At 60.9% G+C, this 55,867-nt stretch carries 59 protein-coding genes (2 of these 59 only partly in view); 54 read left to right on the forward strand and 5 right to left on the reverse strand.

Translation table 11 applies throughout. From position 1 onward, the window contains the following. The 35 genes from pseB to flhB form a co-directional block, all read left to right on the forward strand. On the forward strand, positions 1-326 hold the end of the coding sequence (gene pseB / locus L6D74_RS14795; protein ID WP_007958320.1) for a UDP-N-acetylglucosamine 4,6-dehydratase (inverting). The gene continues 676 nt to the left of window position 1, outside the view; only the last 326 of its 1,002 coding nucleotides appear in the window; the start codon falls outside the window, past its left edge; its stop codon occupies positions 324-326. After that, positions 323-1,480: a UDP-4-amino-4,6-dideoxy-N-acetyl-beta-L-altrosamine transaminase gene (pseC, locus tag L6D74_RS14800; protein WP_236189643.1), complete on the forward strand. Its 1,158-nt coding sequence runs from the start codon at positions 323-325 to the stop codon at positions 1,478-1,480. The genes pseB and pseC overlap by 4 nt, the downstream gene beginning before the upstream one ends. 31 nt (positions 1,481-1,511) lie before the next feature. Beyond that, positions 1,512-2,132 (forward strand): pseudaminic acid biosynthesis-associated methylase, encoded by a 621-nt coding sequence (locus L6D74_RS14805; protein ID WP_236189644.1) that lies wholly within the window; start codon positions 1,512-1,514, stop codon positions 2,130-2,132. After that, positions 2,129-2,824: a pseudaminic acid cytidylyltransferase gene (pseF, locus tag L6D74_RS14810; RefSeq protein ID WP_236189645.1), complete on the forward strand. Its 696-nt coding sequence runs from the start codon at positions 2,129-2,131 to the stop codon at positions 2,822-2,824. Before L6D74_RS14805 ends, pseF begins: the two co-directional genes overlap by 4 nt. Next, the gene (gene pseG, locus L6D74_RS14815; protein WP_236189646.1) at positions 2,821-4,323 is read left to right on the forward strand and encodes a UDP-2,4-diacetamido-2,4,6-trideoxy-beta-L-altropyranose hydrolase; all 1,503 of its coding nucleotides are present in this window, start codon (positions 2,821-2,823) and stop codon (positions 4,321-4,323) included. The genes pseF and pseG overlap by 4 nt, the downstream gene beginning before the upstream one ends. Next, entirely contained in the window at positions 4,320-5,372 is a 1,053-nt protein-coding gene (gene pseI / locus L6D74_RS14820) for a pseudaminic acid synthase (RefSeq protein ID WP_236189648.1), read from the forward strand. Before pseG ends, pseI begins: the two co-directional genes overlap by 4 nt. Before the next feature lie 226 nt (positions 5,373-5,598). Continuing rightward, positions 5,599-6,525, forward strand: coding sequence for a ketoacyl-ACP synthase III (locus tag L6D74_RS14825; protein WP_064594341.1), 927 nt, complete (start codon positions 5,599-5,601; stop codon positions 6,523-6,525). Positions 6,526-6,612: 87 nt separating this feature from the next. Next, the gene (locus tag L6D74_RS14830; protein ID WP_236189650.1) at positions 6,613-7,905 is read left to right on the forward strand and encodes a motility associated factor glycosyltransferase family protein; all 1,293 of its coding nucleotides are present in this window, start codon (positions 6,613-6,615) and stop codon (positions 7,903-7,905) included. Beyond that, positions 7,902-8,168, forward strand: a complete 267-nt coding sequence (locus tag L6D74_RS14835; protein WP_064594345.1) for a hypothetical protein — start codon at positions 7,902-7,904, stop codon at positions 8,166-8,168. Before L6D74_RS14830 ends, L6D74_RS14835 begins: the two co-directional genes overlap by 4 nt. 243 nt (positions 8,169-8,411) lie before the next feature. Next, a complete protein-coding gene (locus L6D74_RS14840) occupies positions 8,412-9,263 on the forward strand; it encodes a flagellin domain-containing protein (RefSeq protein ID WP_064594348.1) in 852 nt (283 codons plus the stop codon). A gap of 71 nt (positions 9,264-9,334) precedes the next feature. Next, positions 9,335-9,691, forward strand: a complete 357-nt coding sequence (locus L6D74_RS14845) for a flagellar protein FlaG (protein WP_064594351.1) — start codon at positions 9,335-9,337, stop codon at positions 9,689-9,691. An 80-nt stretch (positions 9,692-9,771) separates the two neighbouring features. Beyond that, positions 9,772-11,238 carry a flagellar filament capping protein FliD gene (gene fliD / locus L6D74_RS14850; RefSeq protein WP_064594352.1) on the forward strand — a complete coding sequence of 489 codons (1,467 nt, stop codon included), beginning with the start codon at positions 9,772-9,774 and terminating at the stop codon, positions 11,236-11,238. A 129-nt stretch (positions 11,239-11,367) separates the two neighbouring features. Next, the gene (gene fliS / locus L6D74_RS14855; protein ID WP_064594357.1) at positions 11,368-11,766 is read left to right on the forward strand and encodes a flagellar export chaperone FliS; all 399 of its coding nucleotides are present in this window, start codon (positions 11,368-11,370) and stop codon (positions 11,764-11,766) included. A 10-nt stretch (positions 11,767-11,776) separates the two neighbouring features. Next, positions 11,777-12,073 carry a flagellar protein FliT gene (fliT, locus tag L6D74_RS14860; protein ID WP_039765621.1) on the forward strand — a complete coding sequence of 99 codons (297 nt, stop codon included), beginning with the start codon at positions 11,777-11,779 and terminating at the stop codon, positions 12,071-12,073. 172 nt (positions 12,074-12,245) lie between these two features. Beyond that, positions 12,246-13,721: a sigma-54 dependent transcriptional regulator gene (locus L6D74_RS14865; RefSeq protein ID WP_039765583.1), complete on the forward strand. Its 1,476-nt coding sequence runs from the start codon at positions 12,246-12,248 to the stop codon at positions 13,719-13,721. 110 nt (positions 13,722-13,831) lie between these two features. Beyond that, positions 13,832-15,043: a sensor histidine kinase gene (locus L6D74_RS14870; RefSeq protein WP_039765586.1), complete on the forward strand. Its 1,212-nt coding sequence runs from the start codon at positions 13,832-13,834 to the stop codon at positions 15,041-15,043. 5 nt (positions 15,044-15,048) lie between these two features. Further along, complete coding sequence (locus L6D74_RS14875) at positions 15,049-16,440, forward strand: sigma-54-dependent transcriptional regulator (protein WP_236189652.1); 1,392 nt, start codon at positions 15,049-15,051, stop codon at positions 16,438-16,440. A gap of 128 nt (positions 16,441-16,568) precedes the next feature. Further along, positions 16,569-16,898: a flagellar hook-basal body complex protein FliE gene (gene fliE, locus L6D74_RS14880; protein ID WP_011333048.1), complete on the forward strand. Its 330-nt coding sequence runs from the start codon at positions 16,569-16,571 to the stop codon at positions 16,896-16,898. 15 nt (positions 16,899-16,913) lie between these two features. Beyond that, positions 16,914-18,701, forward strand: coding sequence for a flagellar basal-body MS-ring/collar protein FliF (gene fliF / locus L6D74_RS14885; protein WP_007958290.1), 1,788 nt, complete (start codon positions 16,914-16,916; stop codon positions 18,699-18,701). Beyond that, positions 18,694-19,713, forward strand: coding sequence for a flagellar motor switch protein FliG (gene fliG, locus L6D74_RS14890; protein ID WP_007958288.1), 1,020 nt, complete (start codon positions 18,694-18,696; stop codon positions 19,711-19,713). Before fliF ends, fliG begins: the two co-directional genes overlap by 8 nt. A gap of 4 nt (positions 19,714-19,717) precedes the next feature. Continuing rightward, positions 19,718-20,524, forward strand: coding sequence for a flagellar assembly protein FliH (fliH, locus tag L6D74_RS14895; protein WP_236189653.1), 807 nt, complete (start codon positions 19,718-19,720; stop codon positions 20,522-20,524). Beyond that, complete coding sequence (fliI, locus tag L6D74_RS14900; RefSeq protein WP_039765593.1) at positions 20,514-21,872, forward strand: flagellar protein export ATPase FliI; 1,359 nt, start codon at positions 20,514-20,516, stop codon at positions 21,870-21,872. The genes fliH and fliI overlap by 11 nt, the downstream gene beginning before the upstream one ends. 6 nt (positions 21,873-21,878) lie before the next feature. Beyond that, positions 21,879-22,328 (forward strand): flagellar export protein FliJ, encoded by a 450-nt coding sequence (fliJ, locus tag L6D74_RS14905; protein ID WP_039765596.1) that lies wholly within the window; start codon positions 21,879-21,881, stop codon positions 22,326-22,328. A 101-nt stretch (positions 22,329-22,429) separates the two neighbouring features. Continuing rightward, the gene (locus L6D74_RS14910; RefSeq protein ID WP_039765597.1) at positions 22,430-22,735 is read left to right on the forward strand and encodes an STAS domain-containing protein; all 306 of its coding nucleotides are present in this window, start codon (positions 22,430-22,432) and stop codon (positions 22,733-22,735) included. Between the two features lie 5 nt (positions 22,736-22,740). Beyond that, positions 22,741-24,444 (forward strand): ATP-binding SpoIIE family protein phosphatase, encoded by a 1,704-nt coding sequence (locus L6D74_RS14915; RefSeq protein WP_236189654.1) that lies wholly within the window; start codon positions 22,741-22,743, stop codon positions 24,442-24,444. 30 nt (positions 24,445-24,474) lie between these two features. Next, positions 24,475-24,822 carry an Hpt domain-containing protein gene (locus L6D74_RS14920; protein ID WP_007951942.1) on the forward strand — a complete coding sequence of 116 codons (348 nt, stop codon included), beginning with the start codon at positions 24,475-24,477 and terminating at the stop codon, positions 24,820-24,822. A gap of 105 nt (positions 24,823-24,927) precedes the next feature. After that, positions 24,928-26,289, forward strand: coding sequence for a flagellar hook-length control protein FliK (locus L6D74_RS14925; protein ID WP_236189655.1), 1,362 nt, complete (start codon positions 24,928-24,930; stop codon positions 26,287-26,289). Positions 26,290-26,586: 297 nt separating this feature from the next. Then, entirely contained in the window at positions 26,587-27,090 is a 504-nt protein-coding gene (gene fliL / locus L6D74_RS14930) for a flagellar basal body-associated protein FliL (RefSeq protein WP_064594377.1), read from the forward strand. 9 nt (positions 27,091-27,099) lie between these two features. Then, positions 27,100-28,068, forward strand: a complete 969-nt coding sequence (gene fliM / locus L6D74_RS14935) for a flagellar motor switch protein FliM (RefSeq protein WP_003222890.1) — start codon at positions 27,100-27,102, stop codon at positions 28,066-28,068. 57 nt (positions 28,069-28,125) lie between these two features. Then, the gene (gene fliN / locus L6D74_RS14940; RefSeq protein ID WP_007951948.1) at positions 28,126-28,584 is read left to right on the forward strand and encodes a flagellar motor switch protein FliN; all 459 of its coding nucleotides are present in this window, start codon (positions 28,126-28,128) and stop codon (positions 28,582-28,584) included. Beyond that, positions 28,585-29,043 (forward strand): flagellar biosynthetic protein FliO, encoded by a 459-nt coding sequence (gene fliO, locus L6D74_RS14945; protein WP_236189656.1) that lies wholly within the window; start codon positions 28,585-28,587, stop codon positions 29,041-29,043. It abuts the gene before it with no gap. Next, on the forward strand, positions 29,043-29,801 hold the full coding sequence (gene fliP / locus L6D74_RS14950; protein WP_007951950.1) for a flagellar type III secretion system pore protein FliP: 759 nt from the start codon (positions 29,043-29,045) through the stop codon (positions 29,799-29,801). The genes fliO and fliP overlap by 1 nt, the downstream gene beginning before the upstream one ends. Beyond that, positions 29,798-30,067, forward strand: a complete 270-nt coding sequence (gene fliQ, locus L6D74_RS14955; protein ID WP_007951951.1) for a flagellar biosynthesis protein FliQ — start codon at positions 29,798-29,800, stop codon at positions 30,065-30,067. The genes fliP and fliQ overlap by 4 nt, the downstream gene beginning before the upstream one ends. Positions 30,068-30,070: 3 nt before the next feature. Then, positions 30,071-30,856, forward strand: coding sequence for a flagellar biosynthetic protein FliR (gene fliR, locus L6D74_RS14960; RefSeq protein ID WP_039765607.1), 786 nt, complete (start codon positions 30,071-30,073; stop codon positions 30,854-30,856). 3 nt (positions 30,857-30,859) lie between these two features. After that, complete coding sequence (gene flhB, locus L6D74_RS14965) at positions 30,860-31,999, forward strand: flagellar biosynthesis protein FlhB (RefSeq protein WP_064594382.1); 1,140 nt, start codon at positions 30,860-30,862, stop codon at positions 31,997-31,999. Between the two features lie 225 nt (positions 32,000-32,224). Here flhB and L6D74_RS14970 read toward each other — a convergent pair whose 3' ends face one another. The 3 genes from L6D74_RS14970 to L6D74_RS14980 form a co-directional block, all read right to left on the reverse strand. Beyond that, positions 32,225-32,599, reverse strand: a complete 375-nt coding sequence (locus L6D74_RS14970; protein ID WP_236189657.1) for a DUF6124 family protein — start codon at positions 32,597-32,599, stop codon at positions 32,225-32,227. A gap of 535 nt (positions 32,600-33,134) precedes the next feature. Beyond that, positions 33,135-35,396, reverse strand: coding sequence for a hypothetical protein (locus L6D74_RS14975; protein ID WP_236189658.1), 2,262 nt, complete (start codon positions 35,394-35,396; stop codon positions 33,135-33,137). 242 nt (positions 35,397-35,638) lie between these two features. Beyond that, positions 35,639-35,977, reverse strand: a complete 339-nt coding sequence (locus L6D74_RS14980; RefSeq protein ID WP_236189659.1) for a DUF6124 family protein — start codon at positions 35,975-35,977, stop codon at positions 35,639-35,641. 230 nt (positions 35,978-36,207) lie between these two features. Between L6D74_RS14980 and L6D74_RS14985 the strand changes: the two genes are divergently transcribed. The 15 genes from L6D74_RS14985 to L6D74_RS15055 all read left to right on the forward strand — a co-directional run bounded on the left by L6D74_RS14985 (position 36,208) and on the right by L6D74_RS15055 (position 51,463). After that, positions 36,208-36,876 (forward strand): hypothetical protein, encoded by a 669-nt coding sequence (locus L6D74_RS14985; RefSeq protein ID WP_236189660.1) that lies wholly within the window; start codon positions 36,208-36,210, stop codon positions 36,874-36,876. Between the two features lie 187 nt (positions 36,877-37,063). Continuing rightward, entirely contained in the window at positions 37,064-39,193 is a 2,130-nt protein-coding gene (gene flhA / locus L6D74_RS14990; RefSeq protein WP_085611522.1) for a flagellar biosynthesis protein FlhA, read from the forward strand. 11 nt (positions 39,194-39,204) lie between these two features. Beyond that, positions 39,205-40,545: a flagellar biosynthesis GTPase FlhF gene (flhF, locus tag L6D74_RS14995; protein WP_064594406.1), complete on the forward strand. Its 1,341-nt coding sequence runs from the start codon at positions 39,205-39,207 to the stop codon at positions 40,543-40,545. Positions 40,546-40,658: 113 nt separating this feature from the next. After that, on the forward strand, positions 40,659-41,489 hold the full coding sequence (gene fleN, locus L6D74_RS15000; RefSeq protein ID WP_003222917.1) for a flagellar synthesis regulator FleN: 831 nt from the start codon (positions 40,659-40,661) through the stop codon (positions 41,487-41,489). After that, positions 41,486-42,226 (forward strand): RNA polymerase sigma factor FliA, encoded by a 741-nt coding sequence (gene fliA / locus L6D74_RS15005; RefSeq protein WP_007951959.1) that lies wholly within the window; start codon positions 41,486-41,488, stop codon positions 42,224-42,226. The genes fleN and fliA overlap by 4 nt, the downstream gene beginning before the upstream one ends. Before the next feature lie 167 nt (positions 42,227-42,393). Next, entirely contained in the window at positions 42,394-42,765 is a 372-nt protein-coding gene (locus L6D74_RS15010) for a chemotaxis response regulator CheY (protein ID WP_003183998.1), read from the forward strand. An 18-nt stretch (positions 42,766-42,783) separates the two neighbouring features. Continuing rightward, positions 42,784-43,572, forward strand: coding sequence for a protein phosphatase CheZ (locus tag L6D74_RS15015; protein WP_011333071.1), 789 nt, complete (start codon positions 42,784-42,786; stop codon positions 43,570-43,572). 54 nt (positions 43,573-43,626) lie between these two features. Next, the gene (locus L6D74_RS15020) at positions 43,627-45,897 is read left to right on the forward strand and encodes a chemotaxis protein CheA (RefSeq protein ID WP_236189661.1); all 2,271 of its coding nucleotides are present in this window, start codon (positions 43,627-43,629) and stop codon (positions 45,895-45,897) included. A gap of 49 nt (positions 45,898-45,946) precedes the next feature. Then, on the forward strand, positions 45,947-47,080 hold the full coding sequence (locus tag L6D74_RS15025) for a protein-glutamate methylesterase/protein-glutamine glutaminase (protein ID WP_236189662.1): 1,134 nt from the start codon (positions 45,947-45,949) through the stop codon (positions 47,078-47,080). Continuing rightward, complete coding sequence (locus tag L6D74_RS15030; RefSeq protein ID WP_085605871.1) at positions 47,080-47,820, forward strand: flagellar motor protein; 741 nt, start codon at positions 47,080-47,082, stop codon at positions 47,818-47,820. The genes L6D74_RS15025 and L6D74_RS15030 overlap by 1 nt, the downstream gene beginning before the upstream one ends. Before the next feature lie 12 nt (positions 47,821-47,832). Then, positions 47,833-48,723, forward strand: coding sequence for a flagellar motor protein MotD (gene motD / locus L6D74_RS15035; protein ID WP_011333075.1), 891 nt, complete (start codon positions 47,833-47,835; stop codon positions 48,721-48,723). Positions 48,724-48,766: 43 nt separating this feature from the next. Beyond that, positions 48,767-49,555, forward strand: coding sequence for a ParA family protein (locus tag L6D74_RS15040; RefSeq protein WP_007959220.1), 789 nt, complete (start codon positions 48,767-48,769; stop codon positions 49,553-49,555). A gap of 2 nt (positions 49,556-49,557) precedes the next feature. Beyond that, the gene (locus L6D74_RS15045) at positions 49,558-50,511 is read left to right on the forward strand and encodes a CheW domain-containing protein (RefSeq protein ID WP_236189663.1); all 954 of its coding nucleotides are present in this window, start codon (positions 49,558-49,560) and stop codon (positions 50,509-50,511) included. A 73-nt stretch (positions 50,512-50,584) separates the two neighbouring features. Then, entirely contained in the window at positions 50,585-51,070 is a 486-nt protein-coding gene (locus L6D74_RS15050) for a chemotaxis protein CheW (RefSeq protein WP_007959223.1), read from the forward strand. Continuing rightward, the gene (locus tag L6D74_RS15055; protein WP_236189664.1) at positions 51,071-51,463 is read left to right on the forward strand and encodes a DUF2802 domain-containing protein; all 393 of its coding nucleotides are present in this window, start codon (positions 51,071-51,073) and stop codon (positions 51,461-51,463) included. It begins immediately after the preceding gene. A gap of 121 nt (positions 51,464-51,584) precedes the next feature. On the opposite strand, the gene L6D74_RS15060 is transcribed toward L6D74_RS15055, so the two are convergent. Together L6D74_RS15060 and fliK are read right to left on the reverse strand one after the other, a co-directional pair. Further along, positions 51,585-51,914, reverse strand: coding sequence for an EscU/YscU/HrcU family type III secretion system export apparatus switch protein (locus L6D74_RS15060; protein ID WP_236189665.1), 330 nt, complete (start codon positions 51,912-51,914; stop codon positions 51,585-51,587). Beyond that, entirely contained in the window at positions 51,911-53,485 is a 1,575-nt protein-coding gene (gene fliK / locus L6D74_RS15065; RefSeq protein ID WP_236189666.1) for a flagellar hook-length control protein FliK, read from the reverse strand. Before fliK ends, L6D74_RS15060 begins: the two co-directional genes overlap by 4 nt. Positions 53,486-53,682: 197 nt before the next feature. On the opposite strand from fliK, the gene ccmA reads away from it, so the two are divergent. The 4 genes from ccmA to ccmD all read left to right on the forward strand — a co-directional run. Continuing rightward, positions 53,683-54,318, forward strand: coding sequence for a cytochrome c biogenesis heme-transporting ATPase CcmA (gene ccmA / locus L6D74_RS15070; RefSeq protein WP_236189667.1), 636 nt, complete (start codon positions 53,683-53,685; stop codon positions 54,316-54,318). After that, complete coding sequence (ccmB, locus tag L6D74_RS15075) at positions 54,315-54,983, forward strand: heme exporter protein CcmB (protein WP_011333083.1); 669 nt, start codon at positions 54,315-54,317, stop codon at positions 54,981-54,983. The genes ccmA and ccmB overlap by 4 nt, the downstream gene beginning before the upstream one ends. Before the next feature lie 78 nt (positions 54,984-55,061). Then, positions 55,062-55,817 (forward strand): heme ABC transporter permease, encoded by a 756-nt coding sequence (locus L6D74_RS15080; RefSeq protein WP_039769743.1) that lies wholly within the window; start codon positions 55,062-55,064, stop codon positions 55,815-55,817. Beyond that, positions 55,814-55,867 carry the 5' end (the start) of a heme exporter protein CcmD gene (ccmD, locus tag L6D74_RS15085; protein ID WP_011333085.1) on the forward strand. 123 nt of this gene lie beyond the right edge of the window, so 54 of the gene's 177 nt are visible here — the first part of the coding sequence; its start codon is at positions 55,814-55,816; the stop codon falls past the right edge of the window. The genes L6D74_RS15080 and ccmD overlap by 4 nt, the downstream gene beginning before the upstream one ends.

Below are 55,867 nucleotides of genomic sequence, written 5' to 3' on the forward strand. Positions count from 1 at the left end.
CGAAGATCCCGTCGATCCGCGTGGTCGATCTCGCGCGGGGAATGGCCGAACACCTGCCGCACAAGAACGTCGGCATTCGTCCGGGCGAGAAGCTGCACGAATTGATGGTGCCGCTGGACGATGCGCGGATGACCCTGGAGTTCGCCGATCACTACACCATCCAGCCGTCGATCCGTTTCACCAGCGTCGACGTGGATTTCGCCGAGGACAAACTCGGTGAGCGTGGGGTGCCGGTCGGCGAAGACTTCGAGTACCGCTCCGACACCAACCCGCACTTCCTTTCGGTGGGGCAGATCGCCGAGCTGCACGCGAAGCTGTCGGTATGATTCCGTACGGTCGGCAGAGCCTCGACCAGGCGGACATCGACGCGGTCGTCGAGGTGTTGCAGTCCGACTGGTTGACCCAGGGGCCGACCATCGAACGCTTCGAGCAGGCGATGGCCGAGCGTTGCCAGGCCGATTTCGCCGTGGCGGTGTGCAACGCCACGGCGGCGCTGCACATTGCCTGTCTGGCGGCGGGGCTCGGCGCGGGCGACCGCTTGTGGACCACGCCGAACACCTTTCTCGCGTCGGCCAACTGCGGGCGTTATTGCGGCGCTGACGTTGACTTCGTCGACATCGATCCGCTGACCTGGAACCTCGATGCTGAAGTTCTGGCGAGCAAACTTGATGCTGCCGAGCGCGACGGCACCTTGCCCAAAGTACTGGTGGCGGTCGCGTTCTCCGGGCAGAGCTGCGACATGCGGCGGATTGCCGAACTGGCCGTGCGCTACAACTTCACCGTCATTGAAGATGCCTCCCACGCGGTCGGCGCCCGTTACGCCGGGCGCCCGGTGGGCTGCGGTGAATTTGCCGCGATGACCGTGTTCAGCTTCCACCCGGTGAAGATCATCACCAGCGGCGAAGGCGGCATGGTGCTGACCAATCGCCCGGAACTGGCCGAGCGTCTGCAACGCCTGCGCAGCCACGGCATGACCCGCGATCCGCAGCAGATGACCGAACCCAGCCACGGCCCGTGGTACTACCAGCAGGTCGAGTTGGGATTCAATTACCGGATCACCGATCTGCAAGCCGCGCTGGGCCTGTCACAGCTGAGCAAACTGGACGAGTTCATCGCCCGTCGCCGGGAGCTGGCCGCGCGTTACGACCGTCTGCTGGCGTACTTGCCGGTCACCGTGCCGAGCCTCCAGCCGGAGGCCGAATCGGCCTGGCATCTTTACGTGGTGCGTTTGCAGACCGAGCGCATCAGCCTCAGTCACCGTCAGGTGTTCGAAGGCTTGCGCGCCGCCGGCATCGGCGTGAACCTGCACTACATTCCGCTGCATCTGCAGCCGTACTATCGTGATCTGGGTTTTGCCGAGGGCGACTTTCCCGAAGCCGAGCGTTATTACGCCGAAGCGATCAGCCTGCCCCTGTTCCCGTTGCTGAGCGATCAGCAGCAGGACTACGTGGTCGAACAATTGCGTCGGTTGACTGAATGATTGCCGCCGTGGCGGTGGATGGAAAACGGTAATGCGTGATCTGAGCGAGCAGGAACAATTCTGGCAGGGCGAATTCGGCGATCAGTACGTTGAGCGCAACGTCGGCCAGCCACTGGTGGCGGCCAATCTGGCGTTGTTCGCCAAGGCGCTGACTCGGGCGGGGCGGATCGACAGCCTGCTGGAGCTGGGCACCAACGCCGGCAACAACTTGCAGGCGCTGCGTCAGCTGTTGCCCCGCTGTGAGCTGTTCGGGGTCGAAATCAATGCCAGTGCCTGTGCCCAGGCGCGTGCGCTGGAGATTGCGAACATCTGGCACGGTTCGCTGTTCGACTTTCCCCGTGAGCGCCAATACGACCTGACCCTGAGCAAAGGCGTGCTGATCCATCTGGCGCCGGAACTACTGCCGACGGCGTATGCGCAGTTGTATGCGTTGAGTTCGCGCTACATCCTGATCGCCGAGTACTACAATCCGTCGCCGGTGGAAGTGTCCTATCGCGGCAACAGCGGCAAGCTGTTCAAGCGTGATTTCGCCGGGGAAATGCTCGATCGCTATCCCGATCTGCAACTGCTGGATTACGGCTTCGGTTATCACCGCGATCCGCAATTTCCGGTGGACGACATCACCTGGTTTCTGCTGGAAAAACGTCCTTGAACAACGTCGCAATCATCCCGGCCCGCGGGGGCAGCAAACGCATCCCGCGCAAGAATCTCAAGCCGTTCGACGGTGTGCCGATGATTGTCCGTTCGATTCGCACGGCCCTCGATTCAGGGTTGTTCGAGCAGGTGGTGGTCAGCACCGACGACGCAGAGATCGCCGACATGGCGCGAGCCAACGGTGCTCATGTGCCGTTCATGCGTCCGGTGGAGCTGGCCGATGATTTCACCGGCACTGCGGCAGTGATCGTGCATGCCTTGCAGCAGTTGCCGGCCTTCGAATACGCCTGCTGTGTGTACGCTACGGCGCCGCTGTTGCAGGCGCGGTTTCTGCGTCAGGGCCTGGAGTTGCTGGCGCAGCATCCGGACAAGTCCTTTGCTTTTTCAGTCACCGATTTCGGCTTTCCGGTGCAGCGCGCCCTGACCCTGGACGGGCAGGGCGCACTGACGGCGTTGTACCCCGAGTTTCGTAATACCCGTTCGCAGGATCTGCCGGCTGCCTTTCAGGATGCCGGCCAGTTCTATTGGGGTCGCCGCGAGGCGTGGCTGGGTGGCGAGGTGTTGTATTCGCCGGCCAGTCTGCCGGTGATCCTGCCACGCCATCTGGTGCAGGACATCGATACCGCCGAAGACTGGAAGCGCGCCGAGTACCTTTACGCGGCGCTAAAGGCCGGCGGAGAACTGCAATGAGAGTGCTGATCCGCGCCGACGCCTCGCCGACCATCGGCAGCGGCCACATCGTCCGGTGCCTGACGCTGGCGCGGGTGTTGCGTGCTCAGGGCAGTCATGTCGCGTTTGCCTGTCGTCGTTTACCCGGCCATCGGATCGAGGCGTTGCAGAACGAAGGCTTCGAGACCTTCGCATTGCCGGATCGTTACGCCGGTGAAGACCCGGAGCAGGCCATCGAATCGATGTTGCCGTGGCAGGCGGATATCGATGCACTGGCGGCGCAACTGGAAGGGCAGCCCGGATTTGACTGGGTCGTCGCCGACCATTACGGCCTCGACCATCACTGGCAGACCGCAGCTCGTCGCTTCGCACCACGGATTGCTGCCGTCGACGATCTGGCGACCCGCCGCTACAGCGTGGATCTGCTGCTCAACCAAAACCTCTCCGGGCTCAGCGAAAACTATCAGCCGCTGCTGCCGGCCGGTTGCCGAACACTGCTCGGACCGCGCTTCGCCATGCTGCGTGAAGAATTCAGTGGCCCGGTCATCGAGATCAAACCGGTGGCGCGCCGGGTGCTGGTGAATTTCGGCGGCTTTGATGCGGCACGCCAGACTCATCACGCAATGCTGGCGCTGGCGGATTTTTCCGAGCTGGAAGTGGATTTCGTCGCTGGTGCCGACAACCCGGCCTGGGCAGAGATGCAGGCGCTGGCCGAACCCCGACCACACTGGCGCCTGCACAGTTTCGTCAGCGATTTTCATCGGCGCATGACCGAGGCCGACCTGTTTATCGGCGCCGGCGGTGGCACCAGTTGGGAACGCGCGGCCCTGGGCCTGCCGACGATCTGCATTGCGGTGTCGAACAACCAACAGGCCAACGGCGAAGTGATGGCGGCGGCCGGGGCGCATGTGTTCATGGGCGCGCGCGAGCAGGTCAGCGTCGAGCAACTGCGTGATGCGATTGGCTTTGTCGTGGGCAACTTTTATTTGCGCCAGAGCCTGGCCGAGCGTTCGCGGCAACTGGTCGACGGGCGCGGTGCGCTGCGGGTGGCGGCGGCACTGGCCGGCGCGGTGCTCAAGTTGCGCCTGGCGACACTGGATGACGCGCAGTTGCTGTTTGACGGACGCAATGCCGAGGCGGTGCGCCGCTGGTCGCTGGACAGTGGGGCGATCGATCGGTCGCAACATGTGAACTGGCTGGACGCGAGCCTGCGCAATCCTCAGCGGTTGCTGCTGGTGGCCGAGGCGGATGACGGCCCGGTCGGTGTCCTGCGCTACGATCTGCGCGGCTTTGAGGCAGAGGTTTCGCTGTATCTGATCGAGGGGCGTTTCGGCCTCGGCTGGGGCAGGGCGCTGCTGGCACAGGGCGAAGCCTTTGTGGCAGCGCACTGGCCGCAAATGACCGCCATTACCGCCCAAGTCTTGCCGGCCAATCAGCCCTCGATGAATGTTTTCCGTGACGCCGGGTTCACCCAGAGTGCCTGCGCGTTCACCAAGGTTTTGAAGGAATCCCGTCAATGAGCAGTTTCAAGATCGGCAACCGCCGGATCGGTGCCGATGCGCCGCCGTTCATCATCGCTGAAATGAGCGGCAACCATAACCAGTCGCTGGACGTCGCCTTGCAGATTGTCGAAGCGGCGGCAAAGGCCGGTGCCCATGCCTTGAAGCTGCAAACCTACACCGCCGAAACCATGACCCTGGATCTGGCGGAAGGCGAGTTCTTCATCAAGGATCCGAACAGTCTGTGGGCCGGTACTTCGCTCTACGACCTGTATGAAAAGGCCCACACACCCTGGGAGTGGCATGCGCCGATCTTCGCCCGGGCCAAAGAGCTGGGCATGCTTGCGTTTTCGACACCGTTCGATGACAGCGCCGTGGACTTTCTCGAAAGCCTCGATGTGCCGGCCTACAAGATCGCCAGTTTCGAAAACACCGATCTGCCGTTGATCCGCCGTGTCGCAGCGACCGGCAAACCGTTGATCATTTCCACCGGCATGGCCAGCATCGCCGAACTCGACGAAACCGTGCGCGCCGCCCGTGAGGCGGGATGCAAGGATCTGGTGCTGCTCAAGTGCACCAGCACCTACCCGGCGACCCCGATCAACAGCAATGTGCGCACGATTCCGCATCTGCGTGAGTTGTTCGGTTGTGAGGTTGGGCTGTCAGACCATTCGATGGGCGTCGGCGTGTCGGTGGCGGCGGTGGCGCTGGGCGCGACGGTGGTGGAAAAACACTTCACCCTCGACCGTTCTGCCGGTGGGGTGGACGCCAGTTTCTCGCTGGAACCGGCGGAACTGGCCAGCCTGGTGGTCGAGACCGAGCGCGCATGGCAGGCCATGGGCCAGGTGCATTACGGCGTGACCGAGGCTGAGCAAAAGTCGCTGGTTTACCGTCGGTCGCTGTACGTCACGGCCGATATGGCGGCCGGTGAGCCCTTCACGGCGGCCAATGTACGTGCCATTCGTCCCGGTCTCGGTCTGCCGCCCAAGCACACCGATGCCGTCCTCGGGCGCCGTGCGCGCCAGCCGATCAAACGCGGTACGCCGCTGAACTGGTCATTGGTCGAATGACCCGATCTGTCATCGATTCGGCAAAATAGCGTGACCTGCGAGTCATAACGCGCATCTTCACTGTATTGTAATGACCGGGGAGATGGCGCCTGGCCCGTTTTCGGTTCCAGTGATAGCCCTTTGCGCTCCCCGTGGCTGCCCGTTGTGGCGGCCGTTTTCTGTTTGTCGGCGCCCCTCGAATCCTTGCGAGCGGTGGTATTGGGCTGTTTATTATTGGGAAGCCGTAATGATTGGCATAAAAAGCATTGCGAGCTACGTTCCTGTAGCCGGCGTGGACAATTACGCACAAGGTGCAAAATTCGAGAAGGATGAAGAATTCATCCTCGGCAAGATCGGTTCGGCCTTCCTCCCACGCAAAGACGCGGAACAGGAAACCTCCGATCTGTGCGTTGAAGCGGCCAATGCGCTGTTTGCCAACAACCCTGAACTGAAACGTGAATCCATCGATGCGCTGATCGTCGTCACCCAGAACGGTGACGAAGAAGGCCTGCCGCACACCGCTGCCATCGTCCAGGACAAACTCGGCCTGTCGACCAATGTCGCGGCGTTCGACATTTCCCTGGGTTGCTCCGGCTACGTCTACGGCATCTACGCGATCAAGGGCTTCATGGAAGCCGCCGGCCTGAAGAATGGTCTGTTGATCACCGCCGACCCGTATTCGAAGATCGTCGATCCGGAAGACCGCAACACCACCATGCTGTTCGGCGATGCCGCCACTGCCACCTGGATGGGCGAAGACCCGGTCTGGGCGCTGGGCAAGGCCAAGTTCGGCACTGACGGTTCCGGCGCACCGCACTTGAAAGTGACCGATGGCGTGTTCTTTATGAACGGCCGTCAGGTGTTCAACTTCGCACTGCTCAAGGTGCCTGCGCATCTGCACGAACTGCTCGACGATTCCGGTCTGAAGGCCGATGACATCGATGCCTTCTGCATTCACCAGGGCAGTGCGGCGATTGTCGACGCCGTGGCACGGCGCTTCGAAGGCGAGCCGGAGAAATTCATCAAGGACATGGTTGAGACCGGTAACACCGTGTCGTCCAGTGTGCCGCTGCTGCTGGAAAAACACGTGATGGATTCCGACTGGAACCGCATCGCGATCAGTGGTTTCGGCGTCGGTCTGTCGTGGGGTTCGGCGATTATTTATCGTCCTTGAATCGGTTAAAAACGGCGGATACAAAAAATAGCGTTCAAGGGTTAACCTTGAACGCTATTTTTTTGCCTGAAGGGAGCGCGAGGCGCCATGAGTGAGTTTTTCCAGGCCAATGCTGAAGTCGTCGAGCGACGCTGGCCGGCGTTGTTCGCACGATTGCTCGGCGAAGACAGTTCGGCGATCGAGGCTGAGCTGACGCAGGGGCTGGGCTCGACGCTGAGCATTGGCGGCATTCAGCTCACCAGCCGGCATGACCGTGTCCGCGAGGCGCAGATTCAGGCTGCCAGCCTGCCGGCGGACAAGCCGCAACTGCATGTCTACGGCACCGGCCTCGGGGACTTGCCCACGGTGCTGCTGGAGCGCACCGGGCTCGAGCGCCTGTATGTGCACATCCTCAACGGCGCGCTGTTTGCCCTGGTGCTGCAATTGCTCGATCAACGGGAGTGGTTGCAGGACCCGCGAGTTGAATTGCTCTACGCCGGCGACCTGTCCGACATCTGCACGCCGTTCTTCGCATTGCCTGCCGAGATGTTGCTGGCTGATGACTTCAACGCGAAGATCCGCGATCGGCTGGTCAGCGAAGTGCACCTGAGCTTCAACAATCGTGAATTCGATCCGCAGTCACCGTTCATTCAACAGCGTCTGCAGGACTGCTTGCCGGTACTGCTGGCTGACGATGATGTGGCAACGCTGTTCGGCACCTGTGCCGGTCGGGAGATCTATGTGATCGGCACCGGCCCGACGCTGGAACAGCATTTCGAACGTCTGGCCGCGGTCCGCGAGCGGGCCGTTCGTCCGTTGTACATTTGTGTCGATACCGCGTACCGGCCGCTGCGCGAGCATGGGATCGTGCCCGACTATGTGGTGAGTATCGACCAGCGCATCAGCTTCCGGCATTTGCCATTCGAGGAATCCGACGGCATCCCGCTGGTGTATCTGCCCATGAGTGACCCTGAGGTGCTGAGGGCCTGGAAGGGCAAGCGTTATGGTGGCTATTCGGCCAGTCCGGTCTACGCGGCATTGCGTGAACAGCACCCGAGGGCGCTGCTGCATGTGGGCGGCAGCGTGATTCACCCGGCCGTGGACCTGGCGGTGAAGATGGGCGCTGCACGCATCACGCTGTTCGGTGCCGATTTTGCCTTCCCGATGAACAAGACCCATGCCGGCTGGAATGACGGTGACCTGGGGCCGTCGGTGAATCAGGCGCGGCACTGGGTGCGTGACGGTTATGGCCAGCGCGTCAGTACCCAGCTCAATTTTCGCGGCTATCTGTGCGTGCTGGAGCGCTATATCGCCAGTCAGCCGCAGGTGGCGTTTTTCAATAGCAGCCGCGCGGGGGCACAGATTGCCGGGACGGGTTTCAATCAGGAGTTCGTGCAATGACTGCGCTGCAATCATGGGTAGATGAATGCCACCAGTGCGCCGGGCTTTTCCGCTTGGGGCGTGATGTCGAGGCCGCGTTGACCATGGTCGATGTGTTTGAGGGCGCGCAGCAGTCATTGCTGTTGGCCGGCGCGCAGACGCAGCAAGTCTGGGCGCAGTTGCTCACGCAAATGCTCGCGTGTCAGGAGCGTCAGGACTGGTTGGGTCTTGCCGATTTCATGGAGTACGAGTTGATTCAATTGCTGGAAGAATCGTCCGCCTGAAGAGGAGCGAAGGCGCTGGCCCGCCGGTTTGCGCCACGGACGGTTTTATGACGTCATTTTTTCGAAGGTAAAGTGCTGCTAAGTCTTTGTTTTCTAGGGGGTGGCAGGGTGATGGCAAATTTTTTCAAAAAAGCCCTCAAGCAACCTGCAAACCCGACGATAACTATTACGAAGGTTCTCTAGGCCATACCCGGCGGTTGCCAGGGCCGGAAGCCGCAGTACCCAACCAACGAGGAATTCGTCATGGCTTTAACAGTAAACACCAACACCACGTCGTTGAACGTTCAGAAAAACCTGAACCGCGCTTCCGACGCTCTGTCGACTTCGATGCAGCGCCTGTCTTCCGGCCTGAAAATCAACAGCGCTAAAGACGACGCTGCCGGCCTGCAAATCGCTACCCGTATGTCCTCGCAGATCCGTGGTAACACCCAGGCGATCCAGAACGCCAACGACGGTATCTCCGTTGCCCAGACCGCTGAAGGCGCTCTGCAAGCTTCGACCGACATCCTGCAGCGTATGCGTGAACTGGCTGTTAAAGCTCGTAACGGTACCAACGGCACTGCTGACCAGACCGCAACCAACGCTGAATTCGCTCAGATGTCTGACGAAATCACCCGTATCTCGGCTGCTACCAACCTGAACGGCAAAAACCTGCTGGACGGTTCGGCTGGTACTGTAACTCTGCAAGTTGGCGCCAACACTGGCTCCGCCAACCACATCGACCTGGTACTTAGCGGCAAGTTCGACGCCGTCAGCCTGTCGGTAGGTAGCGGTACTGTTGTTCTGACCGGTGCTACTTCCGCAGCCGCCGCTTCGAACATCGACAACGCGATCACCGCGATCGACGCTGCAATTGCGAACATCAACGCCACTCGCGCCGCTCTGGGTGCTTCGCAAAACCGTCTGACCAGCACCATCCAGAACTTGCAGAACATCACCGAGAACACCACTGCTGCACAAGGTCGCGTACAAGATACCGACTTCGCCGCAGAGACTGCTAACCTGACCAAGCAGCAAACCCTGCAACAGGCTTCGACCTCTGTTCTGGCTCAAGCCAACCAACTGCCTTCCGCTGTACTGAAGCTGCTTCAGTAATTTCGGAATGAGTTTTAGCGGGGGAGTGCGCTTGCGTGCTCTCTCGCTTTTTACGTTATGAGGTGATGAGCATGGACATGAGCGTCAAGCTTAACGTGTCTTATCCGGCTCCCAAGCCAGCCAATACCGTTACCGACAAACCGTCGGAAACCAAGCCTCAGACCGTTGATGCTGTTCCTGCCTCGAAAAAGAGCCAGGAATCAGATGAAACCAAGCTGAAGCTGGCGGTGCAGGAGATCGAGAAATTCGTTCAGTCGATCAAGCGCAATCTGGAGTTCTCGATCGATGAGCATTCCGGCAAGGTGATTGTCAAGGTGATCGCAAGCGAGACGGGCGAGGTCGTACGACAGATCCCTTCCGCAGAAGCACTCAAGCTGGCAGATAGTCTGGCCAACGCGAGTCACGTGTTGTTCGACGCCAAAGTCTGATAACTGGCATGAATAGTGTTTGAAGTTCTTTAGACGCAAGTAGTGGTCAAAAGACTGGCAACAACCCAAGGGAGAAGCACATGGCAAGTCCAATTTTACCGGGTTCGGGCCTGGGTTCCGGCCTGGACATCGGTGCGATCGTTACAGCACTGGTCAATGCCGACAAGTCGCCGAAACAGACGCAGATCGACAACGCCACCAAAACCAACACGCTGAAGATTTCCGGTATCGGCACGTTGAAGAGTGCGCTGACCGCATTCCAGACGGCGATGACCAACCTGGGCAGCAAGACCAATCCAGCATTTGCGGGTTACACGGCGACTTCGGGTACTCCGGCCGTGTTGGGTGTTTCTGCGGATAACACTGCAGTCTCGGGTACTTATAGTGTTGTAGTGAATAAGCTGGCCACCGGCTCGAAAATAGCCAGTGCATCCTTTGCCGGCGGTGCTGCCAGTGCCATTCCGAGTGGTACCCTGAAAATCAGTCAGAATGGCACTGATTACAATGTCACGATCCCGGCCAATGCGACCTTGCAGAGCACCCGGGATGCGATCAACTCGGCTCAGGCCGTCAATGGTATTTCCGCCAACATCGTGACCGACAGCTCGGGTGCTTCGCGCCTGGTGATCAGTTCGAGCAAGACCGGCGCCGGCTCCGACATGAAAGTCAGCGGCATTGCCGGTCTGGAAATCGACGGCACCCAGACCATGGGCACCAACCCGGCCGCCGGCGCTTCTGGCGCGGTCAACGGCCTTGCTCAGGACGCGTCGCTGACCATTGACGGCCTGGCGGTGACCAGCAAGAGCAACACGGTCACCGGCGCCATCAGTGGCCTGACGATGAATCTGACGACGGTCAGTGCCGGTGATCCACCCTCGACACCTGTCACAGTGACTGTCGACGGTAACACCAAGGGATTGCAGACGTCGGTTCAGGCGTTCGTCGATGCCTACAATACCTTGAAAAACACCATCGATTCGTTGTCCAAGGCGACGCCGGACGAAGATGGCAAGCTGACCGTTCAGGCGGCGTTCACTGGCGACTCGCTGGCGCGTTCCTTGATTGCCGATATCCGCGGGCAGATTACGGCCCCGAGTGCGACTGCTGGCAGTCCGATTGCTTATCTCTCGCAGCTGGGCGTCATGACCGACCGCAACACCGGTAACCTGACGTTCGACACGACTGCGTTCAACAAGGCCATGTCTACGCCGGGTATGAGCGGCAAAGTCCAGGAGATGTTCACTGGCACCAACGACACCAATGGTCTGTTGGCGCGCATGAGCAAGGCGGTTGACCCATATCTCAAGGCTTCGGCTGATGGCAAGACCACCACCGGTCTGCTGGATCAGCGCCTGACTATCCTGAACAACAATACGCGCAACATTACGTCCCAGCAGTTGGCTCTGGACCTGCGTGTCGCCAACCTGACCAAGACGTTGACTGCTAAGTACAACGCCATGGACTTGCTGGTAGGGCAGATGAAAGCGACGGCGAGCAACATTACGTCGTTCTTCAGTTCGCTGAACGCCCAGCAGTCTGCGAAGTAACATGTAATAGCGACAAAAACCCGGCTACGCTTTCGAGCGTGTGCCGGGTTTTTGTCTTATGGTCTAAAGTTTTCTGGCTTGCAGGCGATACACTGCTCATACGAGTCATAGTTGCAAATGAGGTAGAACATGAATCCGATGTTGGCCCTTCGGCAATACCAGAAAGTCGGCGCTCAGGCCCAGACGTCCGAAGCGAGTCCCCACCGTCTGGTGCAAATGCTGATGGAAGGTGGTCTGGACCGTATCGCTCAGGCAAAGGGCGCCATCGAGCGCAAGGACATTGCCGCCAAGTGCACGGCGATCAGCAAGGCCATCGGCATCGTCAGCGGCTTGCGTGAAGGTCTGGATCTGGAAAAGTCTGCCGATACGCTGGCTGATCTGGACGGTCTTTATATCTACATGATGAAGCGTCTCGCCGAGGCGAACATCAGCAGCGATCCGCGCATTCTTGATGAGGTTGCCGGCTTGCTGAGCACCGTCAAGGAAGGCTGGGATGCGATCGCACCTGCGCCCGCTCCGCAGTTCTGAGGAGATCACCATGAGTCTTGTTTTGCAGCGAATCGAAGAAACCCGAGTAGCGCTGGTCGGTGCCCTGGCCGAGCGCAACTGGGAAGCCATCGGTCAATTGGACCTCGATTGCCGTTCCTGCATGGAAGATGTCTTGAGTGAAGCCTCGGTGGACGAGGTCGCGTTGCGCGATAATCTGGAAGAGTTGCTGCATGTCTACAAGCAGCTTCTGGAAGTGGCGATGGGTGAGCGTCAGGCGATAGTCGACGAGATGTCGCAGATCACCCAAGCGCAGAACGCGGCAAAGGTTTACCATCTGTTTGGTTAATTAACCCCCAGTTAATCCAGACATGTGCGCCATAAATTTGACTGTGCACGGTTTTTTGACTTAACTAGTGGCTGTTTTCAGATTTCAGGCGTCTACAGGCACAAGGTGTCCTGCAAGCGTCTCGCTTGCCCCTCATTTTGGGCATTGAGTTGACTAGGGAAGTTGCTATTGCATGTGGCGTGAAACCAAAATTCTGCTGATCGATGACGATAGCGTCCGCCGCCGCGACCTGGCGGTGATCTTAAATTTTCTTGGCGAAGAAAATTTACCCTGCGGAAGCCATGACTGGCAGCAGGCAGTCGGCTCTTTGTCGTCTAGTCGTGAGGTCATTTGCGTACTGATCGGGACGGTTAATGCTCCTGGTGCGCTTTTGGGCTTGCTAAAGACACTCTCAACCTGGGATGAGTTCCTTCCGGTTTTGCTGATGGGCGATAATTCTTCGGTGGACCTGCCCGAAGACCAGCGCCGCCGGGTACTTTCGACCCTCGAAATGCCGCCGAGCTACAGCAAACTGCTGGACTCCCTGCACCGTGCCCAGGTCTATCGCGAGATGTACGACCAGGCCCGTGAGCGTGGCCGGCATCGCGAACCCAACCTGTTCCGCAGCCTGGTCGGCACCAGCCGCGCGATCCAGCACGTGCGTCAGATGATGCAGCAAGTGGCCGACACCGACGCCAGCGTGTTGATCCTCGGCGAGTCCGGGACCGGCAAGGAAGTGGTTGCGCGCAATCTGCATTACCACTCCAAGCGTCGCGACGCGCCGTTCGTACCGGTCAACTGTGGGGCGATCCCGGCCGAGTTGCTGGAAAGCGAACTGTTCGGTCACGAGAAGGGTGCCTTCACCGGCGCGATCACCAGCCGTGCCGGCCGCTTCGAGCTGGCCAACGGCGGTACGCTGTTCCTCGACGAAATCGGCGACATGCCGCTGCCGATGCAGGTCAAGCTGCTGCGCGTGCTGCAGGAGCGCACCTTCGAGCGCGTGGGCAGCAACAAAACCCAGAGCGTCGACGTGCGCATCATCGCCGCGACCCACAAGAATCTCGAAAGCATGATCGAGATCGGCACCTTCCGCGAAGACCTCTACTACCGCCTGAACGTGTTCCCGATCGAGATGGCGCCGCTGCGTGAGCGCGTCGAAGACATTCCGCTGCTGATGAACGAGCTGATCTCGCGCATGGAGCACGAGAAGCGCGGTTCGATCCGCTTCAACTCCGCTGCAATCATGTCCCTGTGCCGCCACGGCTGGCCGGGCAACGTCCGCGAACTGGCCAACCTGGTGGAGCGCATGGCGATCATGCACCCGTACGGGGTGATCGGCGTGGTCGAGTTGCCGAAGAAATTCCGCTACGTCGACGACGAAGACGAGCAGATGGTCGACAGCCTGCGCAGCGATCTGGAAGAGCGCGTGGCGATCAACGGCCATACGCCGGACTTCAGCGCCAACGCCCTGTTGCCGCCGGAAGGTCTCGACCTGAAGGACTACCTCGGTGGTCTGGAGCAGGGCCTGATCCAGCAGGCACTGGACGATGCCAATGGTATTGTGGCTCGCGCCGCCGAGCGCCTGCGTATTCGCCGCACCACGCTGGTGGAGAAGATGCGCAAGTACGGCATGAGCCGTCGTGAAGGTGATGAACAGGCGGATGATTGACGCCTGTTTTTCAACTGCTTCATTTATAAGTGGTTTTTTTTAGGCACGGGTATTGCTATGTCCCTCGCAACGTTCCGTTTCACTGACGGTCAGCCAAGCGAGAAAGCACAATGCCCCAAGCCTCCCAGATGTCTTCTGTTCCCGAGTCCTCGGGGCAACTGCCGTCCGTAGAGCAGGCGAGCCGCCAGGGGCTTGAGCAGGCATTCGCCCTGTTCAACCAGATGTCCAGCCAGTTGACCGACTCCTACAGCATGCTCGAAGCCCGGGTCACCGAGCTCAAGGGCGAGCTGGCCGTGGTCAGCGCCCAGCGCATGCAGGAACTGGCGGAAAAAGAACGCTTGGCCAACCGTCTGCAAAACCTCCTCGACCTGTTGCCCGGTGGCGTCATCGTCATCGACGGCCACGGCATTGTGTGTGAGGCCAATCCTGCCGCCATCGAATTGCTCGGTCTGCCACTGGAAGGCGAGCTGTGGCGCCATGTCATCACCCGTTGCTTCGCGCCCCGTGAAGATGACGGTCACGAAATTTCCTTGAAAAACGGTCGACGCCTGTCGATTGCCACCCGCTCGTTGGATGCCGAGCCTGGGCAGTTGGTGCTGCTCAACGACCTGACTGAAACTCGTCACTTGCAGGATCAGCTGGCGCGCCACGAGCGCCTCTCGTCCCTGGGGCGGATGGTCGCATCGCTGGCTCATCAGATCCGCACACCGTTGTCCGCCGCGTTGCTGTACGCCAGTCATTTGACCGAGCAGGAACTGCCGGTCGCGACCCAGCAGCGTTTTGCCGGTCGCCTCAAGGAGCGTCTGCACGAGCTGGAGCATCAGGTGCGCGACATGCTGGTCTTCGCCCGTGGCGAGCTGCCGCTGACCGACCGTGTCACGCCGAATGCCTTGATGCAGTCGTTGCAGGCCGCGGCGCTGACCCATGTGCAGGATCTGCCGATCCGCTGGCAATGCGACAGCCATGCCGGCGAGTTGCTGTGCAATCGCGACACGCTGGTCGGGGCGCTGCTCAATCTGATTGAAAACGCGATTCAGGCGAGTGCCGGTGAGGTGCGTCTGAAGGTGCATTGCTATACCCGCGACAACACCTTGCGTTTGTGTGTCAGCGACAGCGGCAGCGGTATTGATGCGGCGGTGCTGGCGCGGCTGGGCGAGCCGTTTTTCACCACCAAAGTCACCGGGACCGGCTTGGGCCTGACCGTGGTCAAGGCCGTGGCGCGTGCGCATCAGGGAGAATTGCAACTGCGTTCGCGGGTCGGCCGCGGTACGTGCGCGCAGGTCATCCTGCCGTTGTTTTCTGCTGTTCAGGGAGCTGAGTGAAGGTCATGGGCATCAAGGTTCTGCTGGTCGAGGACGACCGCTCGTTGCGCGAAGCGCTGGCCGATACGCTGCTGCTGGCCGGTCACGACTATCACGCGGTGGGTTCGGCCGAAGAGGCGCTGAGCGCCGTCGAGCGCGAAGCGTTCAGTCTGGTGGTCAGCGACGTCAACATGCCGGGCATGGACGGCCATCAATTGCTCGGCCTGCTGCGCGCGCGACAGCCGCAGTTGCCGGTGCTGCTGATGACCGCCCATGGTGCAGTCGAGCGCGCGGTCGATGCGATGCGTCAAGGCGCGGCGGATTATCTGGTCAAGCCGTTCGAACCCAAGGCTCTGCTGGATCTGGTAGCACGTCACGCCTTGGGCAATCTTGGCGTCAGTGACGCCGAAGGGCCGGTCGCGGTCGAGCCTGCCAGTGCGCAATTGCTGGATCTGGCAGCGCGGGTCGCGCGCAGTGATTCCACCGTGCTGATTTCCGGCGAGTCCGGCACCGGCAAGGAAGTGCTGGCGCGCTACATTCACCAGCAATCCCATCGTGCCAGTCAGCCGTTCATTGCGATCAACTGCGCGGCGATCCCCGACAACATGCTCGAAGCCACCCTGTTCGGCCACGAGAAAGGCTCGTTCACTGGCGCCATCGCGGCCCAGGCCGGCAAGTTCGAACAGGCGGACGGCGGCACCATTCTGCTCGATGAAATTTCCGAAATGCCCCTGGGTCTGCAAGCCAAACTGCTGCGCGTGTTGCAAGAGCGGGAAGTGGAACGGGTCGGTGCACGCAAGCCGATCACCCTCGATATTCGCGTGGTGGCGACCACCAACCGCGACCTGGCCGGTGAGGTGGCGGCGGGGCGGTTCCGTGAGGATCTCTATTACCGTCTTTCAGTATTTCCGTTGGCCTGGCGTCCGTTGCGCGAGCGCACCGCCGATATCCTGCCGCTGGCCGAGCGTCTGTTGGCCAAACACGTCAATAAAATGAAGCATGCGACGGCGAAGTTCTCGCCCGAAGCGCAAGCGTGCCTGATCGGGTATCCGTGGCCGGGCAATGTGCGCGAGCTGGATAACGCGGTCCAGCGGGCCTTGATTCTGCAGCAGGGCGGCTTGATCCAGCCGCAGGATTTCTGTCTCTCCGGGCCTGCGCTGTTCGCTCCATTGCCGGCGGCCGTTCCGGTTGCGCCGGTCATTCGTGAAGTCGAGATCGAGGCGGATTCGGCCGGTGCGCTGGGCGATGACCTGCGTCGTCGCGAGTTCCAGATGATCATCGACACTCTGCGTACCGAGCGCGGTCGGCGCAAGGAAGCGGCCGAAAAACTCGGCATCAGCCCGCGCACCCTGCGTTACAAACTGGCGCAAATGCGCGATGCGGGCATGGATGTCGAAGGCTACCTGTTCGCCACCTGACGGGTGGCGCAAACGTTTGAAACGGCTTTTCTGAAAGCGGTGCCCATGAGCTGGCACCGTTGTTGCTAACACCTGAGTACCCGCCGAGTGAGTGTCAAAAAATTGCGGGCCGCCCAAGAGAGTAGACCATGAGCCAAGGTATTGAATTTAATCGGTTGATGATGGACATGAAGGCCATGCAAATGGACGCCATGTCGAAGCCGAAATCGACTTCCGCTGTCCCGGAAGTGGCAGGCAGCAACTTTTCCGACATGCTCGGTCAAGCCATCAACAAAGTGAACGATACCCAGCAGGCGTCGAGCCAATTGGCCAACGCGTTCGAGATCGGCAAGAGCGGCGTCGATCTGACGGACGTGATGATTGCCTCGCAAAAAGCCAGCGTATCGTTCCAGGCCCTGACCCAGGTGCGCAACAAGCTGGTTCAGGCTTATCAAGACATCATGCAGATGCCGGTTTAAGGACGAGATTGAGTCATGGCAGAAGCAGTCGCCGATAACGTTCCGGCCAAGGCCACCCCGATAGACGGCAAACCGCCGTTGTTCGGCCTGTCCTTCCTGGAAAACCTCTCCGAGATGACCGTGCTGCGTCAGGTGGGCCTGTTGGTCGGCCTGGCCGCGAGCGTGGCGATTGGCTTTGCCGTGGTGCTGTGGTCGCAGCAACCGGACTACCGGCCTCTGTACGGCAGCCTTGCCGGCATGGACGCCAAGCAGGTCATGGACACCCTGGCCTCCGCCGACATTCCCTACACCGTCGAACCGAATTCCGGCGCCTTGCTGGTCAAGGCCGATGACCTGTCCCGTGCGCGGCTCAAGCTCGCGGCCGCTGGTGTCACTCCCAGCGACGGCAACATCGGTTTTGAAATCCTCGACAAGGAACAGGGTCTGGGCACCAGCCAGTTCATGGAAGCGACCCGTTATCGTCGCGGCCTCGAAGGCGAACTGGCCCGCACCATTTCCAGCCTGAACAACGTCAAGGGCGCGCGCGTTCACCTGGCGATCCCGAAAAGCTCGGTGTTCGTGCGTGACGAGCGCAAGCCAAGCGCTTCGGTACTGGTCGAGCTGTACTCCGGTCGTTCGCTGGAGCCAGGCCAGGTCGTTGCCATCATCAACTTGGTGGCGACCTCCGTTCCGGAGCTGAGCAAATCGCAGATCACCGTCGTCGACCAGAAGGGCAACCTGCTGTCGGATCAGGCGGAAAACTCCGAAATGACCATGGCCGGCAAGCAGTTCGACTACAGCCGCCGCATGGAAAGCATGCTCACCCAGCGCGTGCACAACATTCTGCAACCGGTACTGGGCAACGATCGCTACAAGGCTGAAGTCTCGGCCGACGTTGATTTCAGTGCCGTCGAATCGACCGCCGAGCAGTTCAACCCGGATCAACCGGCCCTGCGCAGCGAACAGTCGGTCAACGAACAACGCACTGCCAGCAATGGCCCGCAAGGTGTGCCGGGTGCCTTGAGCAACCAGCCACCTTCGCCGGCTTCGGCGCCGCAAACCACCGGTGGCGCTGCCGCCCCGGCGAGCATGGTGCAGCCAGGCCAGCCACTGGTTGATGCCAACGGTCAGCAGATCATGGACCCGGCCACCGGCCAGCCGATGCTCGCGCCGTACCCGGCGGACAAGCGTCAACAATCCACCAAGAACTTCGAGCTCGACCGCTCCATCAGCCACACCAAACAGCAGCAGGGTCGCCTGAATCGCCTGTCGGTGTCCGTGGTGGTGGACGATCAGGTCAAGATCAACCCGGCCAACGGCGAAACTACCCGTGCGCCGTGGAGCGCCGACGAATTGGCGCGCTTCACCCGTCTGGTACAGGATGCCGTCGGCTTCGATGCCAGCCGTGGCGACAGCGTCAGCGTGATCAACATGCCGTTCTCCGCCGAGCGCGGCGAAGTGATCGCCGACATTCCGTTCTACTCCCAGCCATGGTTCTGGGACATCGTCAAACAAGTGCTGGGCGTGTTGTTCATCCTGGTGCTGGTGTTCGGCGTGCTGCGTCCGGTGCTCAACAACATCACCGGTGGCGGCAAAAGCAAGGAGCTGGCCGGTCTGGGCGGCGACATGGAACTCGGTGGCATGGGCGGTCTGGACGGTGAACTGTCCAACGATCGCGTCAGCCTCGGCGGCCCGACCAGCATCCTGCTGCCGAGCCCGAGCGAGGGTTATGACGCTCAGTTGAACGCAATCAAGAGTCTGGTGGCAGAAGACCCGGGTCGTGTGGCCCAGGTCGTGAAAGAGTGGATTAACGCAGATGAGTGATAACCGAGCCGCCGTCGCCAAACTGTCCCGGGTCGATAAAGCCGCGATTTTGCTGCTGTCCCTGGGGTCGACCGATGCCGCACAAGTGCTGCGCCACATGGGCCCCAAAGAGGTCCAGCGAGTCGGCGTGGCCATGGCCCAGATGGGCAACGTCCACCGTGAGCAGGTCGAGCAGGTCATGAGCGAGTTCGTCGACATCGTCGGCGATCAGACCAGCCTGGGCGTCGGCTCCGACGACTACGTGCGCAAAATGCTCACCCAGGCCCTGGGTGAAGACAAGGCCAACGGCCTGATCGACCGCATTCTGCTGGGCGGTAACACCAGTGGTCTCGACAGCCTGAAATGGATGGAGCCGCGCGCCGTTGCCGACGTGATCCGTTACGAACACCCGCAGATCCAGGCGATCGTGGTCGCGTACCTCGATCCGGATCAGGCTGGTGAAGTGCTGGGCAACTTCGACCACAAGGTACGTCTGGACATCATCCTGCGCGTCTCGTCGTTGAACACCGTGCAGCCGGCCGCGCTGAAAGAATTGAACCAGATCCTCGAGAAGCAGTTCTCCGGCAACTCGAACGCTTCGCGCACCACCCTGGGTGGCATCAAGCGGGCGGCGGACATCATGAACTTCCTCGACAGCTCGATCGAAGGCCAGCTCATGGACTCGATCCGCGAAGTCGACGAAGACCTGTCCGGTCAGATCGAAGACCTCATGTTCGTGTTCAACAACCTGGCCGATGTCGACGACCGCGGGATCCAGGCGCTGTTGCGCGAAGTCTCTTCCGATGTGCTGGTGCTGGCCCTCAAGGGGTCGGACGAAGGCGTCAAGGAGAAGATCTTCAAGAACATGTCCAAGCGTGCCGCCGAACTGCTGCGCGACGACCTCGAGGCCAAGGGCCCGGTGCGCGTCAGCGATGTGGAGACCGCGCAGAAGGAAATCCTCACCATCGCCCGCCGTATGGCCGAAGCCGGAGAAATTGTGCTCGGTGGCAAGGGCGGCGAGGAAATGATCTAAGCCCATGGACAAGCATGACGACGATGTGACGGACCTGATCCGTGCCCGGGACGTCCGCGGCTTCGATACCTGGGCCTTGCCCAGCTTCGATCCGCCGGCGCCTGAGCCCGAGCCGGAACCGGAGCCTGAACCGCCGGAAATGGAAGAAGTGCCGCTGGAGGAAGTCCAGCCACTGACCCTCGAAGAGCTCGAAAGCATCCGTCAGGAGGCCTACAACGAGGGCTTCGCCATCGGTGAAAAGGAAGGCTTTCACAGCGCCACCCTCAAGGTGCGCCAGGAAGCCGAAGTGGTCCTGACGGCCAAGGTCGACAGCCTTGAGCAACTGATGGCGCACCTGTTCGAGCCTATTGCCGAGCAAGACACCCAGATCGAAAAGTCGCTGGTCGACCTCGTGCAGCACATCGCCCGTCAGGTGATTCAGCGCGAACTGGCCATCGACTCGACGCAGATCGAACACGTCATGCGCGACGCGCTCAAGCTGTTGCCGCTGGGTGTGGGCAATGTGCGGCTGTACGTCAATCCGCAGGATTTCGAACAGGTCAAAGCCCTGCGCGAACGTCATGAGGAAACCTGGCGCATCGTCGAGGACGAAACCCTGCTGCCGGGCGGTTGCCGGGTCGAGACCGACCACAGCCGGATCGATGCGAGCATCGAAACCCGCGTCAGCCAGGTCATGGCCAAACTGTTCGACCAGTTGCACGAGCAGGCCCTGCACCCGGCCGCGCCGGACCTGAGCCTCGACTTACCGGAAGCGCCAAAACCGGCACCGGTCGCAGAAGAGCCGCTCGCGGACGCCCCCGATGCGCCTTGAACGCACCAGCTTCGCCAAGCGCCTGAGCACCTACGCCGAGGCCACCGAAATCGCCGGTGCACCGATTCTCGAAGGGCGCCTGCTGCGCATGGTCGGCCTGACGCTCGAGGCCGAAGGCCTGCGCGCCGCCATGGGCACCCGCTGCATGGTGATCAACGACGACACCTATCACCCGTCCCAGGTTGAGGCCGAAGTCATGGGCTTTTCCGGCAGCAAGGTGTTTCTGATGCCGGTCGGCAGCGTGGCCGGCATTGCCCCGGGCGCCCGCGTGGTGCCGCTGGCCGATACCGGCCGCCTGCCGATGGGCATGAGCATGCTCGGTCGCGTGCTGGACGGTGCCGGACGTGCGCTGGACGGCAAGGGCGGCATGAAGGCCGAAGACTGGGTGCCGATGGACGGCCCGACGATCAACCCGCTCAACCGAGACCCGATCAGCGAACCGCTGGACGTCGGCATCCGTAGCATCAACGGATTGTTGACGGTCGGTCGTGGTCAGCGTCTGGGCCTGTTCGCCGGTACCGGTGTCGGTAAGTCGGTGTTGCTGGGCATGATGACCCGCTTCACCGAGGCCGACATTATCGTCGTCGGCCTGATCGGTGAGCGGGGTCGAGAAGTTAAAGAGTTCATCGAGCACATCCTCGGTGAAGAAGGCCTCAAGCGCTCCGTAGTGGTGGCGTCGCCGGCGGACGATGCGCCACTGATGCGTCTGCGCGCGGCGATGTACTGCACGCGGATCGCCGAATATTTCCGCGACAAGGGCAAGAACGTCCTGTTGCTGATGGATTCCCTGACCCGTTTCGCCCAGGCCCAGCGGGAAATTGCCCTGGCCATCGGTGAGCCGCCGGCGACCAAGGGTTATCCGCCGTCGGTATTCGCCAAACTGCCGAAACTGGTGGAGCGCGCCGGTAACGCGGAGAAGGGCGGTGGTTCGATCACAGCGTTCTATACCGTGCTGTCCGAGGGCGATGACCAGCAGGACCCGATTGCCGACTCTGCGCGGGGTGTACTTGACGGGCACATCGTGCTGTCCCGGCGGCTGGCCGAGGAAGGGCATTACCCGGCCATCGATATCGAAGCCTCGATCAGCCGGGTGATGCCTGCAGTCGTGGCGCCGGAACACATGCAGCGCGCGCAATACTTCAAGCAGCTGTGGTCCCGCTATCAACAGAGCCGCGACCTGATCAGCGTCGGCGCCTATGTCGCTGGCGGTGACCGCGAGACGGACCTTGCCATCAATCTGCAACCGCAACTGGTCAGATACCTGCGTCAGGGGCTCAACGACAAAATCAGCCTGGGTGAAAGCGAGGCGTACCTCGAAACGATTTTCGCCCCGGCGGCCGGCGGGTAACCGGCCATGGCCCTGAGTCGAGCCGCGCGTCTGGCGCCGGTGGTGGACATGGCCGAGAAGGCCGAGAAAACCGCCGTGCAACGCCTGGGCTACTTTCAGGGGCAGGTGAAAGTGGCCGAGAGCAAACTCGCCGACCTCAACGCCTTTCGTCTGGATTATTCGCAGCAGTGGATCGTGCGCGGCAGCACCGGCGTGACCGGTCAATGGCTGCTGGGTTTTCAGGGCTTCCTGGCGCAACTCGACACCGCTGTCGATCAGCAGCGCCAGAGCCTGCAATGGCACCAGAACAACCTGGACAAGGCCCGTGACGCCTGGCAACAGGCATTCGCTCGGGTCGAAGGCCTGCGCAAACTTGTACAACGCTACCGCGACGAAGCCCAGCGCGCCGAAGACAAGCGCGAACAGAAGCTGCTGGACGAGTTGTCCCAGCGTTTGCCGCGGCACGAGGTGTTTTGACGAGCCGATCTCTGACAGATCGCGACGCCATCGCGCCTTGCCCATGGCCCCTCCAAGTGCTAAACCTTGTACAGGTTCGTCAATGACAAGGAAGCCAGTACATGTCAGTCGTTACAGAAGTGTCTGCGGATGGGCAAAAGTTGACGATTTCCGTCAAGGGCCGATTCGACTTCGGTCGCCATCAGGAATTTCGCGAGTCCTACGAGCGGCTCACTAAAAAGCCTGACTCCATCGTGGTGGATCTCAAGGATGCCACCTATCTCGACAGTTCGGCCCTGGGCATGTTGCTTCTGTTGCGTGATCACGCCGGCGGTGACGACTCGGATGTTCGGGTGGTCAACAGCAATTCGGATGTGCGCAAGATCCTCGCCATCTCCAACTTCGACAAATTGTTCGACATCAGTTGACGGCCATGCAGCCGCAAGAGCCGCTGACGATCCTGATCGCCGAAGACAGTGCCGCTGACCGGCTGCTGTTGTCGACCATCGTCCGTCGCCAGGGGCACGAGGTGCTGACGGCCACCCACGGTGGGGAGGCGGTCGAGGCATTTATCCGGCAAAAGCCGCATCTGGTATTGATGGACGCCATGATGCCGGTGATGGACGGGTTCGAAGCTGCACGGCAGATCAAGAAGCTGGCGGGTGAAAGCCTGGTGCCGATCATCTTCCTCACCTCGCTGACGGAAAGTGAAGCGCTGGCCCGTTGTCTTGAAGCCGGTGGTGACGACTTTCTGGCGAAGCCGTACAACCAGGTGATCCTCGCCGCCAAAATCAAGGCGATGGATCGCTTGCGACGTTTACAGGCCACGGTTCTTCAACAGCGCGACCTGATCGCCAAACACCACGACTATCTGCTCAACGAGCAACGGGTCGCCAAGGCCGTGTTCGACAAGGTCGCGCATTCCGGTTGCCTGAGCGCACCGAACATCCGTTACCTGCAATCACCCTATGCGCTGTTCAACGGCGATCTGCTGTTGGCCGCGTACACCCCGGCCGGCGACATGCATGTGTTGCTCGGTGACTTCACCGGTCACGGTTTGCCGGCGGCGGTCGGCGCCATGCCGCTTGCCGAGGTGTTCTATGGCATGACGGCCAAGGGTTACGGTCTGGCCGAAACCCTGCGGGAAATGAACGCCAAGCTCAAGCGCATCCTGCCGGTGGACATGTTCTGCTGCGCGACGCTGTTGTGCCTGAGTTTTCAGCGGCGCTCGGTGGAGGTCTGGAACGGCGGCATGCCCGACGGCTATCTGCATTGCCTCGCCACGGGCGAGCGCACGCCGCTGGCAGCGCGTCACTTGCCGCTGGGGGTGCTCAGCCCGCAGACTTTCGATGACCGCACCGAGGTTCACCCGATGGCGGTGGGCGACCGGGTGTTCCTGCTCTCGGACGGGGTCATCGACACCTGCGATGCCAACGATCAGTTGTTTGGTGTCGAGCGCCTGCACAAGGTGTTCGCCACCAATCGCCAGCCGGATCGGCTGTTCGAGGACATCGAGCAGGCGCTGCAGGACTTTCGCGGTGAGGCCCGGGACGATGTGAGCATGGTCGAGGTCAGCCTGCTGGAGGCCGAGCAGATCAATCCATCGGCGCCGGTGTATTCCGACAGCGGCCAGTCCTGTCCGCTGGACTGGTCAGTGAGCTTCGAATTTCGCGGTGCCACGCTCAAGCGCTTCAATCCGTTGCCTTACCTGTTGCAGTTGCTGCTGGAAGTGCATGGATTGCGGGCGCAGAGTGGCGCGTTGTACAGCGTGCTGGCCGAGCTTTATTCCAATGCGCTGGAGCATGGTGTACTGGGCCTGGACTCGAGCCTCAAGCGCGATGCCTCGGGCTTCGCCCATTATTACGAGCAGCGCAATGCGCGCCTCGAGGCCCTGCAGGACGGTTATGTGCGGGTGCATTTGCAGGTGCGGCCGGAAGGCGAGGGCGGTTGTCTGGTGGTGCGGGTCGAAGACAGCGGTCAGGGATTCGATGTCTCGCGCGTGATGGAGCGGCCGCTGGACGAAGTCCGTCTGTCGGGGCGCGGTGTCAGTCTGGTCCGGCAATTGGCCCGAAATGCCAGCTGGTCAGACGATGGTCGCAGTGCCCGCGTGGAGTTTTTCTGGGAGGCTCTGGCATAATCCGCGCATTCTTGATCAGGGAGTGAACAAGTGGCTGATACACATGTGGACCACGAGGCGCTGAGCGCGCTGCGGGAAGTGATGGAAGACAGCTATCCGGAACTGCTGGATACCTTTCTTGCCGATTCCGAAAATCGCCTGCGGGAGTTGCAGCAGACTGCCGATGCCGACGCATTGTCTTCCGTTGCGCACAGCTTCAAGGGCAGCAGCAGCAACATGGGCGCGACCCGTCTTGCGGTGCTGTGCCAGGAGCTGGAACAGCATGCCAAAGACAAGAGCCCTTCTGAAATCATCAAACTGGTCGCCGATATTCATAGCGAATTCGCCGATGTGCGGCCCGTTTATGTCGCCGAGCGACAGCGCTCGCTGACGCACTGATCCTGCCGCCGGGCGGTTTTGTCGGATTTCTGACGAAACTGGCCCGGCACTTGCAGTCATCTATCCCAACTGTACCTACGATCCCAGTGCAGCGGAGACCGTGCCATGCCTGCAAGCCCCAACATTCTTCTTCAGACCGCCGCCCAGGCCAAGGCGCAAGCTGCCTCGGCCAAATCATCGGCAGTGGCCGCAGAGCCCGGGGACAAGGCCTCCAGCTTCGCTCAGGTGTTCGCCGATCAAGGCCCGAACAAGCCCTCGGTGACCGTCGACAATTCGGTCAAGCCTGCCCGTGACAAGGTTGCCGACAACAGCGGCAAGAAAGACCTCGGCAAGGATCAGTCTGCCGCCCCGACGCCGGCGGTTGCCGATAGCGGCAAAGCCTTGCCCGCCGACAAACCGGCGACGGCGGCAACGGACGACAAGACCACGGCCGATGACGAAACGGCTGAAACAGCGCCGGCCCCTGTTGCCGATACGGCGCCACTGGATCCGGCACTGGTGGCGGCGGTGGAGCCCGTCGTCACGGCACCGGTGGTGGACACGCCGGCCGTCGAGACAGCTGCGCAACCGGAAACCGACAAACCTGCCGTGGCGGCATTGCCAGGAATGGTCAAGGATCCGGCGCCGGCCACTGACCCGGCCTTCGACCCCGAGGCGGATCCGCTGGATTCGCTTCCCGCCGTGCGCCTGGCCATGGAGCAGAGCGGTCACATTTCCGCTTCCAGCCAGTCCCAGCCCAAGGCCACCCCGGCCCAGGCGCAGGCCGACGGTGAGTTGACCTCGGCGCAGAATTTCGCTGCCGGCATGGCCAGCATGCTGGATGTGCAGGCGGACAAGGACAGCACCAGTCAGGGCGGTGAAAAAGCGTTCAGCGGTCTGATCGATGACGGCCTGAAAGACCTGAAGACCGCTACCAGCGACACCCGGGTGGATGATTTCGCCAACCGTCTGGCGGCGCTGACCCAGGCTGCCACACCGAAAACCGCCAATGCGGTGCCGGTGAACCAGCCGATCGCCATGCACCAGAACGGCTGGACCGAAGAAGTGGTCAACCGGGTCATGTACCTGTCGAGCAACAACCTGAAGGCCGCCGACATCCAGTTGCAGCCAGCCGAGCTTGGGCGTCTGGATATCCGGGTGAACATGGTGCCGGACCAGCAGACCCAAGTGACCTTCATGAGCGCGCATCCGAGCGTGCGTGAAGCCCTCGACGGTCAAATGCACCGCCTGCGCGACATGTTCAACCAGCAAGGCATGGGGCAGGTCGACGTCAACGTTTCCGACCAGAACCGTGGCTGGCAGGGCCAAGGCCAGGAACAGGCGCAGCAGGGGCAGAGTGGTCGCACCAGCGCTGCCGGCGGTCGCCTGGATTCGGCTGAAGAAGAGTTGACGCCGACTGCCGTGGCTGAAGCGGCGGCCACCGCCACTCACGTGATCGGCTCCAGCGCCGTCGACTACTACGCCTGATCAAATCAAAAGCCCCTCACCCTAGCCCTCTCCCGGAGGGAGAGGGAACTGATTGGGGGATGCTTGAGATGCTCGCTAACCTGATTGTTTGGGCTGAATCCAAGTCGACTCGGTGCCTCAGGTCGATATATCACGACAAGACAACTCGATCGGCTCCCTCTCCCTCCGGGAGAGGGCTGGGGTGAGGGTTGCTTTTGACTTCAGCGTTGTCTCCGCTACTACCTACACTTCTGGCATAACACTTGCTCTTGCCTTGCCGTGCGACTGTGAAAACCCGATTAGTGACGGATTATTGGCATGGCGAAGAGCGAAGCTGCAGCAGTAAAAGACCCCGCAACCAAAGGCAAACTCAAGCTGATCATCATGATCGTGCTGGGTCTGTTGCTGGCCATCGGTACGTCCGTGGGGGCGACGTGGTTCTTCATGCACAGTGCCCAGAGCAAGCCTGCGGCGGCCGCCGAAGCGGCCCCGGTCGGCAAGCAACCGGCGATTTTCGAGCCGATGGCGCCGGCCTTCGTGGCCAACTACAACCAGAACGGCCGTCAGCGCTACATGCAGGTGAGCATCACCATGCTGGCGCGCAATCAGGCGGATCTGGAAGCGCTCAAAGTGCACATGCCGGTGATCCGCAACAACCTGGTGATGCTCTTCTCCGGTCAGGATTTCGCCACGCTGGCGACCCCGGTCGGTCAGGAGATGTTGCGCCAGAAGGCCACAGCCAGCGTCCAGGAAGTGGCGCAGAAAGAGCTGGGCAAAGTGGTGATCGAACAGTTGCTTTTCACTAATTTCGTACTGCAGTAGGAACACGACATGGCCGTGCAGGATCTGCTGTCCCAGGATGAAATCGACGCGCTGTTGCATGGCGTCGACGATGGTCTGGTACAGACCGATAACGCTGCCGAACCCGGCAGTGTCAAAAGCTACGACCTGACCAGCCAGGATCGCATCGTCCGTGGACGCATGCCGACTCTGGAAATGATCAACGAGCGTTTTGCCCGCTACACCCGCATCAGCATGTTCAACATGCTGCGCCGCTCGGCGGACGTTGCCGTCGGTGGCGTACAGGTGATGAAGTTCGGCGAATACGTGCACTCGCTGTACGTGCCGACCAGCCTCAACCTGGTCAAGATCAAACCCCTGCGCGGCACCGCGCTGTTCATCCTCGACGCCAAACTGGTGTTCAAACTGGTGGACAACTTCTTCGGCGGCGACGGCCGTCACGCCAAGATCGAAGGGCGTGAATTCACCCCGACCGAACTGCGCGTGGTGCGCATGGTGCTGGAGCAGGCGTTCGTCGACTTGAAGGAAGCCTGGCAGGCGATCATGGAAGTCAACTTCGAGTACATCAACTCGGAAGTGAACCCGGCCATGGCCAACATCGTCGGCCCGAGCGAAGCGATCGTGGTCTCCACGTTCCACATCGAACTCGACGGCGGTGGCGGCGATCTGCACGTGACCATGCCGTACTCGATGATCGAGCCGGTGCGCGAAATGCTCGACGCCGGTTTCCAGTCGGACCTCGACGACCAGGACGAACGCTGGGTCAATGCCCTGCGCCAGGACGTGCTCGACGTCGACGTGCCGATCGGTGCCACCGTGGCGCGCCGCCAGTTGAAACTGCGCGACATCCTGCACATGCAGCCGGGTGACGTGATTCCGGTGGAGATGCCGGAAGACATGATCATGCGCGCCAACGGTGTGCCGGCCTTCAAGGTCAAGATGGGCTCGCACAAAGGCAACCTTGCGTTGCAGGTGATCGAGCCGATCGAGCGCCGCTGAAGCGGCGCCCTCACTCCCTGATTCTTTTACCGGTTTTTTGCCCGCCGAGGACAAATGATGAACGACGATATGAACACCCAGGACGATCAGGCACTGGCCGATGAATGGGCTGCCGCCCTGGAAGAAACCGGTGAAGCCGGGCAGGCCGACATCGACGCGCTGCTGGCCGCCGATGCAGGCGCTTCGAGCTCCAACCGTCTGCCGATGGAAGAGTTCGGCAGCGTGCCGAAGAACAACGACCCGGTGACCCTCGACGGTCCGAACCTGGACGTGATCCTCGACATTCCGGTGTCGATCTCGATGGAAGTGGGCAGCACCGACATCAACATCCGCAACCTGCTGCAACTCAACCAGGGTTCGGTGATCGAGCTCGATCGTCTGGCCGGCGAGCCGCTGGACGTGCTGGTCAACGGCACCCTGATCGCTCACGGTGAAGTGGTGGTGGTCAACGAAAAGTTCGGCATCCGTCTGACTGACGTGATCAGCCCGAGCGAACGCATCAAGAAGCTGCGCTGAGTGAAAAAGGTTCTGGGGGCTTTGTTCGGCCTGGCACTGGCGTTGCCGTTCAGCGTGCTGGCGGCCGAGCCGGTGGCGACCACGGCAGCGACGGCTGCGCCTGCCGTCAACAGCGGCGTGGCGGGGCAGCTGACGCAGCTGGTGCTGGGGCTGTTGCTGGTGCTGGGGTTGATCTTCTTCCTCGCCTGGCTGTTGCGCCGGGTGCAGCAGGCAGGTCCCGCCGGCAAGGGCCAGGTGATCGAGTTGATCGGTTCCCGCGCGCTCGGGCCGCGTGACCGTCTGATGCTGGTGCAGGTCGGTAGCGAGCAGATTCTGCTCGGCCTCAGCCCCGGAACCATCACTGCGTTGCACGTGCTCAAAGAGCCGGTCGAGGTGCCGAGCACCGCCGACAAAGCGACTCCGGAATTTGCCCAGCATCTGTTGAAGATCCTCGGCAAGGATCAGAAGGATAAGAAGTAATGGGTGCGTTGCGCATCGTCTTGACCCTGGCCTTGATGTTGGCCGCGCCGCTGGCATTCGCCGCCGATCCGTTGTCGATCCCGGCGATCACTCTGGGCACCAACGCCGAGGGCGCGCAGGAGTACTCGGTCAGCCTGCAAATCCTGCTGATCATGACGGCGCTGAGCTTCATTCCGGCCGCCGTCATCCTGATGACCAGTTTCACTCGCATCATCATTGTCTTCTCGATTCTGCGTCAGGCCCTGGGCCTGCAGCAGACTCCGTCGAACCAGATCCTCACCGGCATGGCGCTGTTCCTGACGCTGTTCATCATGGCGCCGGTGTTTGATCGCGTGAACAACGATGCCTTGCAGCCGTACCTCGCGGAAAAGCTGACCGCCCAGCAGGCAGTGGAAAAAGCCCAGGTGCCGATCAAGGACTTCATGCTGGCCCAGACCCGCTCCAGCGACCTGGAGCTGTTCATGCGCCTGTCCAAGCGCACCGACATCGCGACGCCGGATCAGGCGCCGCTGACGATTCTGGTGCCGGCATTCGTGACGTCTGAACTGAAGACTGCGTTCCAGATCGGCTTCATGATCTTTATCCCGTTCCTGATCATCGACCTGGTGGTCGCGAGCGTGCTGATGGCGATGGGTATGATGATGCTGTCGCCGCTGATCATTTCACTGCCGTTCAAAATCATGCTGTTCGTGCTGGTGGATGGCTGGGCGCTGATCATCGGCACCCTGGCCAGCAGTTTCGGAGGTGTATCGCCATGACGCCAGAAGTAGCGGTCGACATCTTTCGCGAAGCCCTGTGGCTGACCACCATGATGGTGGCGATCCTGGTGGTGCCGAGTCTGCTGGTGGGCCTGCTGGTGTCGATGTTCCAGGCCGCGACCCAGATCAACGAACAGACCCTGAGCTTCCTGCCGCGTCTGCTGGTGATGCTGGTCACGCTGATCGTCGCCGGCCCGTGGCTGGTGCAGACGTTCATGGAATACATCACCCAGTTGTACAAAAACATTCCGATGGTCATCGGCTAAGCCATGCAATCGCTGCTTCAGCTGACCGATACCCAGATCAGCACCTGGGTGGCGACGTTCATGCTGCCGCTGTTTCGCGTCGCCTCGATGTTGATGGTGATGCCGGTCTTCGGAACCACGCTGGTGCCCCGGCGGATCCGTCTGTACTTCGCTTTTGCGATCACCGTGGTGATCACGCCCAACCTGCCGCCGATGCCGGCGGTCAGCCCTCTGGACCTCAGCGGTCTGCTGTTGATTGCCGAGCAGATTCTGGTGGGGGCGGTGCTGGGCTTCTCTCTGCAACTGTTCTTTCAGGCTTTCGTGGTGGCGGGGCAGATCGTCGCGATCCAGATGGGCATGGGCTTCGCGTCGATGATCGACCCTACCAACGGCGTGTCGGTGGCGGTGATCGGGCAGTTCTTCACGATGCTGGTGACCTTGCTGTTCCTGTCGATGAACGGGCACCTAGTGGTGTTCGAAGTGCTCACCGAAAGCTTCACCACGCTGCCGGTCGGCGGCGGGCTGATGACCACCCATTACTGGGAGCTGGCCGGCAAGCTCGGCTGGGTGCTGGGCGCCGCGTTGTTGCTGGTGCTGCCGGCAGTCACCGCGCTGCTGGTGGTCAACATCGCCTTTGGCGTGATGACCCGCGCCGCACCGCAGCTCAACATTTTTTCTATCGGCTTTCCGCTGACCCTCGTACTCGGCCTGTTCATCGTCTGGGTCGGGCTGGCGGACATTCTTAATCAGTATCAACCGCTGGCCACCGAGGCCCTGCAGTTTTTACGCGAACTGGCACAGGCGCGCTGAGTCATGGCTGAGAGCGAAAGCGGTCAGGACAAAACAGAAGACCCCACGGAGAAGCGCAAAAAGGACTCCCGGGAAAAGGGTGAGATTGCGCGTTCCAAGGAGCTCAACACCCTGGCGATCATGCTCGCCGGCTCTGCCGCGCTGCTGATTTTTGGCGGGATGCTGGCGCAGGATTTGATGGACCTGATGCGCCAGAACTTCACGCTGTCGCGGGAAGTGATCATGGATGAGCGCTCCATGGCCACGTTCCTGATGAGTTCCGGATTGCAGGCACTGCTGGCGATTCAGCCGATCATGATCACCTTGTTGCTGGCGGCTTTCCTCGGGCCGATCGCGCTGGGTGGCTGGCTGTTCGCCGCCGGTTCGCTGGCACCCAAGTTCAGCCGGATGAACCCGGCCGCGGGCCTCAAGCGGATGTTCTCGATGAAGGCCGTGGTCGAGTTGCTCAAGGCGCTGGCCAAGTTTCTCATCACCTTGGGCGTGGCGCTGGTGGTGCTCAATGCGGACATCGACGATCTGCTGCGCATCGCCCACGAGCCGCTGGACCGGGCGATCATCCACAGCTTGCAACTGGTGGGCTGGAGCTCGCTGTGGCTGGCCTGCGGGTTGATCATCATCGCGGCTGTCGACGTGCCCGTGCAGATCTGGGAAAGCATCAAAAAGCTCAAGATGACCAAGCAGGAAGTGCGCGACGAGCACAAGGATCAGGAAGGTCGGCCGGAGGTCAAGCAGCGCATTCGCCAAGTCCAGCGCGAGATGTCGCAGCGGCGGATGATGGCGGCGATTCCGGATGCCGACGTGGTCATCACCAACCCGACCCACTACGCCGTGGCGCTCAAGTACGACGCCGAGAAGGGCGGGGCGCCGATGCTGCTGGCCAAGGGCAGCGATTTCCTGGCGCTGAAGATCCGCGAAATCGCCGTGGCCAATAACGTCATGCTCCTCGAATCGCCAGCCTTGGCGCGTTCCATCTACTACTCCACGGAGCTGGAGGAAGAAATCCCCGGTGGCCTGTACCTGGCGGTCGCTCAGGTCCTGGCCTACGTTTATCAGATCCGCCAGCACCGCGCGGGCAAGGGCAAGTTCCCGGAACCGCTCAAGGACGACCTGCCGATCCCGCCGGATCTGCGGCGCGATTCCTGATGCTGATGAAGTAAAAAAACCGCCATCCGGTTGCATCCGGTGGCGGTTTTTTTATGCCCGATGACCTGTGTTGCCTGTGAGGCCGCCTTCGCGGGCAAGTCGAATCGTCGCACCGCCGCTCCCACAGTGATTTGTGGTGTGCTTATATTTCCCGAGCGACGCTAAACCTGTGGGAGCGGGCTTGCCCGCGAAGGCGTCAGTAGCCACGGCACATCACTCAATCCCTTACCCAGGGTTCGGCGACTGCGGTATTTCCAGATTATCCAGCACCCGATTCACTGCCAGCTCCCCGAGCATGATCAGTTGCCCAATCCCCACCAGCGTCCTGCGCTGCGAGGCGGGCATGAGGTGGGTGAAGTCATTGACGATGGTTCTGGCTGAAGCCAGGGTTTCGCAGGCATCGGCCAGCAGTTCTTCGTTTTTGAAGTCTGCGGTGACGGCGTACATTCTGCGGGTCTTGCGCGGTGGTGGCGTGGAGCCGGGCGGGCAGAGGTAGTGATCGAGGGCGCGGTCGGCGGCTTCGTGAAGCTTTCTGGAATCGAGGGATTCGTAGGGCGAGGCGGGATCGGTTTCGGGTGGGTTGGGTGTGGGTTTGATCATGGTGAAGCTCCTGAGTTATGGAGCCACTCTTCCCCTGTCGCTAAACAAGTAAAGGTGGCAGCTGTACGCAGGTTAGCGAACCGGTCTCAGGCACCCGGTAGACCCAAAGGTCTCCCGCATACAGCCGCCATAACGTTATTGCGGACGAAGAGTCCCACAACGAAGCCATGAACGCTGATGCGCTGAGAAAGTTCGAGTCGCTAAACCCGATCGCTGATTCGTCAGCGACCGGCCCACAATAGAACTCGACCCCAAGGCGCACAAGCCGGCGGATTCTGGCGTAGCTGTAGGCAACGGCGCAAGGATTCGTAGCCTGTAAGGCGTGTCTGAAGGTGTCTTTTAAACGCCGGAGTTTAAGAGGTAAAAGATCGCGTGGCAGTCTCTGGGAGCTATCCCATCAGACCCTTAGGGATTCGCCGTTACGCCGAGCATGGCGACATGCGCAATGCTCAGCGGTATGACGGCAAAGGAGAAGTCGCTCAATTGAACATTGTGAAGTTATCCAGGTATGTGCTGCTTCCTCCAATAGTAATATCTATAAATTTGATTTTTTACTTGGTTTTTCTGTTATGTCAACCCATGCTTGCTGCTGTCCACCATATGGCGGGGTGTCCTCGTCTTTAACTAGTTGTAGGTTTTCGTCGTAGCATTTGTATGATGACTGTGTGCCATAAAAAAAGGCGGCAATGCCGAATCTGATGCTTTTTGCTGGGTGGTTAAGTGTGAATCTTAAAGTTGCAGTGGTGTACCCGATTAAGGACTTTGCAGTTATTTGAGGGGCGAAACCATAGTCACTACTGGAGAGCCATACATCTCCTGTCACTACCGTAACGCTCATGCTGGGGAAATACATGACCGTACCAGGGGGTATGCCACCCACTGTGCCTGTCTCGAAGTCCTCTACCGTTACTATAGGGTTTTTCAATAACTTTAAAGTTAAAGTCGGAAAAGCAATGGGCGCCAAATTGTTGGTGGCGCTTGGCAATACTTCAAAGGAAACTTTGAAGTCGGTGTCATGCTTCAGGGATGATAGTTGTTCTCTAGTCAGTGTTTCTTTTATTCCAGAGGTTGTTTCCGTATCGGTTATTTTGTGGTTGGTCAATATCGGGATTGTGTGGTCGTTATTGTTATTGTCTTTCCCCGAAAGTGTTAGTTGCACAATGTTATCCGTGCTGATACCTGTCCATGGCCGCACGGTAACCTCAGCGTTTCCTTGAAAAGAATTCAAATCCAGCACTTTGTCATCCGGTGCCTGTGGAATTTTCGGCGAGGGTAGCCGTGGATCTCCATTCGCGATCTTCAGCAAAGTTACCTTGGTCGCATCTGATTCACCCGCTTCTCCACCATCGCGATTCAAATTCCAGCGCAATTCGATCACCTTGCCATGTCGCGCCGCCAGATACGCCGGGCTCAACACCGTATCCACCGGCTTGTTGTTGAACTCCACCAACGGAAATGGTGGCGAGCCTGCTGGTGGATCGACCTCCACCAGCCTTGCCCGGTCGCCGTCCCGCGCCTGTAGGTGCTCGATGCGTACCGTCACTCCATTCGGATAGGCCAACACATCGATAGGGTTGACGGCCGGAGCCACCAGAAACGGCGGTAGCAAATCCTCCGGAGTCGATCCCGTCACCGTGGCGGTCGCCGGTTTGGAAGTGCCCACCAGATCGCCGTTCGGCTCGCGCAGTTCGTAAGTCACGATGACGTTGCTACCGGCAAAGATCTTGTTGTTCGGCACTTCAAGGATGCAGGGTTTTTTCTGCCCGAACGGATCCGCTTCTACTTTGCCGCTGACGGTTACCACCACATCAGCGGGTTGCCCCGTATTTTTCGCTGTGTACGTCGCGATGACTTCATAGCCCGCGACAAAGCGCTGGTCGATCGTCAGGACCACCAGCAGCAATGGCTTGCCCGCCAGTTTCACCAGATCGATTTCCTCGGCGTCGTCGCCGGGATAATCCTCCATCCGCTCCAGCAGGATCGCCATTGGCAGACGCGTACCATCCAGATCCTCATCCACCGTCTGTACCGGCGACCACGGTGCATCGGTGTCCGGGCCGTTGCCGAGCTGATCGGTGACGGTGTAGGAAAAATGCAGCTTTTTATCCAGCCGTTTCGCCTCGTCCAGAAAGGCGCGGGTGATGGTGAAGCAAATGGTAATGGGGATTTCGTCACCGGGATTCGGCGGTTGCGGCGCCTGATTCGGATTGACCCTGGGCTTGGGCTCCAGCAGTTCGCCATTGCACTTGAGGGTGATGAGGTCATACGCCCGGCAATATGGATAGGCAACGCACACCTCGGCGCTGACGAAATCCGGGCCGACGCCGTTCTTGATCTCATCGGGCAGTAGCAATTTGAGTTCGGAGTGGCCACCGGGGTCGGTCAGGCGATCCTTCAGGCCGGGGCGAATCCGGTTGTAGAGCATTTCGAGCGGGGGCGTGGACGTCCCTAAATTGCTGCTTCCACGCCTGATCGTGTAGTACAGCTTGTTGACCCGGTCCGGATGTAGTCGACCCTTGGGAATACGCAGCGTGGTGCGTGCGTTCGGATCGACAATGGTTTCGCTGTCCAGTGCTGCCGGTTCCCCCTCAAGCCAAAGCTCCATGACGTCTCCGGGATCCATGGTGCCCGTCGACGGCGGATCGACGAGAACGACTGCACCTTCACCATCGGTGACCAGATCATAGGCGACCAAGGGCACGCCGATATGTGCACCTTCCACGGGCGTGGTCTGGCCATTGACGATTGGCGGATAGAGAACGAAAACGGTGTCGTCCGGTGGGGTTGAAGTGGTCACGGTTGAGGCTCCTGCGCGGTGGGAACGGGCAGGAGCTATCAGAGCGCTAAACGATGAATTTCGCACCTGTCAGATCTGACAGGTGACGGCGGTTTTGCGACGAGTGGTCGTGTACTGTATGAAAAAACCGCCGTCCCGGTTGATTCGCAACGGCGGTTCTTTTTGTCTGGAAAGATGTGTTGCCTGTAAGTCAGCCTTCGTGAGCAAGCTCACTCCCACAGGAGGGCAACAGTGGCGACGCGTTAATTCGGCAATTCCAGATTATCGAGCACCCGATTCACTGCCAGCTCGCCGAGCATGATCAGTTGCCCAATCCCCACCAGCGTCCTGCGCTGCGAGGCGGGCATGAGGTGGGTGAAGTCTTTGACGATGGTTCTGGCTGAAGCGAGGGTTTCGCAGGCATCGGCCAGCAGTTCCTCGTTTTTGAAGTCTGCGGTGACGGCATACATTCTGCGGGTCTTGCGCGGTGGTGGCGTGGAGCCGGGCGGGCAGAGGTAGTGATCGAGGGCGCGGTCGGCGGCTTCGTGAAGCTTTCTGGAATCGGCGGATTCTGGCGTAGCCGTAGCCGTAGCCGTAGGCAATGGTGCAAGGGCTCGTAGCCAGTAAGGCGTGCCTGGAGGTGTCTTTTAAACGCAAGAGTTTAAAAGACGCTTTGTGCCGTCGGTCTGAAAGTTTTCACGACCTGTTAGTTATGACAGTAGACGGCTGTCATTACCTGTCGCCTCATAAACCCGGAGGTCACGCCGTTTCCTGCTCGCGCTCTGCGAGCACGGTGGGTGATGGCTCATTCACTTTAAATCGGGGATAAAACATGACAACGCGCACTTACCGAAAACTGCCGGGCATGGAGATGGAGTTCGTTTCAGGGAGGCTGGAAAGGGATGCCGGAGAGAGGGCCATTTTCTATGAGGTGACGTTCAGCCTGAAGCTGGACTTTCTCAACTTTCTGGTCATGGCTAATCAGTACATTCCTGGTTATCTGGATACGCCGATAAATGCGATCCGCCCGGAGCTCGCCGGGTTTGCGTATCACTACTCCTACAATTACTTCTTTGGTGCGGCCGGTAATATCAGCGATAACCCGTCGTTGTTCGCTCTATTCACCGACCCTGGTTATTACATGGACCAGTGGGCGAGTGATGGCGGGCCCGTAGAGCGACGTTATGGAAAACCCTCGTTCACGGTGGTCGGCAACCAATTGCGCATCACGACGCGGCAATATTTTCGGCTGGATGCGGGCGCGCCTCCGATCGAAATCAGCGACCTGCCATTCATACGTTTCGAATGGGCCTTGAATCTGATGGAAGGTCAGGAGAAGTCCACTAATGTCGCGCCTGTCACCAGGGCGGTACTGATGTATACGGAGGAGGACGTTGTCGATGCCGGCGGTCAAAGCGTGTTCAGGGGCACGCGCTATCTGGATAATGCATCCCTTTCCATCGGTCCGATCACTTCGGCGCACATTCTGGTAGCCAGTTGACTATCAGGGTTTTTTCTCAGTGAACATCGCTGAATAGGGGCGGGCGCACGACGTGCGTGCCGCCCCTTTGTGCATTCATCACCCCCTCTGTTTCACGCTTTGGCAAAAGTTGGAAGGCTTCTTGCAGTAGCCGCCGTGCGCCTGCTTCGGGCGTCAAAAGTTTGCTTTAAAGGAACGGGGAAAACCGGTGGATCGCACTCAGTTATTCAACACTGCTCGCACAAACGTTGCCGACCTCAGTCGAGGCAATCTGGGTGTGCCGCTGTTGCTGCTGGTCATGCTGGCGATGATGATGTTGCCGGTGCCGCCGTTCCTGCTCGACGTGTTCTTCACCTTCAACATTGCCCTGTCGATCGTCGTGCTGCTGGTCTGCGTGTACGCCTTGCGGCCGCTGGATTTTGCGGTGTTCCCGACGATCCTGCTGGTGGCGACGCTGTTGCGACTGGCGCTGAACGTGGCGTCGACGCGGGTGGTGATGCTCCACGGTCAGGACGGCCACGCCGCTGCCGGTAAGGTGATCCAGGCCTTCGGTGAGGTGGTGATCGGCGGCAACTACGTGGTCGGTATCGTGGTCTTCGCGATCTTGATGATCATCAACTTCGTCGTGGTGACCAAGGGTGCCGGGCGGATTTCCGAGGTGAGCGCGCGTTTCACCCTCGACGCGATGCCCGGCAAGCAAATGGCGATCGACGCCGACCTCAACGCCGGTCTGATCGATCAGGCCCAGGCCAAGGCCCGTCGTCAGGAAGTGGCCCAGGAGGCGGAGTTCTACGGTTCGATGGACGGTGCCAGCAAGTTCGTGCGCGGTGACGCCATCGCCGGCCTGCTGATTCTGTTCATCAACCTCATCGGCGGCATGGCCGTCGGTATCTTCCAGCACAACATGACTTTCGCCGACGCGGGCAAGGTTTACGCCTTGCTGACCATCGGTGACGGTTTAGTGGCGCAATTGCCATCACTGTTGTTATCTACAGCGGCGGCGATCATGGTGACCCGTGCTTCCGGCTCGGAAGACATGGGCAAGCAGATCAATCGCCAGATGTTCGCCTCGCCCAAAGCGCTGGCGGTGGCGGCCGGTCTGATGGCGGTCATGGGCCTGGTGCCGGGCATGCCGCACTTCTCGTTCCTGACCATGGCTGCACTGGCTGCCGGTGGCGCTTACCTGTTCTGGAAGAAGCAGAACGTGGCCAAGGTCATCGCGCTGGAAGAGGTAAAGCGTCAACAGGAACTGCTGCCGTCGCCGGCCCGCGCCATGGAAACCAAGGAGCTGGGCTGGGACGACGTGACTCCGATCGACATGATCGGCCTGGAAGTCGGCTACCGCCTGATTCCGTTGGTGGACCGCAACCAGGGCGGGCAATTGCTGGCGCGGATCAAGGGCGTGCGCAAGAAGCTTTCGCAGGATCTGGGCTTCCTGATGCCGACCGTGCACATCCGCGACAACCTCGACCTGGCGCCGAGCGCCTATCGCCTGACCCTGATGGGCGTGATCCTGGCCGAAGCCGAGATCTACCCGGATCGCGAACTGGCGATCAACCCGGGTCAGGTCTACGGCTCGCTCAACGGCATTACCGCCAAAGATCCGGCTTTCGGCCTGGAGGCGGTGTGGATCGAAGTCAGCCAGCGCGCCCAGGCGCAATCGCTCGGTTACACCGTGGTCGATGCCAGCACCGTGGTTGCGACCCACTTGAACCAGATTCTGTACAAGCACTCCAGCGAGCTGATCGGCCACGAAGAAGTGCAGCAATTGATGCAATTGCTGGCCAAGAGCTCGCCGAAACTGGCTGAAGAGCTGGTGCCGGGCGTGGTTACGCTGTCGCAGTTGCTCAAGGTGCTGCAGGCGTTGCTGGCCGAACACGTGCCGGTGCGCGATATCCGCAGCATTGCCGAAGCCATCGCCAACAATGCCGCCAAGAGTCAAGATACCGCCGCTTTGGTGGCCGCTGTGCGGGTCGGCGTATCTCGCGCCATCGTCCAAAGCATTGTAGGGACTGAGTCGGAGCTGCCAGTTATCACGCTGGAGCCAAGGTTGGAACAAATATTGCTCAATAGTCTGCAGAAGGCAGGACAAGGCTCGGAAGAGGGCGTTCTGCTGGAGCCGAGCATGGCCGAGAAGCTGCAGCGTTCGCTGATCGAAGCAGCGCAGCGCCAGGAAATGCAAGGTCAGCCGGTGATCCTGTTGGTAGCAGGCCCGGTACGCGCGATGCTCTCGCGCTTCGGTCGCCTGGCAGTTCCCGGACTGCATGTGCTGGCCTACCAGGAAATTCCGGACAACAAGCAAGTGACCATCGTTGCGACAGTAGGGCCCAACGGCTGAGGTAGTGGTTTATGCAAGTTAAGCGTTTTTTCGCCGCCGATATGCGTCAGGCCATGAAGCTGGTTCGTGATGAGCTGGGCGCTGATGCCGCCATCATTGGCAACCGCCGCATCGCCGGCGGCGTCGAGCTGACGGCGGCGCTCGATTACAAACTGTCGGCGCTGGCCCCGCGCGTTCCGAACATGGAACTCGAGGATGAGCTGCGCAAGACCCAGTCGCGCATCGTTACCGCCCAGGCCGAGCTGAGCCTGCGTGGCGAAGCCGACGGCAACACCAATCGCCAGTTGTTCGCCGGGCTGCCGTTGACGGCCGGCCTGCCGCTGACCGCTGCCGAGCCGCTGACTGAACCCACTTACGAGGCGCCGGCCCGCCCAGCCCCGGCGCCTGCACCGGCCGCCGCTGGCGTCGACCCGCGTGCACTGGACTCGATGCGCTTCGAGCTCAACAGCCTGCGCGAACTGATGGAAGTGCAACTCGGCACCCTGGCCTGGAACCAGCTGCAAGGCAGCCGTCCGGCCCAGGCCAATCTGTACCGTCGTCTGCAACGCATCGGTTTGTCCGGCCCGCTGTCCCGGGATCTGCTGTCGATGATCACCGAGATCGACGAGCCTCGTCAGGCCTGGCGCATGCTGCTGGCGCACCTGGCGCGGATGATTGCCGTACCGGAAGTCGAGCCGCTGGAAGAGGGTGGGGTGATTGCCATGGTCGGCCCGGCCGGCATGGGCAAGACCACCACCCTGGCCAAGCTGGCCGCCCGCTACGTGCTCAAGTACGGCGCGCAGAACATCGCGCTGGTGAGCATGGACAGTTTCCGTATCGGCGCGCAGGAGCAGCTCAAGACGCTGGGCCGCATCCTCAATGTGTCGGTGACCCACGTCGATCCGGGCCAGTCACTGGTGCAGGCGCTGGATCCACTGCTGCGCAAACGCGTGGTGCTGATCGATACCGCCGGCCTGCAAGCCAGCGATCCGGCCCTGCGCATGCAGCTGGAAAGTCTGGCCGGTCGTGGCATTCGGTCGAAAAATTATCTGGTGCTGGCAACCACCAGCCAGAAACAGGTTCTAACCGCCGCTTATCACAGTTACAAGCGTTGCGGGCTGGCCGGGTGCATCCTGACTAAACTGGATGAGACGGCCAGCCTTGGCGAAGTGCTGAGCCTGGCGATCAGTCACGAACTGCCGGTCGCCTACCTGACCGATGGGCCGCGTATTCCGGATGATCTGCATCTGCCGCGTCGTCATCAACTGGTCAGCCGCGCCGTCAGTGTGCAAATGCAGGAAGAACCCAGCGAAGAAGCCATGGCTGACATGTTCGCTGATATCTACCACAGTCCGACCAAGCAGGTTGGCTGAGGTAATGAACCGTTTTTGTACCTACATCGATGGTCTGCCATGCATTGTTCCGGTTGTGAACGCGCAGCCAGTAATGTGGCCTCCGTCTATGCAAGACAAGGTAAAGAAATAACATGGGCAGCATGCATCCCGTACAGGTGATCGCGGTGACCGGCGGCAAAGGTGGCGTCGGCAAGACTAATGTGTCAGTGAACTTGTCCCTGGCGCTGGCAGAGCTTGGCCGTCGGGTCATGCTGCTGGACGCCGACCTGGGGCTGGCGAACGTCGACGTTCTGCTGGGCCTCACCCCCAAACGCACCCTGGCCGACGTGATCGAAGGCCGCTGCGAGCTGCGCGACGTGCTGTTGCAAGGCCCCGGCGGGATCCGCATCGTGCCGGCCGCTTCCGGCACCCAGAGCATGGTTCACCTGAGCCCGGCCCAGCATGCCGGCCTGATTCAGGCGTTCAGCGACATCGGCGACAACCTCGACGTGCTGGTGATCGACACCGCTGCGGGTATTGGTGACTCGGTAGTCAGTTTCGTGCGCGCAGCGCAAGAAGTGTTGCTGGTGGTCTGCGACGAGCCGACCTCGATCACCGACGCTTACGCGCTGATCAAACTGCTCAACCGCGACTACGGCATGAACCGCTTCCGCGTCCTGGCCAACATGGCCCAGAGCCCGCAGGAAGGTCGCAATCTGTTCGCCAAGTTGACCAAGGTCACGGATCGCTTCCTGGACGTCGCCCTACAATACGTCGGTGCGGTGCCTTACGACGAAAGCGTGCGCAAGGCGGTGCAGAAGCAGCGTGCGGTCTATGAAGCCTTCCCGCGTTCCAAGTGCGCGCTGGCGTTCAAGGCGATCGCACAGAAGGTCGACACCTGGCCGCTGCCCGCCAACCCGCGCGGCCACCTCGAATTTTTCGTCGAGCGCCTCGTGCAGCAAACGGCAGGACCTGTGCTATGACCGCCAGCGGTATGAACCTTTACAAAAAGTCGGCGCGTGACGCGCAGTACGAGCTGATCGAGCGTTACGCGCCACTGGTCAAACGCATCGCCTACCACTTGCTGGCGCGATTGCCGGCCAGTGTGCAGGTCGAAGACCTGATCCAGGCCGGGATGATCGGCCTGCTCGAAGTCTCGACCAAATACGACGCCAGCAAGGGCGCCAGTTTTGAAACGTACGCGGGCATCCGGATCCGTGGTGCGATGCTCGATGAAGTCCGTAAGGGGGACTGGGCGCCACGCTCGGTTCACCGCAATACCCGTATGGTCAGCGACGCAATTCGCTCGATTGAAGCTAAAACCGGCCGTGACGCTAAAGATCACGAAGTTGCGGCCGAACTCCAATTGAGTCTCGACGATTACTACGGGATTTTGAACGACACCCTGGGCAGCCGGCTGTTCAGTTTCGACGACCTGTTGCAGGACGGCGAACACGAAGGGCTGCACGAGGATGGCGCCAGTGCTCATCTGGAGCCGTCGCGCGATCTGGAAGACGAACGTTTCCAGGCCGCGCTGGCGGACGCGATTGCCAATTTGCCGGAGCGTGAGCGACTGGTGTTGGCGCTGTACTACGACGAAGAGCTGAACCTCAAGGAGATCGGTGAAGTCCTTGGCGTCAGTGAATCGCGGGTCAGCCAGTTACACAGCCAGTGCGCGGCCCGCTTGCGGGGGCGTTTGGGGGAGTGGCGAGCGCGCTGAAGGCAGTGTGGGGACACTGCGAACGAGGCTGGTGCGGTGGTGAACGGCACCGGTCTCGATCTGTTGTGCTCCAGACAGTCATCGAGTGTTTTGCCGGATTGATTGAAATGGCGCGTCCAGGTGCTGGGCGCGTTTAAGACTGCTTGGAGGTCGAATTGAACAAAGACATGAAAATCCTCATCGTTGATGACTTCTCAACGATGCGGCGGATCATCAAGAACCTGTTGCGTGATCTGGGGTTCACCAACACCGTTGAAGCCGACGATGGCACCACTGCCATTCCGGTGCTCAACAGCGGCAGCATCGACTTTCTGGTGACCGACTGGAACATGCCCGGCATGACCGGTATCGACCTGCTGCGCCACGTGCGTGCCGATGAAAAGCTCAAGCACCTGCCGGTGCTGATGGTGACCGCTGAAGCCAAGCGCGAGCAGATCATCGAAGCGGCCCAGGCCGGCGTGAACGGCTATGTGGTCAAACCTTTCACGGCCCAGGCGTTGAAAGAAAAAATCGAGAAGATTTTCGAACGCATCGGCTGATGAACGCGCGGGGGAGCTATGGAGCATAACGAATCTTCACAGGGCGATTTTGAGTCGACCCTGAAAAAACACGCGGTCGAACTGGTCGAAAGCCTTGAAAAAGGCAAGTTCGGCGACGCGGTGCAACTGATCCATGAGCTCAATCAGACCCGTGACCGTGGCCTGTACCAGGAAGTGGGCAAGCTCACGCGTGAACTGCACAGTGCGATCGTCAATTTTCAGATCGATCCGCACATGCCGCAGGCTGAGGAAGTGTCGCAGATTACCGACGCTACCGAGCGCCTGGGCTACGTGGTCAAACTGACCGAAGCTGCCGCCAACCGCACCATGGATCTGGTGGAAAGCGCGACCCCTGTGGTCAATGGCCTGGCTGATGAAGCCCAGGCCTTGAGCGCCGATTGGGGCCGTTTCATGCGTCGTGAGGTCGGGGCTGAAGAGTTCCGCGAACTGGCGCGCCGGGTCGACGGTTTTCTGGCACGCAGCAGCGCGGACAACCGCGCGGTGTCGAGCAATCTGAATGACATTCTGCTCGCCCAGGATTACCAGGACCTCACCGGCCAGGTGATCAAGCGCGTGACCCAGTTGGTCACCGAAGTCGAAAGCAACCTGCTCAAGCTCGTGCTCATGGCCAGCCAGGTGGACCGCTTTGCGGGCATCGAACATGACCGTGCGGCGATGCTTGCTGAAAAAGATCCACAAAAACATCTCTCGCAGGGTGAAGGTCCGCAGATTCATGCCGATAAACGAGAAGACGTTGTGTCCGGTCAGGACGATGTGGACGATTTGTTATCCAGCCTTGGATTCTAGAGTTTTGGAATCATAGGTTTTTTGGGTTTTTAGACCTGTAGGAGCACCCCATTAATGAGCTTCGGCGCCGATGAAGAGATCCTTCAGGATTTCCTGGTTGAGGCCGGCGAGATTCTTGAGCAACTGTCCGAACAACTGGTCGAGCTGGAAAGCCGCCCGGATGACGCAGATCTGCTCAACGCAATTTTTCGCGGTTTCCACACTGTAAAAGGGGGCGCCGGCTTCCTTCAGCTCAACGAGCTGGTGGAGTGCTGTCACATCGCCGAAAACGTGTTCGACATCCTGCGCAAGGGTGAGCGTCGCGTTGATGCAGAACTGATGGACGTGGTGCTCGAAGCGCTGGACGCGGTGAACAGCATGTTCAGCGAAGTCCGCGATCGCAGCCCGATCACCGCCGCCACCCCGGAACTGCTGGCCGCCCTGGCGCGTCTGGCCGAACCGCAATCGGCGGATGAAGCCCCGGCTTCGCCGGTTGCCGAGATGATCGAAGAACTGGTCGTCGAAGGCGATTCGGGCGACATCACCGATAACGAATTTGAACAGTTGCTGGACTCGCTGAACGCCGTCAAGGCCGAAGCCGAAGCCCCGGCGGCTGCCGCTGCGCCTGCTTCCGCCGAAGCGGCCAGCGATGAAATCACCGACGCCGAGTTCGAGTCGCTGCTCGACCAGTTGCATGGCAAAGGCCAGTTCGCGGCCGACGCCGTAGCTCCGGCGGCGGCTGCACCTGCTGCCCCGGCGGCGGGCGACAGCTCGGACATTACCGACGACGAATTCGAAGCCTTGCTCGATCAGTTGCATGGCAAGGGCAACTTTGCCGTCGATGCGCTGGAATCGGCGATTGCTTCGGTGCCTGCGACGGCTGCTCCGGCAGCCGCTGCGGCCGGTAGCGATCTGATCAGCGATCACGAGTTCGAATCGCTGCTCGACGATCTGCATGGCAAAGGCAAATTCACTGACGTCGCCACCGGTGCGGTCGTGACTGCCGGCAATGCTTCGGCTGTTGCAACGCCTGCTGCAAAGGCCCCGGCCGCTGCGGCAAAACCTGCTGCGAAAGCGCCTGAGCCGAAAGCCGAACCGGCCAAACCGGCTGCCGCTGCTGCACCGGCTCCGGCCCGTGCTCCGGCGAGCCCGCCACCGGAAAAACCGGCGAGCGAAGCCGAAACCACCGTTCGCGTTGATACCGCGCGTCTCGACGAAATCATGAACATGGTCGGCGAGCTGGTGCTGGTACGTAACCGTCTGGTGCGTCTGGGCCTGAACAGCGGCGACGAGTCGATGCAGAAGGCCGTGTCGAACCTCGACGTGGTCACCGCCGACTTGCAGACCGCCGTCATGAAGACCCGGATGCAGCCGATCAAGAAAGTCTTCGGCCGCTTCCCGCGTCTGGTTCGCGACCTGGCACGCCAGCTCAAGAAAGAGATCAACCTGGAACTGGTGGGCGAAGAGACCGACCTCGACAAGAATCTCGTCGAGGCCCTGGCCGACCCGCTGGTCCACTTGGTGCGCAACGCGGTCGACCACGGCATCGAGTCGCCGGAAGAACGCGAAGCATCGGGCAAGGCCCGTGGCGGCAAGGTGATCCTGGCGGCCGAGCAGGAAGGCGACCACATCCTGCTGTCGATCTCCGACGACGGCAAAGGCATGGACCCGAACGTCCTGCGCGCCATCGCCGTGAAACGCGGTGTGATGGACAAGGATGCCGCCGATCGTCTGAGCGACACCGAGTGCTACAACCTGATTTTCGCCCCGGGCTTCTCGACCAAGACCGAGATCTCCGACGTGTCCGGCCGCGGTGTCGGCATGGACGTGGTGAAGACCAAGATTTCCCAGCTCAACGGTTCGATCAACATCTACTCGACCAAGGGCCAGGGCTCGAAGATCGTCATCAAGGTGCCGCTGACGCTGGCGATCATGCCGACCCTGATGGTGATGCTCGGCAACCAGGCGTTCGCGTTCCCGCTGGTGAACGTCAACGAAATCTTCCACCTCGACCTGTCGACCACCAACGTGGTGGATGGCCAGGAAGTGGTGATCGTGCGGGACAAGGCGCTGCCATTGTTCTACCTCAAGCGCTGGCTGGTCAGCTCCGCCGCTCACGAAGAGCAGCGCGAAGGCCATGTGGTGATCCTTTCGGTGGGCACCCAGCGGATCGGCTTCGTCGTCGATCAACTGGTCGGCCAGGAAGAAGTGGTCATCAAGCCATTGGGCAAGATGCTCCAGGGAACTCCGGGCATGTCCGGCGCCACCATCACCGGTGACGGCCGCATTGCACTGATTCTCGATGTTCCGAGCATGCTCAAGCGTTACGCCGCACGGCGTATTTGAATCCGGGGTGGCGGGGCGACAACGTCCCGCCGCACCTAATGGAGTGTTTATGGCAGTCAAAGTCCTGGTGGTGGACGATTCGGGTTTTTTCCGCCGCCGCGTCTCGGAAATTCTTTCAGCGGATCCGAGCATCCAAGTTGTCGGCACGGCAACCAACGGTAAAGAGGCGATCGATCAGGCCCTGGCCCTCAAGCCGGACGTGATCACCATGGACTACGAGATGCCGATGATGGATGGCATCACGGCCGTGCGGCACATCATGCAGCGCTGCCCGACCCCGGTGTTGATGTTCTCCTCGCTGACACACGAAGGCGCCCGGGTCACCCTGGATGCGCTGGATGCCGGCGCGGTGGATTTCCTGCCGAAGAATTTCGAAGACATCTCCCGTAATCCGGAGAAGGTCAAGCAACTGCTGTGCGAGAAGGTTCACAGCATCTCGCGCAGCAACCGTCGTTTCAGTGCCTACAGTGCGCCGGCGCCTGCCGCTGCACCTGCGCCGACTCCAGCACCGGCGCCGTCGAGCTTCAGCAGTCACAGCAGCGCTCCGGCCCGTTCGGCACCTGCGCCTGCACCGACTCGCGCGCCAGCGGCCAGTGCTTCGTCGCCAGCCCCGAAACGCAAAAACTACAAGCTCGTGGCGATTGGTACGTCGACTGGCGGCCCGGTAGCACTGCAACGGGTCCTGACCCAGTTGCCGGCCAGCTTCCCGGCGCCGATCGTGCTGATCCAGCACATGCCGGCGGCCTTCACCAAGGCCTTCGCCGAACGTCTGGACAAGCTGTGCCGCATCAGCGTCAAGGAAGCCGAGGATGGCGACATCCTGCGTCCGGGCCTGGCGCTGCTGGCACCGGGTGGCAAGCAGATGATGATCGACGGCCGTGGCGCGGTGAAAATCCTGCCGGGCGACGAACGTCTGAACTACAAGCCGTGCGTGGACATCACCTTCGGTTCTGCAGCCAAATCCTACAGCGACAAAGTTCTGGCGGTGGTACTGACCGGCATGGGCGCCGACGGCCGCGAAGGTGCTCGCCTGCTCAAGCAGGGCGGCAGCACGGTCTGGGCTCAGGACGAAGCCAGTTGCGTGATCTACGGCATGCCGATGGCCATCGTCAAAGCTGACCTCGCCGACGCGGTGTACAGCCTGGACGATATCGGCAAGCACATCGTCGAGGCATGCGTCTGATGGATGTTCTAAGCCTTATCGGGATCATCATGGCGTTCGTCGCCATCATCGGCGGCAACTACCTGGAAGGTGGTCACCTCGGCGCGCTGGCCAACGGCCCGGCGGCGCTGATCGTGCTCGGTGGCACCGTCGGTGCCGCGCTGCTGCAATCGCCGATGAGCGCGTTCAAGCGCGCCATGCAGATTCTGGCCTGGATCTTTTTCCCGCCGCGGGTGGACCTGGCCGGCGGCATCGATCGCGTGGTCAACTGGAGCCTCACCGCCCGCAAGGAAGGCCTGCTGGGCCTGGAAGGCGTGGCGGATGCCGAGCCCGACGCCTACTCGCGCAAGGGCCTGCAACTGCTGGTCGACGGCGCCGAGCCGGAAGCGATCCGCAGCATTCTCGAAGTGGATTTCTACACCCAGGAAGCCCGCGACATCGAGGCCGCCAAAGTGTTTGAAAGCATGGGCGGCTACGCGCCGACCATCGGCATCATCGGTGCGGTAATGGGCCTGATCCACGTGATGGGCAATCTGGCCGATCCGTCGCAACTGGGTAACGGGATTGCGGTGGCGTTCGTCGCCACCATCTACGGTGTGGCCAGTGCCAACCTGATCCTGTTGCCGGTGGCCGCCAAGCTCAAGTCAATCGCGTTGCGACAGTCGCGTTATCGCGAAATGTTGTTGGAAGGTATTTTGTCGATCGCTGAAGGTGAAAACCCACGCTCCATCGAGTTGAAGCTTCAGGGCTTCATGGATTAAGGGACTGACCTCATGGCACGTCGTCGCCAGCATGAAGAGCACGTAAACCATGAACGCTGGCTGGTTTCCTACGCCGACTTCATTACCTTGCTCTTTGCCTTTTTCGTGGTGATGTACTCCATCTCGTCGATCAACGAAGGCAAGTACAAGATCATCTCCGAAGCGCTGATCGGGGTCTTCACCGACTCCGACCGCGCGCTCAAGCCGATTCCGATCGGTGAAGAACGACCGAAGACCGTGACCCCGGCCAAGCCGCTGGTCAAGGACGCCGAACAGGTCGATGCCGGTATCGCCGGAGCCAGCGATCCGCTGAAAAGCATCGCCGATGACATCAGCGCTGCGTTCGGCGACCTGATCTCCTCGAACCAGATGACCGTGCGCGGCAACGAGCTGTGGGTCGAGATCGAACTCAACTCCAGCCTGTTGTTCGGCAGCGGTGATGCGATGCCGAGCGACATCGCGTTCAACATCATCGACAAGGTCGCGGCGATCCTCAAACCGTTCGACAACCCGATCCACGTCGAAGGCTTCACCGACGATCAACCGATCCGCACCGCGCAGTACCCGACCAACTGGGAGCTGTCCTCGGCGCGTTCGGCGAGCATCGTGCGCATGCTGGCGATGCAGGGCGTAAACCCTGGCCGCCTGGCGTCGGTGGGCTACGGCGAATTCCAGCCGGTGGCCAACAACGCCACCGCTGAAGGCCGGGCGAAAAACCGTCGTGTGGTACTGGTGGTGTCGCGCAATCTCGATGTGCGCCGCAGCCTGACCGGCACCGGAACCGCTCATGCGCAACCGGACGCCGCGTTGAAGCGTGCTGGCACACAAACTGCACCGACCCCGGTCAAGACGCCGGGACGCGAGAGTGCCGTCAATTCTCCGTCGCCCGCATTAATACGCTGAACCATGTCTCGGCCGAGTATCCCGGCCGGGAGGAACGATCTGAATGAGAGTCTGGGCAGTCGCCAATCAAAAGGGTGGTGTTGGTAAAACCACTTCTTCCATCGCTTTAGCCGGTTTGCTGGCAGAGGCGGGCAAGCGCGTGGTCGTGGTCGATCTCGACCCGCACGGCTCGATGACCAGCTATTTCGGTTACGACCCCGACAGCCTGGAACACAGTAACTACGACCTGTTTCTACACAAGGGCAGCGTGCCGCAAGGCCTGCCGGGCCAACTGCTGCTGTCGACCAGCGATGAACGCATTTCCCTGTTGCCGTCGAGCACCGCGCTGGCCACCCTCGAGCGCCAGTCGCCGGGGCAGAGTGGCCTGGGTCTGGTGATCGCCAAGAGTCTGGCGCAGCTGTGGCAGGACTTCGATTACGCGATCATCGACAGCCCGCCGTTGCTCGGCGTGCTGATGGTCAACGCCCTGGCCGCCAGTCAACAACTGGTGATCCCGGTGCAGACCGAGCACCTGGCCGTCAAAGGCCTGGAGCGCATGGTCAACACGCTGGCGATGATCAACCGCTCACGCAAACAGGCGCTGCCGTTCAGCATCGTGCCGACCCTGTTCGACCGCCGCACCCAGGCGTCGATGGGCACCTTGCGTGTGCTGCGCGACAAATTTCCCGACGAGATCTGGCAGGGTTACATCCCGGTCGATACCCGTCTGCGTGACGCCAGTCGTGCCGGTGTCACCCCTTCGCAGTTCGACGGCAAGAGCCGTGGCGTGCTGGCCTACCGCGCGCTGCTCAAGCATCTGCTGGCGCAGCAACTCGTTCCGCAGGTGGCTTGAGCATGAATCGGCCGATCAAGCTGACGTCGAAGCCGCAACTGGCGCTGCAGTCCTATCTGGACGGCTTGCTGCAGGAAGTGACGGACGAGGTCGAGCAGCAAATCGCAGCGCCGGTCGAGGTGGTCGAGAGCGCTGCGGCGCTCGATGAATTCCAGGCTGCCGTGCTTGAAGAGCAGGCCCGGGATGCGCAAAAAGCCGCTAGGCCGGTGGCCCCGGTTGCAGCGCCTGCCGCTGTAGTAGCGAAGGCACCTGCGACGTTGATCAAAGAGCCTGAACCGGTGCGCGTGGTATCGACCCTGGCGCCGTTGCTGCAAACCCAACTTCTGCAAACGCCGCCGGTTCCGGCGGCGCCAGAACCCGAGCCTGTAGCGCCTGCGCCAGCCCCGGTCAAACCGACCCTGGTTGCGCCACTGGTGGAAGTGCATTTGCCACCCAGCAACACGCCGCCGCCGGTGGAAACCGACGGCCGTCCAGCCTGGGCTTCGGAAGCGTTCGAATGCCTGCTGTTCGACGTGGCCGGCCTGACGCTGGCGGTGCCGCTGGTGTGCCTGGGCTCGATCTATTCGCTGGCCGGCCATGAGCTGACGCCGCTGTTCGGTCAGCCGGAATGGTTCCTCGGGATTCTGCCGAGCCAAGCCGGCAACCTGAAGGTGCTGGACACCGCACGCTGGGTCATGCCGGATCGCTATCGCGACGATTTCCGTCAGGGCCTGCAATACGTAATTTCGGTGCAGGGTTACGAGTGGGGACTGGCGGTGCATCAGGTCAGTCGCTCGTTGCGTCTGGACCCGAATGAAATCAAATGGAGAAGTCACCGGGGTCAGCGGCCATGGCTCGCCGGCACGGTGATTGAACACATGTGCGCCTTGCTCGATGTTTCCGCTCTGGCCGAGTTGATCGCCAGCGGTGGGGCAAAGCACATGTCCGGCAGTAAGCCGAACCACAAACCGACATAAAGACAGTACCGGCATTCAAATGCCGGCGAACGAAACACACACCGCCAGGCGCGGTTTTTCGAGGGGCTAGGGTATGAACGACAAGGCTACGGCGGCAAAGGGTTCCGAAGATCCGATCCTGCAATGGGTGACCTTCAAGCTGGATAACGAAACCTACGGCATCAACGTGATGCGCGTTCAGGAAGTCCTGCGCTACACCGAGATCGCTCCGGTTCCGGGTGCGCCAAGCTACGTGCTGGGCATCATCAACCTGCGCGGCAACGTGGTGACCGTGATCGATACCCGTCAGCGCTTCGGCCTGATGAGCGGTGAGATCAGCGACAACACCCGTATCGTCATCATCGAAGCCGACAAGCAGGTCGTCGGCATCATGGTCGACAGCGTGGCTGAAGTGGTTTACCTGCGTCAGTCGGAAATCGAGACCGCACCGAACGTCGGTAACGAAGAGTCGGCCAAGTTCATCCAGGGCGTGTGCAACAAGAACAACGAGTTGCTGATCCTGGTCGAGCTGGACAAGATGATGAGCGAAGAAGAGTGGTCGGAACTGGAGAACATCTGATTGATTCTCGAGGTAGCGGTCATTGTCCTGTTCCTGTTCTGGGCAGGCACGCTGGCGATGTTTCTGGCGTACATCAAGGCGCAGCGGGTCATCGCTGCGCAACAGGCCCAGGGCGATGCGCTGCGTGATCAGCGGATCAGGGACCTGGCCAAACGTGTCGACGATTACCAGAACGGCAACGTGCGCATGGGCGAAGCCCTGCACGAGCTGCGCTCGGTGGTCGGTCCGATCCCGGACAAACTCGCCCAGCTCGAACAGCGCGACCCTTCCAGCCTGTCATTCGCCCAGGCGGCGAAACTGGTGGGGATGGGCGCGAGTGTCGATGAGCTGACTCAGTCCTGCGGGTTGACCCAGGCTGAGGCGGAGTTGATGCGCAAGCTGCACAAGAACTGATTTGTAGCGCGGCTGAAATCGCTATCGCGAGCAGGCTCGCTCCCACATTGAATCGCGGTCGTCATGACGAGACGCGGTCAAATGTGGGAGCGAGCCTGCTCGCGATGGGGCCTGTGAAAATTCAGTAATCGTCGCCGCGTTCGGTGACGTCTTTCTCGACCATCGGCGCATCCGGATTCTGTCCCGCCGGGAACTTGCCCTTGAGGTTCCAGGCGAAAGCGATGATCTCCGCGATCGTGCGGTACAGCTCTTCGGGGATGCTGTCGCCCAGTTCCATTCGCGCCAGCAGTTTCACCAGTTCGGCGTTTTCGTAGATCGGCACTTCATAATCGCGGGCGATCCGCAGGATTTCTTCGGCCAGTTCTTCGTCGCCCTTGGCGGTAAGGGTCGGGGCGTGGCTGCCGTCGTATTTGAGGGCGATGGCCTGGCGTGGAGCGGTGGTGTCATTCATGCGGTTTCGTCGACCCAGCGGTGTTCGAGGCGGGTTTGGATGCCTTGCGGCGGGGTGCCGAGGTGGCAGTCGAGGTCGCCGACGTTCAGCCCGGAATCCAGCAGGCGCTGGCGCAGGGCGGTCAGGTTGCTTTCGATCAGACTCGCGGTGTACGGCCGCTCGGCCCACAACTGGCTGGACAGGCTGCCGCTGATCAACTGTGCCTGAATCTGCATCGGCCCCAGCGGTTCCATGTCGAACGCCAGATCGACGCGCCACAGTTGTTGTTTCGGCTCGCGCTCATCGCGGCGCTGCTCGTTCGCATCCTGTTTCTCCGGCGCTTCTTCGCGCTGGAACTTGACCTGCAACGGCACGATGTCCTGCAGATTGCGCATCGGGATTTCCAGTTGCCAGGTGCTGAGCAGGCGGCCGTCGTCGGTCACGCCGGTCTGTTCCAGACTCGACAGTTGATGACTTTGCAGGCGCGACACGGCAGCGGCGGCGAGGCGCAGCAAATGCTCCAGATCGCCTTCACCTTCCAGGCTTTGCAGCAGTCGCTCGGGCAGCGGGAAACTGCTCGGCACCGGTTTTGCGCTGACCTGACCGAGCATGCCGAGGGCGTTGCGCACAAAGCTCGGCAATGCCTGAGCCAGGGTGTTGGCGGCGATGATCGCATTCAGGTTGGTGTTGCCGGGCAGGCCGGGGGTGAGTTGGGCGATCAGCTTGAGCAGATCGGCTTTCATGTCCGGGGCCAGCGTCGGGTTCTGCCCGGTCAGCAGTTTGGTTTCGAGGAACACACCGCTGTTGGCCAGCGCCTGGGCCAGACCTTTCGGTGTGCTCAGTTGCTGCACGTCCGGCAGATTGGCGAGCAGTTTGTCCACGGCCGCGCGCAAATCCTGGGACGTCTGATCGGTGGCGGGGGGCAGGCTCTGGAGCATTTTCAGCAAGCCGTCGAGCGAGCCCTGACGGCTTTGCTGGCTGACCAGTTGCTGACTGACCGCCAGTTGTTCCTGGCGATTGCTCAGCGGCAGGAACTTCAGGGTCTGCGAGTCCTGCACCAGCGCCGACAGCAGGGTGCCGATGCGCAACGGTTGCGGGCTGTCGATGCTCAGGGTGCTGCCGCTCAACGCGGTGTTGAGCAGGCTGACCATCGAGCGATACACCGTCGGCTGCCCCGGCACCTGCGGCAAGGCCTGGGCCGTCAGCACCTTGCCTTGCAGCAGCGTGCCGACCGGCAGTTGCGCAGTGTCGATGCGGGTCAGGGTGGCGACGCTGCTGGCGATGGCCTGTTGCACGGTGATCGCCAGATTGCCCGCCGACGGCTGGGTGATCGCCAGACTGGTGCCCTGGGGCAGCGGCAGATTGCTGGTCGCCTGCACGGTGGTCTGACGGCCGCTGTCCAGCGTCACCTTGAGCAGCAACTGAAAGGTCTGATCCGCCTGCTTGAGCGACAACACCTCGGCCTTGGCGCTCTGGCCGGCGGCAATCAGCCCGTCGACCGGCGTCAGCAACTTCAGCAGCTCACCCACCTGCGGGCGAACGGTCGCCGGGGTGGTGGTCGGGAGCGGGAGGATGTTCATTTCGCCTGTCATACGCGGACACAACCTGAGGAAAATGCACTCGGGAGAGCGGGGGACGCCATGTATAATGCCGCCCGTCCTTCCATTCGTTCAAAAAACATAGCAATTGTTTGACGCAGCTCTCTGGATTGAGCCGTCATTGCATTTATGCTGCAACTCTTTAACGGCCGCGCCAGAGCCGACTTGAACCGTATAAGGCCCGTGAACCCTTGACCAGTCCTGTCCTGCAAACCGTTGCCCTCGCGTGTGAACGTGATCTCAGACTGCTCTTCGACAATCTCGAATTGAGACTGGCCAGTGGCGATATGGTGCAGATCAGCGGCCCCAACGGCAGCGGCAAGACCAGCCTGCTGCGTTTGCTGGCCGGTCTGATGCAGCCGACCGACGGTCAGGTGCTGCTCAACGGCAAGCCGCTGGGCGAGCAACGCAGCGAGCTGGCGCGCAACCTGTTGTGGATCGGCCATGCCGCCGGGATCAAGGACTTGCTCACCCCGGAAGAAAACCTCGCCTGGCTCTGCGCCCTGCATCAACCCGCCGAACGCGACGCGATCTGGCAGGCCCTGGCGGCGGTTGGATTGCGCGGTTTCGAGGATGTTCCCTGCCACAGTCTGTCCGCCGGCCAGCAGCGCCGCGTGGCGCTGGCGCGGTTGTATCTGGACAGCCCGCCGTTGTGGATTCTCGACGAACCGTTCACTGCGCTGGACAAGCAGGGCGTGGCACAGCTTGAAGAACACCTGGCCGGGCACTGCGAACGGGGCGGCCTGGTGGTGCTCACCACACACCACACGCTGAGCCGGATGCCATCCGGTTATCGCGACATCGATCTGGGGAATTGGGCGGTATGAGTGTGTTCGGCCTGCTGGTTGCCCGTGAATCCCGACTGCTGTTCCGCCGCCCGGCGGAGCTGGCCAATCCGCTGATTTTCTTCGCCATCGTCATCGCGCTGTTCCCGCTGGCCGTCGGCCCGGAAACTCAAGTATTGCAAAACTTGTCCCCGGGGTTAGTCTGGGTGGCGGCACTTTTGTCGGTCCTGCTCTCGCTGGACGGGCTGTTCCGCAGTGATTTCGAAGACGGCTCCCTTGAACAGTGGGTCCTTTCGCCGCACCCCCTGCCACTTCTGGTATTGGCCAAGGTGCTGGCACACTGGCTTTTTTCCGGGCTGGCACTGGTTTTGCTCTCGCCATTACTGGCGTTGATGCTCGGGTTGCCGGCTGCGTGTCTGCCGGTTTTGCTGCTTTCGTTGCTGCTGGGAACACCGGTGCTGAGCTTGCTCGGTGCGGTGGGCGCGGCGCTGACGGTCGGTCTGAAACGCGGAGGCCTGTTGCTGGCGCTGCTGATTCTGCCGTTGTACATCCCGGTGTTGATCCTGGGCAGTGGCGCCTTGCAGGCGGCGTTGCAGGGCATGCCGGCGCTTGGTTATCTGTTGTGGCTTGGCAGCCTGACCGCCCTGGCGATAACCCTGACACCTTTTGCAATAGCGGCTGGCCTGAAGATCAGCGTCGGCGAATAATGAGGTCTGGTTAAAATTTAACCAGCAAAGACCCTGAGACTGCTCACACCGATGAGCGGCACCCGTGATGGAAACAGTATGAACTGGACCTGGTTTCACAAGCTCGGCTCGCCCAAGTGGTTCTACGGCATCAGCAGCAAGTTTTTGCCGTGGTTGAGCCTCGCCGCGTTGTTGCTGATCTGCGTTGGCGTCATCTGGGGTCTGGCCTTCGCGCCGCCGGACTATCAGCAAGGCAACAGCTTTCGCATCATCTATATCCACGTTCCCGCCGCGATGCTTGCTCAGTCGATCTACGTGATGCTGGCGGTGTGCGGTGTGGTCGGGCTGGTGTGGAAGATGAAACTGGCGGACGTCGCCCTGCAATGCGCCGCGCCAATCGGTGCCTGGATGACCGCCGTGGCGCTGGTCACCGGGGCGATCTGGGGCAAGCCGACCTGGGGCTCGTGGTGGGTCTGGGACGCGCGCCTGACCTCGATGCTGATTCTGCTGTTCCTGTACTTCGGCGTGATCGCCCTGGGCAACGCCATCAGCAATCGCGACAGCGCCGCCAAGGCCTGCGCGGTGCTGGCCATCGTCGGCGTGATCAACATTCCGATCATCAAATACTCGGTGGAGTGGTGGAACACCCTGCACCAGGGCGCGACCTTTACCCTCACCGAAAAACCGGCGATGCCCGTCGAGATGTGGCTGCCGCTGCTGCTGACGGTGCTGGGATTCTACTGTTTCTTCGGCGCCGTGCTGTTGTTGCGCATGCGCCTTGAAGTGCTCAAGCGCGAAGCCCGCGCCAGTTGGGTGAAAGAAGAAGTGCAGAACAGCCTGGAGGCCGCTCGATGAGTTTCGCGTCATTCGGCGACTTCCTCGCCATGGGCCATCACGGCCTGTAT

It is taken from the genome of Pseudomonas pharyngis (genome assembly GCF_021602345.1).
In the GTDB taxonomy this organism is placed as follows: domain Bacteria; phylum Pseudomonadota; class Gammaproteobacteria; order Pseudomonadales; family Pseudomonadaceae; genus Aquipseudomonas; species Aquipseudomonas pharyngis.

Excerpts from the sequence above, each read along its gene's own strand:
- fliH (WP_236189653.1), top strand. The coding sequence starts at position 19,718 with ATGGACAAGCATGACGACGATGTGACGGACCTGATCCGTGCCCGGGAC.
- L6D74_RS15040 (WP_007959220.1), top strand. The coding sequence starts at position 48,767 with ATGAGAGTCTGGGCAGTCGCCAATCAAAAGGGTGGTGTTGGTAAAACC.
- flhB (WP_064594382.1), top strand. The coding sequence starts at position 30,860 with ATGGCTGAGAGCGAAAGCGGTCAGGACAAAACAGAAGACCCCACGGAG.
- fliS (WP_064594357.1), top strand. The coding sequence starts at position 11,368 with ATGAATCCGATGTTGGCCCTTCGGCAATACCAGAAAGTCGGCGCTCAG.
- fliA (WP_007951959.1), top strand. The coding sequence starts at position 41,486 with ATGACCGCCAGCGGTATGAACCTTTACAAAAAGTCGGCGCGTGACGCG.
- fliM (WP_003222890.1), top strand. The coding sequence starts at position 27,100 with ATGGCCGTGCAGGATCTGCTGTCCCAGGATGAAATCGACGCGCTGTTG.
- L6D74_RS15030 (WP_085605871.1), top strand. The coding sequence starts at position 47,080 with ATGGATGTTCTAAGCCTTATCGGGATCATCATGGCGTTCGTCGCCATC.
- motD (WP_011333075.1), top strand. The coding sequence starts at position 47,833 with ATGGCACGTCGTCGCCAGCATGAAGAGCACGTAAACCATGAACGCTGG.
- L6D74_RS15025 (WP_236189662.1), top strand. The coding sequence starts at position 45,947 with ATGGCAGTCAAAGTCCTGGTGGTGGACGATTCGGGTTTTTTCCGCCGC.
- fliF (WP_007958290.1), top strand. The coding sequence starts at position 16,914 with ATGGCAGAAGCAGTCGCCGATAACGTTCCGGCCAAGGCCACCCCGATA.
- fliN (WP_007951948.1), top strand. The coding sequence starts at position 28,126 with ATGAACGACGATATGAACACCCAGGACGATCAGGCACTGGCCGATGAA.
- fliQ (WP_007951951.1), top strand. The coding sequence starts at position 29,798 with ATGACGCCAGAAGTAGCGGTCGACATCTTTCGCGAAGCCCTGTGGCTG.
- pseG (WP_236189646.1), top strand. The coding sequence starts at position 2,821 with ATGAGAGTGCTGATCCGCGCCGACGCCTCGCCGACCATCGGCAGCGGC.
- L6D74_RS14825 (WP_064594341.1), top strand. The coding sequence starts at position 5,599 with ATGATTGGCATAAAAAGCATTGCGAGCTACGTTCCTGTAGCCGGCGTG.
- ccmB (WP_011333083.1), top strand. The coding sequence starts at position 54,315 with ATGAGTGTGTTCGGCCTGCTGGTTGCCCGTGAATCCCGACTGCTGTTC.
- L6D74_RS15060 (WP_236189665.1), bottom strand. The coding sequence starts at position 51,914 with ATGAATGACACCACCGCTCCACGCCAGGCCATCGCCCTCAAATACGAC.
- L6D74_RS15080 (WP_039769743.1), top strand. The coding sequence starts at position 55,062 with ATGAACTGGACCTGGTTTCACAAGCTCGGCTCGCCCAAGTGGTTCTAC.
- L6D74_RS14805 (WP_236189644.1), top strand. The coding sequence starts at position 1,512 with ATGCGTGATCTGAGCGAGCAGGAACAATTCTGGCAGGGCGAATTCGGC.
- L6D74_RS15050 (WP_007959223.1), top strand. The coding sequence starts at position 50,585 with ATGAACGACAAGGCTACGGCGGCAAAGGGTTCCGAAGATCCGATCCTG.
- L6D74_RS14835 (WP_064594345.1), top strand. The coding sequence starts at position 7,902 with ATGACTGCGCTGCAATCATGGGTAGATGAATGCCACCAGTGCGCCGGG.
- fliK (WP_236189666.1), bottom strand. The coding sequence starts at position 53,485 with ATGACAGGCGAAATGAACATCCTCCCGCTCCCGACCACCACCCCGGCG.
- flhF (WP_064594406.1), top strand. The coding sequence starts at position 39,205 with ATGCAAGTTAAGCGTTTTTTCGCCGCCGATATGCGTCAGGCCATGAAG.
- L6D74_RS14875 (WP_236189652.1), top strand. The coding sequence starts at position 15,049 with ATGGGCATCAAGGTTCTGCTGGTCGAGGACGACCGCTCGTTGCGCGAA.
- L6D74_RS15020 (WP_236189661.1), top strand. The coding sequence starts at position 43,627 with ATGAGCTTCGGCGCCGATGAAGAGATCCTTCAGGATTTCCTGGTTGAG.
- L6D74_RS15045 (WP_236189663.1), top strand. The coding sequence starts at position 49,558 with ATGAATCGGCCGATCAAGCTGACGTCGAAGCCGCAACTGGCGCTGCAG.
- fliR (WP_039765607.1), top strand. The coding sequence starts at position 30,071 with ATGCAATCGCTGCTTCAGCTGACCGATACCCAGATCAGCACCTGGGTG.
- L6D74_RS14970 (WP_236189657.1), bottom strand. The coding sequence starts at position 32,599 with ATGATCAAACCCACACCCAACCCACCCGAAACCGATCCCGCCTCGCCC.
- L6D74_RS14845 (WP_064594351.1), top strand. The coding sequence starts at position 9,335 with ATGGACATGAGCGTCAAGCTTAACGTGTCTTATCCGGCTCCCAAGCCA.
- pseC (WP_236189643.1), top strand. The coding sequence starts at position 323 with ATGATTCCGTACGGTCGGCAGAGCCTCGACCAGGCGGACATCGACGCG.
- L6D74_RS15015 (WP_011333071.1), top strand. The coding sequence starts at position 42,784 with ATGGAGCATAACGAATCTTCACAGGGCGATTTTGAGTCGACCCTGAAA.
- L6D74_RS14915 (WP_236189654.1), top strand. The coding sequence starts at position 22,741 with ATGCAGCCGCAAGAGCCGCTGACGATCCTGATCGCCGAAGACAGTGCC.
- fliP (WP_007951950.1), top strand. The coding sequence starts at position 29,043 with ATGGGTGCGTTGCGCATCGTCTTGACCCTGGCCTTGATGTTGGCCGCG.
- L6D74_RS14985 (WP_236189660.1), top strand. The coding sequence starts at position 36,208 with ATGACAACGCGCACTTACCGAAAACTGCCGGGCATGGAGATGGAGTTC.
- fliJ (WP_039765596.1), top strand. The coding sequence starts at position 21,879 with ATGGCCCTGAGTCGAGCCGCGCGTCTGGCGCCGGTGGTGGACATGGCC.
- fliI (WP_039765593.1), top strand. The coding sequence starts at position 20,514 with ATGCGCCTTGAACGCACCAGCTTCGCCAAGCGCCTGAGCACCTACGCC.
- pseI (WP_236189648.1), top strand. The coding sequence starts at position 4,320 with ATGAGCAGTTTCAAGATCGGCAACCGCCGGATCGGTGCCGATGCGCCG.
- fliG (WP_007958288.1), top strand. The coding sequence starts at position 18,694 with ATGAGTGATAACCGAGCCGCCGTCGCCAAACTGTCCCGGGTCGATAAA.
- fliL (WP_064594377.1), top strand. The coding sequence starts at position 26,587 with ATGGCGAAGAGCGAAGCTGCAGCAGTAAAAGACCCCGCAACCAAAGGC.
- L6D74_RS14925 (WP_236189655.1), top strand. The coding sequence starts at position 24,928 with ATGCCTGCAAGCCCCAACATTCTTCTTCAGACCGCCGCCCAGGCCAAG.
- fliD (WP_064594352.1), top strand. The coding sequence starts at position 9,772 with ATGGCAAGTCCAATTTTACCGGGTTCGGGCCTGGGTTCCGGCCTGGAC.
- L6D74_RS14910 (WP_039765597.1), top strand. The coding sequence starts at position 22,430 with ATGTCAGTCGTTACAGAAGTGTCTGCGGATGGGCAAAAGTTGACGATT.
- L6D74_RS14870 (WP_039765586.1), top strand. The coding sequence starts at position 13,832 with ATGCCCCAAGCCTCCCAGATGTCTTCTGTTCCCGAGTCCTCGGGGCAA.
- L6D74_RS14830 (WP_236189650.1), top strand. The coding sequence starts at position 6,613 with ATGAGTGAGTTTTTCCAGGCCAATGCTGAAGTCGTCGAGCGACGCTGG.
- fliT (WP_039765621.1), top strand. The coding sequence starts at position 11,777 with ATGAGTCTTGTTTTGCAGCGAATCGAAGAAACCCGAGTAGCGCTGGTC.
- fleN (WP_003222917.1), top strand. The coding sequence starts at position 40,659 with ATGGGCAGCATGCATCCCGTACAGGTGATCGCGGTGACCGGCGGCAAA.
- L6D74_RS15010 (WP_003183998.1), top strand. The coding sequence starts at position 42,394 with ATGAAAATCCTCATCGTTGATGACTTCTCAACGATGCGGCGGATCATC.
- L6D74_RS14865 (WP_039765583.1), top strand. The coding sequence starts at position 12,246 with ATGTGGCGTGAAACCAAAATTCTGCTGATCGATGACGATAGCGTCCGC.
- L6D74_RS14840 (WP_064594348.1), top strand. The coding sequence starts at position 8,412 with ATGGCTTTAACAGTAAACACCAACACCACGTCGTTGAACGTTCAGAAA.
- fliE (WP_011333048.1), top strand. The coding sequence starts at position 16,569 with ATGAGCCAAGGTATTGAATTTAATCGGTTGATGATGGACATGAAGGCC.